We start from the raw sequence: 57,671 nt of genomic DNA, 5'->3' as shown, positions 1-57,671 counted from the left end.
TGACACCCAGCGTTGGCATCACCTCGAACGCACACATGTCCTCTCCCAGCCCTGTCCATGGCCACACAAACCACCTCGCCATGCTCCCCTGGCCTTACATCAGCGTGACTGCCGCGAAGCCGTCGGGCAGGTTCTTCGCATCATCGTCGTCGCCGCCCCGGGATCCGCACTGGGCCGCTATCCGGAGGGCAACACCGAACGAACTCGTGCCGGTCTTATGACACCGATGCCGATACCTGACGATCTTGCCGAGAAAATGCAGACCTACCAGTCCTGGGTTTCGTTTACCGCGAGCTGTCCTGCACTGCCGCATACTCGAAACCACACGCCGACGGAGGAACACCATGATGCACCTTGAAATTTTGCAAGTCCCGGACTGCCCGAACGTGCAGCTCCTCGAACAACGGATCGAGCACGTTCTCGCGGAGGAGTCCATCGATTGGGAACTGCGCCACGTAATCGTCGACGATCCTCGATCCGCAAGGCTTGCGGGCATGACCGGATCGCCGACGTTGCTCGTCGACGGCCGCGATCCGTTTGCCGAACCGGACCAGGTCCCCAACGTGTCATGCAGGCTCTATCGAGATTCCACGGGCGAGGTCGGTGGCGCTCCTACCGTTGCTGCACTGAGGGGTGCGTTCGGTATGGCTGCGCCCACAGCTGATGTAGAGGGCGATGAGTGAAAGTATCGGCCACCCACCGGTGGTCCCAACAGGGTCGTCTCCAGCAGCAGCCCCGGGGTTCCTCACAAGGGCGAGCTGACTCAACGGTCCTCCGTACTGCGCCTGCTCGAGTCTCGTCCGCCTGATCCCGCAGCTTGTACCGATTCCGAAACTCGAGACCACCACGGATACCGCCGACTCCGCACCTGATCCCGTCACCTGACATCTTCATCCCAATGCCAATCAATGCATGATCGCGCGCCCTCGGCATCACCCAGGAAGGCAGCTTTGAGCGGTCATACGTCCAAAAAAGACAGGTTGTGGCACCGATGCTGGGCATTTTCGTTACTGGAGCTTTCACGCGCACCTAACCGGAGGGAACCCTTCACCGGGTGCGCATTGCACGCCGTTTTTCATCTACGACCATCACTTCTTCATTGATCCGGCGGCGCAATGACCGGAACGCGATCGCAGAGATGGCGAATCCGAGCAGCACCGCCCCGAACAGTGCTAACACACCGGGGATTTCGAGTTCGAGTATGGCGTTGATTCCCATGATGATCACTGCGAGGCCGGCGATCAGGGCGAGTCGAACCGCGGTGTAGTACATCACCAGACGCACGAGCTTTGACCGTGCTACACGGTTGATCCGCGCCACGCGCGTCTGCGGTGCTTGATGGGCACCCAGTGCCGCAATTTCTGGGCTGACTGGTGGATTGATACGGCCCTTCGGAGCGGACTGGCGTTTCACGATGCTCGATTCTCGGGTTCGGATCCCGCCTCTGGTTGGCGGGGGCGACAGAACGAACCATATGTCTACTATGCACAATAGTAGTTCAGTGTTGTCCCGGTTCACCGCACCACGCTTGGAGGAAGTGCATGCAGGCACAGTCTCGGTGGTTCCTGCTCTTCCTGGTTGTGATCGGTCTTCTCGTCGTGGCGATCTGGCCTCGATCAACGTCAACCGAGACCCATTCCTCGACCCGGCCTCAAGTGCCTCCGGCCGCCCAGGCAGATGAAGATCGCGTCGACTCGGGGTTTTCCTCGAAGTCCGCGGCAGCAGCGGTTCCCTGTCCTGTGGCCCCGGCAGTACCGCCCGCTGGAGGAGAACTCCTGGGAATCAAAGCGACGTGTCTTGGCGAGAATACTGTGGTCGACCTCGGTGCAGCGCTGTCCGGGGAGCCGACCCTGATCAACCTCTGGGCCTCGTGGTGCGGGCCGTGCCGATCGGAAATCCCGGTCCTGAATGACTATGCAGGTACTCCGGGCTCCATCCGAGTAGTCGGGATCAACGTCCAGGACGACATGTCCACAGCACTAGCGCTTCTCACCGCTGCAGGCGTGCACTATCCCTCGTTCGCTGCGGTCGACGACATCGGAATTGCGCTATCGGCGCCGCCAGTTCTGCCGCTGAGCTTTCTCGTCCAACAAGACGGGTCCGTCGAACAGATTACAACCCCCATGGTTTTCGAAAACACTGACCAAATACGCTCCGCTGTAAGTGAGTTGATGAAATGAATGCCCCCGCACTCCCTCGCAAATCGAGACAACGCGTACTCGGAAAACCGACCCGCATCCTCCCACTGGTCGCTATTCTCACTGCGATCGTCGTCGCCGCGAGTGGATGTGCAACCGGCACCGATGCAGTCGCTTCGGGTGCGAATTTCGATTTCGTGTCACCGGGAGGACAAACCGATATTTTGTACGACCCGCCCGAATCGCGAAACATGATCGGTGTATTGGCCGGACCTGACCTCATGGCCGACGGTAGCGATATTTCACTCACTGATTACGCCGGTCAGGTCGTCGTGATCAATCTGTGGGGGCAATGGTGCGCCCCGTGCCGGTCCGAGGCCGACGATCTCGAGCGCGCGTACGAAGCAACCGAAAGTCTCGGTGTTCAGTTTCTCGGGATCAACGTTCGAGATCCTCAACGAGACAAGGCCCAGGACTTCGTCGTCGACAACAACGTCAGCTACCCCTCGATCTACGACCCGTCGATGAGAACTTTGACAGCGCTCGGCGGAAACTATCCGACAAGCGTGATTCCCTCCACCTTGGTGTTGGATCGCAGACAGCGCGTCGCCGCTGTGTTTCTTCGCGCACTTCTCACCGAGGATCTGCAACCGGTCATCGAGCGCGTGGCGGCCGAGCGGTGAACGAACTCGCCCAAGGTGTCGGCTCCAGCTTCCAGACCGCCGCCGCGAGCGGCCCGTTACTGCTCGCCGTAGCAGCGTGCATTCTGGCCGGTCTGGTGTCGTTCGCATCGCCGTGTGTGGTGCCGCTCGTTCCCGGATATCTGTCGTATCTGGCCGGCATTTCCGGAGCTGATTCTCCAGCGGTGACCCGTGGCGACGAGACCTCGGAACCTGCAGGCAGATGGCGGGTTACCGGCGCGGCAACGATGTTCGTTGCCGGATTCACCGTGGTGTTCGTTCTCGCCACCGCGTCGGTGTTCGGGGTGATCGGAACCCTGCGCATCAACGAAGACCTGCTCCAACGGGTGGGTGGTGTGATCACCATCGTGATGGGGTTGACCTTCATCGGCTTGATTCCTGCCTTGCAGAAAGACACACGGTTCGCCCCGCGGCGTATCTCCTCCCTTGCCGGCGCGCCCTTGTTGGGGGGCGTGTTCGCGTTGGGTTGGACACCATGTCTCGGCCCCACCCTCGCCGGAGTTATTTCGGTGGCGGCCGGAACTGAAGGCACGACAGCAGCGCGGGGCGTGATACTGATTGTCGCCTACTGTCTGGGATTGGGACTGCCGTTCATCGTGCTTGCGTTCGGGTCGGCGAAAGCTCTCCGCGGCGTCGGGTGGCTCAAACGCCATTCACGGACGATTCAGATCGTCGGCGGAATAATGCTCGTCGCTGTCGGGCTCGCACTGGTCACCGGCGTGTGGGGCATGTTCGTCGGCTGGTTACGCAACGAATTCGTCAGTTCGGTCGTGCTGCCGATATGACAGATAACGCCACCGCGGGAGGTCGCATCCGCCGCCTACCGAGACTGATTATCCGAGAAAGCGTTCGACTACTGCGCCACAATTGGCGCCGGTTGACGTCGATGAGCACCGCGCTCGTGCTCCTGTTCCTCTTGGCACTCGCAGCACTTCCCGGTGCTATGTTGCCTCAGCGAAATCTCAACGTACAGAAAGTTTCCCAGTACATCGCGGCGCAGCCAACCCTCGGCCCGCTATTCGACAAGCTGGAGTTGTTCGACGTCTTTTCCAGCTTCTGGTTCACTGCGATCTACGTCCTGCTGTTTCTCTCTCTCATCGGCTGTCTTGTTCCACGCCTGCAGGCGCATCTCGGCGCGCTTCGGAGCCAACCTGTACGAGCACCTCGGAATCTGTCCAGGTTGCCGCACCATTTCCACGGCGTAGTTGACATCTCGCATGACGAGGCCCTCACCAGAGTGCGGCAGTCGCTCAAGGGCTGGCGGGTAGCCGTCAGGTCCGAAAAGGATTCCGAGGTATCGGTTTCCGCGGAAAAGGGGTATCTGCGTGAGGCCGGGAATCTGGTGTTCCACTTCTCGCTGATCGGGTTGCTCGTCACCGTCGCGATCGGCAAGTTGGTGGGGTACGAGGGTTCGGTGATCGTCATTGCCGACGGCGGCCCCGGTTTCTGTAATACGTCACCTGCCGTGTACGACTCGTTCCGCGCGGGAAGTGCTACTGACGGCACGGGTCTCGCGCCCTTTTGCATCAAGGTCAACGACTTTTCCGCAGATTATCTCGATACTGGTCAGGCCGAAATGTTCACCTCCAACATTTCGTATCAGAGCGGGCAGGATATCGCGACCAATACCTGGAAAGACTATCGTCTTCGGGTCAACGAACCGCTGCGTACCGACGGTGCCCGTGTTTATCTGACCGGCCATGGGTACGCGCCGCAGTTCACCGTCACTTTTCCCGACGGACAGTCCCGTACCGAGACGATGCAGTTTCAACCGGACGATGCGGTCACGTTCCTGAGCAGTGGGGCGTTGCGGTTCGATCCGCCAGGTGGATCGTTTCCGAATCCGGACGAGCGCCGGAAGAATCAGATCGCCATCGAGGGACTCTTCGCGCCGACCGCTTCCTTCAGCGGGACGCTTCTGACTTCGTCGTTTCCCGATGCGCGTGACCCTGCGGTCGCGATCGACATCTACAAGGGCGATACGGGTCTGGACACCGGCATCCCGCAATCGATCTTCTCGTTGAACAAGGAAATGATCAACCAAGGAAGGCTGGTCAAACAAGATCGTGTGAACCTCCGCCCTGGAGAGACGCGGACTCTCACCGATGGAACACAGGTTCGGTTCGACGGCGCCAAGGAATTCGCCAATCTGCAGGTGTCGTACGACCCTGCGCAACAGTGGGTTCTCGTCTTTGCGATCACGATGATGCTCGGACTTCTGATCTCGCTCGTGATCAGGAGGCGGCGAGTGTGGATCCGCCTACGCCCGGGGACGGGACCGGAGCAGGCTGATCTCGAACTCGGTGGACTCGCGCGGACCGATCATGCCGGCTGGGGCGGCGAATTCGACGATCTCTGTGAGAAATTGTTGACTGACCAGCGCAGTTCTCCTTCTACGAGAGCGGGCCTGTGAGGGTCCTTTCGGTCGACCGTGCGATCACTGCCGACAGTGAATTAGATGCATGCCTGAAGAGTGGTCGCCCCAAACGGCACCACGGTGGGATCGCTTTGCGTCTCGCTCTTTCGGTGGGCGCTGGGTGGCTGCTGTTTCTCAGCTTTCCGCCGCGCACGCTGTGGTTTCTCGCCCCTGTAGCCATCGCCCTGCTGACCGTCGTTCTCCAGGGGCGCAGTCTCCGTGCGGGTTTCGGATTCGGCTATGCCGCGGGACTGGGATTCTTCGTTCCCTTGCTGCCATGGGTCGGAGCGTACGTGGGTGCAACGCCTTGGTTGGCGTTGGCGGCGATTGAAGCGCTCGCGTTCGGAGTGTTCGGCGTACTGGCGGTGGCCGTCGGCCACGCTCCGCTTTCCCCGGTGTGGATTGCGGGTGCATGGGTCACCGCAGAAGCACTTCGTAGCCGAGTTCCGTTCGGCGGTTTCCCGTGGGGGCGTTTGGCCTTCGGGCAGGCAGACGGCCCGCTGCTGCCGTTGGCTTCGATCGCGGGGGCGCCAGGTCTTTCCTTCGTGACTGCACTGATCGGAACACTCATCGCCTGGTCACTGGCTGGGCCCTTGAATGTTCGATGGCAAGCATTGGCGAAAGGTGGCGCTTGCATCGTCCTCATCTTTGTGAGTGCATTGGTGACCGGTTCTCCCGGTGCCGCCCCTGACGAGGTCGTCACTGCGACCGTCGTTCAGGGCAACGTGCCGCGACTCGGCCTCGATTTCAACGCCCAACGCCGAGCTGTGCTCGACAATCATGTTGCCCGCACCGAACAACTCGCAGCTGAGGTCACAGCGGGCCGAGCAGCCCGGCCACGACTTGTCATCTGGCCCGAAAACGCTTCGGATATAGATCCTTTGACGAATCGGGATGCGGCGGATCGACTGGACCGAGCAGCCCGTTCTATCGGCGCCCCGATCCTGGTCGGTACGGTCCTGCAGGGCGAGCCAGGAACATCGATCAACAGTGCCATGGTCTGGGATCCGACGGACGGCCCTGGGCAGCAACACATCAAGCGGCAGCTTGTGCCCTTCGGGGAGTACCTGCCGCTCCGATCGATCGTTAGTGCGGTGTCGTCATATGCCGATTCTGCGGGCAATTTCGTTGCCGGGAACGGGAACGGCGTCGTCGACCTCAACGGAATTCAGGTAGCTGTTGCCACGTGTTACGAGGTGGCCTTCGACGATCTGGTGACCGAGTCCGTCAAGGCAGGAGCCACCGTCATCGCGGTTCCCACCAACAACGCGACCTTCGGCCGGACCGAGATGACCTTTCAGCAGCTGGCCATGTCGCGGGTGCGGGCGGTCGAACACGGCCGCAGTGTGCTGATCGCAGCAACCAGCGGTGTCAGCGCAATCATCACGCCAGCGGGTGTGGTGCGTCAACAGAGCGAGATCTTCACAGCACAAGCATTGACCGACGAGATCGCCGTTCGCTCCGATCTCACGTTGGCAACACGTGTGGGTTCGATTCCGGAACTCGCGTTGTCTGCGATCGTGCTTTCTCTCGCCGCTTCGGCACTCTTCAGAGGCATGTACCGGGTTCGGCGGGGTGAAAGAACGAGAACATGAATTACTATGCATGATAGTAATTCAGTGTCGGTGCCAGTGCACAAGCGAAACGAGTTCACCAATGACGATTTGTACGGCGGCAATGAACCTGCCCGAACGTGGTACAACGCGATGGGACCGATCGCGAGCAACTTCGGACCCATCACGCTACCCCCGCTGGACCAGAAATATGTTCGCGGTTCGGCCGGGGATCAGGTACCCGACGTGGTCGGGATGACCGAGTCCGCCGCAACATCTCTGTTGCAGAACGCCGGGTTCAAAGTGACGGTCTCCCTCACGTCAAGTCCGAGCGCGAGAGGGACAGCAACCGCGACAGCTCCGTCGGGAGCGGCACTTCCGGGCTCCACCATCACCCTGTACATAAGTGACGGATCCTCGACACCGAGCACCACCACGACGAGCCCATCACCGTCAGATACCCCAGGCCCACGATAAGCCCGGGTGCGCCACCATGATGCTTCGGCGATCCCCACCCGGTGGGGACTGCCACCGCACGCGCTCATCATGAACTCGATTCCCGTCGAGGACCTCGGATCCCGGTTGTGGCGAGCAGAAATCGCTCCGGAATACGGAACATGCGGAGTGCTTCCCTATGTGCCGCCCGCTCCCGCATTCAAAAAACATGATTCGATCGTAACTACATTCTAAGTAAATGACTTTCGATAAAACGGCATCGAAATTCCGCCCCACCGACTAGTAGATCGTTTCGGACATCAGATGGGAGGGTCCTCACGAATTCACGAGCCGTCTGATCGCCTCGGCGGCCTCCCTGATCTTGGCGTCGGATTCGGCGCCCCCTCTTGCGGCGGCATCGACGACACAATGACTGAGATGGTCTTCGAGCAATTCCATAGCTACTGCATGCAGCGCTTTTTTCATCGCCGATATTTGGGTAAGGATGTCAATGCAGCACCTTTCTTCTTCAACCATTCGCTGCAGCCCTCGCGACTGACCCTCAATACGCTTGAGGCGTTTGAGGTACAAGTCCTTTGCGCTGATGTATCCGTGGGTCGCATAGTCACGACGGCCTGGACCAACCGGATTAGTTGTGCCCACGAGATTCCCCTGGTCTCGTCGCCCGTAGTGGGCCAGACGCGAAATCACGTCGTCTCCATGGTGGGCGACAATCGATTGGACCTGCCCTGGCTACGGTGTAGTGCAGCAGTGGCACACACGAAGGCACGTTGAGCAGCATCCCGTCTGTATGGGCGCTTCGCCAACTGCAAGATCTCCGGGTAAGTGACCACACGAGAAGAACTCTCAATCATTCCTGCCACCAGGGCTAGGCAGTACCGCTGCACCCGCCCTGTGTTCAAACTTCCTGCCCACCGCCGGTTGCGCCACCAATGACGCGATGCGCCGTCATCCCGTCGACCCGTGCGTGGGACCAGACCAATTGCACCTCCCTGCCGTATCAGATCAGGGGCTTCGACGGCGAGCATTTCCCTTGCACTAGACCATTGCAGGGGGTGAATTCGCAGCCAGCCAACACCCTCATCTACTATGCATCTTAGTAGATAAGGTACCAGTCGCCCGGAAATGTTGCCATCCCTTCGAATACAGGACGAGACACCCAGATGCCCAATAGTCGTCGTGCGCGAACGTCCCCAATCGTGGGGCTCGTCGGCGCCGCTCTCATCGCCGTTTCTCTTGCGGCTTGTTCGACGCAGGGAAACGACGACAAGGCCGGCCAGTCCATCGTCCCGCCCATACCAGGGGTGGAGCTCACACCCGAACTTGACCATCTGCACGGGTTGCATATCAACGCCGATGGCACCATCTTGGCGGGTACGCATCGCGGACTGTTCGCGATCGGAGATTCGGGCGACACAGTGCGAGTGGGTGATTCCGACGACGATTTGATGGGGTTGGCGGGCGTGGCGGGCAGTGACACGCTCTTTTCCTCAGGGCACCCGGGACCGTCCAGTACCGCAGCCAACCCACTTGGCCTACGCACCAGCAACGACGGCGGCCGAACCTGGACGGATAGCTCGCTCGCGGGACAGGTCGACTTTCATTCTCTGGTTACAGATGGCACGACACTCGTCGGCTTCGACGGGGCCAGAGGTGTCACGGTGTCGAAGGATCAGGGAAAGTCGTGGGAATCCGGCGGTGCCCTGGGTGTGGCGTCCCTCGCTCTCACCGAGAGTGGGACATGGGCTGTCACCTCGTCAGGGCTGCAGTACAGCAGCGACGACGGGCGCACCTTCACAAAGTTCGCTGGAGCGCCGTCCATGGTGCTGATCGCGGGCTCCTCGGATGCACTGTGGGGGGTCGATCAAGATGGATTCGCCTGGCGGAGCAGGGAGGGAAAAGGCTGGGAGAAGCGCGCTAATGTCGGAGCAGTCGAAGCGTTGACTGCGGCGAGTTACGACAGCGCGTACGCGGCGACTTCTCAGTCTCTGTATGCCTTGAACTGACCTGAACATGTCGTTGTTCGTTCGAATGTTCCAGAGCATCACACTTGTGCTCGTTGCGGGAGTCCTTGTGGTTCTGGGCGCCGGCATCGCCAACGCTCACCCCACGCTGCTCTTTACCGAACCTGGCTCGGAGACTGCCGTTTCCGAGCCTCCGCAAGCCATCACCCTGATCTTCAACGAACAAGTCACCGCCGGGACCGATGCGATCAAAGTCCTGGACGGCGCAGGCCGTGAGAGCCCGATGGAGGCAGCAGAGTCGTCCAAAGGTGGCCGTGCAATCACTTCCCGGCTCTCGGATGCTCCGTCGCCGGGCACCTACACCGTCCGGTGGCAAGTGATCGGCGCAGATGGTGACCTCGTCGAGGAAGACTTTCGGTTTGCCGTCGGCCTCGCTTTGACCGACAGCGGCGGTGGCGGTGGCGACGACAGCGCCTCGACCTCGTGGACGGAAACCGTGCTCCGGTGGCTGCTGTTCGTCGGGTTCGCCCTCGCGCTCGGGACACTTGTCGCGGAGAGATTGTCGTCTGTACCGCACGCCGAGAACCCTTCGTTGAAGAAGTTGCGCACCTGGTTTCCGGCCGGCGCTTGTATTGCTTTGGTAGGTGTTGCAGGCCTTATGGTTTCGCTCGCCGCTTCGTCCAGCGTTGCTGCGCTATGGCAAGAACGTGCGGGCATCATCTTGCTCGTAGAGACGTGTGGGCTCATGTTGGCCTTGGCGCTGAAAGCCGCGGGGAGCCCCAGACTTGCGAGCGCAGCCCTTCTGCTGGTCATTGCCGCCGAAGGGCTGCGCTCGCACGCAAACGTCGTCGCTCCCGGATGGGGCGCGTTTCTCACCGCCGTTCATCTCGCGGCAGCGGCAATCTGGGTCGGCGCTTTGCTCCACACGGTTCGCACTGCATTCGCGTGGCGGGGTCAGCATGCCCCGGTTCGGTGGGTCGTGGCCGGTTACACACGACTTGCGCTGTGGACCTTCATCGTCGTCGTGACCACCGGTACGATCTCGGCATTGTTGCTGATCCCCGTTGCCGCAATGTTTTCCACCCCGTACGGGCAACTTCTGACGGTCAAACTACTCTTCGTCATCGCCGCCTCGGGTGTGGCGATATCTGCACGGCGGACGATGCGCAGAACTGAACAAGTGGGCAAACTGCGCAATCAGATTCGTATCGAGAGCATCCTCCTGATCTCCGTGCTCGCCATCAGTGCTGCATTAGTCTCGACGGCGCCTGCCAATTCACCCGCCCAGCCGGGACCACCTGCAGCCATCGGTCCGGTTCTGCCGCTGGGAACATTGGCTGGACAGATTGGGGTGAGCGTCGCCGCCAGCGAAGGGCAGCTGGTGGTTCGACTGTCGACTCCGCGCCGCGTCGACTACTACGCTCAGGAACCGGACCAGGAATACACCTTGATCGGCGCACTGCGGGCGAGCGGGCAGAACACTTCCCTTCCCTTGCGCGGGTGCGGATCCGGATGCTTCGTGGCGCAAGCCGATTGGCCACTGGGTGAAAGCATGCTCACGCTCGAGGCCGCGGCGACAGGGTGGCTGGGCGGGACGGTCAGCATGTTAATTCCATGGCCTGTTCAGTCCGGGGACACCGATCTCGCTCGAGCCGTAGATATCACCCGCACTCAGAAGAATCTGACCTTTTACGAATCGGTGACCAGTGATGCCGCAAACGTCGGACCCGAACCTCAGCAACTAAGTCTGTCCAGCGAGTTCTTCCTCGCCCAGGAGCCGTATGCGGACGGGACTGCGCCCATCGCGGTGCGCTTACCCAGCGCCGGACGGCAACTCCGTCTGGCATTGGGCTATCCGGCTGCGGGTATGAACGTACTGCTCGACCTCGACCAAACTGGACGAATAGTTTCCGAAACACTAAGCGATGCAAAACATCTCATCACCCGCACCTTCGTCTACCCCGAAGTGAACTGATGGGGGAGAACTGACGAGATATTCACGTCCACAGTGAACTGTCACCGTGCAATAGGAACGGAAGCTGCGATGATCTCCCCTTACTCGTTCATTCACCCCTGCCAGTTCTGTCGCACCCGCGCACTGGCCGCGCCCAGGCCTTCGAAATTCCTACGGCATACGCAGGGTGACGAACCGGTAGCGGTGGCTCTGGCCTGCAGTCTGTTCAACCACTCATCCCCTGCTGTCGCTTGTCTTGATCACCGCAACCTTCTGATTGCAGGTTCCACCGTCACCTCGCTGGTCCTGCCCGGCGCGCACGACACCACGCTGATCACCGCGACAGTCGTCATCGAGCGCGAAGACAAGGATCATACCGGCACGCGTGAGTGGAGGGTTGCACGTTCCCCTGTTGCCGCAGACGTGCATCGTGCACGACACCTTGCCCCTACACAACCAACTGTCGGCGCTGCGGATACGACAGACGCTCATAGCGGAACTACTGACCATCCGAGTCGACGGCCCCTCCCCAGAAGAATTTTTTGCACAACAACACATTCCAGGAGAAAAATATGATGCTTACACGTGCTGTTTCCACACGTATCGCAGTCTCAGCGGGGTCTGCCGCCGGTCTGATGCTGATCGCCGGCTGCGGCGGCCATGACATGAGCCAAATGTCGAGCAACGACAGCGGAAACATGTCCAACTCCTCCGCGGCCTCGCAGCCCAACGGCGCCAACAGCGCGGATATGCAGTTCGTCGCGATGATGTATCCACATCACGCACAGGCCGTCGAGATTGCAAAGATGGTTGACAGTCGCACCACCAATCCTCGAATACTCGAACTCGCCGCTTCGATCCAAACCGCTCGCGGGCCCGAAATGGATCAGATTGCAGCGCTCATCGAACAATGGGGTCAACCTACGTCCGACGCCACCTCCCCTGTGGACTCCATGGATGAAATGGACCACGGCGGGGTTGATTCAGGAATGATGTCCCAGCAGCAGATCGCTCAATTGGAGGGACTGCGCGATGGGGACTTCGACACCGCGTGGCTGAAGATGATGATCGAACATCACTCCGGCGCGATCGCGACGGCCCAATCGGAACTATCCGATGGCGACAACGCCGACGCCAAGCAATTGGCTACCGATATCATCGCCGCACAGCAGTCCGAGATCACCGCGATGCAAGCACTTTTGCAACAGAACTGATCCGGAAACTGGCGAGTGGCTAGGCCTGTCCGTCGAAGCCTCTCTTCTCGTTGTCCGCTCTGATCTTCCATCTGATTACTTGCGTCCCTTGCGAATCACTGTCTTCGTCGGCGCTCCCCACCCACTGACGTGAAGGAACAATTATGGCCTCAACACGGCATACAGGGTTAGTCGTCCTTGTCCTTATGGTCGCAACGCTGACAGGATGCACCTCCACAGCACCGCAGTCCGCACCGAGTGACACGGGTGCGCCCGCCGAGAACGACTCTCCTGTCTCCGCGCTGGTGATGACTCCTTCCGGGGGGACAGATACCGTCAACCCCCTTGATCCGGTCACGGTGGAATCTGTTGGCGGGAGGCTCGACTCGGTAGTGCTCACCGAAGTGGGCGGGGCTGTGGTCGATGGCATCTTCACCCCTGACCGGCAGGTGTGGAAACCCGGCGCGTCCTTGGACTACGGGAAGACCTACACGATGACAGCGTCAGCCACCCAAAACGATGGCTCACGTCTCGATCAGTCCAGCACCTTCTCCACAGTCAAGCCGCGGAACCTGACCAAACCATCCTTCGTGACGGCCGGGGGTAACCTCCTCACAGATGGTGGCACTTTCGGGGTAGGGATCGTTATTGTCACGCATTTCGACGAGCCGATCCTCGATCGTGCAGCGGCGGAGAAAAGCCTGACTGTGCAAACGTCGGTGCCGCTCGAAGGCTCGTGGTACTGGGTGGATGACCAGAATGTTCACTGGCGACCTCGTGCGTACTATCCCCCCGGCACCGAGGTCACGGTCCGGGCTGCGGTCTTCGGCGTCCCGCTCGGTGGCGGACTGTTCGGACAGGAAGACGCCACGACTGCATTCACCATCGGCGACTCGCATATCGCCGTCGCCGACGATACGACCAAGCAAGTGACGGTCACGAGCAACGGCAAAACTGTGCGCACTATGCCGACATCGATGGGCATGGGAGGAACCGAGCTCGTCAACGGCCAAACGATCTCCTTCTGGACCCAACCAGGCATTTACACCGTCCTCGATCAGGCCAACCCCGTGATCATGGACTCGTCGACCTACGGACTTCCCGTCAATTCCCGGCTGGGGTACAAGGAAAAAATCAACTACGCCACCCGAATAAGCACCGACGGAATTTACCTTCACGAACTCGAAGACACAGTCTGGGCGCAAGGCAATACCAATGTTTCACACGGCTGCTTGAACCTCAGTCGCGCCAATGCTCAATGGTTCTATGATTTTTCGCTTCCCGGAGATGTCGTGGAGATACGCAATACCGGCGGCGCCCCTCTCGAATTGTGGCAGAACGGCGACTGGAGTGTGCCGTGGGACCGATGGTCGGAAGGCAGCGCGCTGTAAGACCTGTCGCCCTGCCGGCAAACGATGCTGAATCGCAAACAGAAGCTCCGCGCGAGACGTTCTCCCGTAGTCGACGCGAAAGTGCTGGATAAACCTTTTGACACTGTCAGAGCTGACAGGGGTTCGGCAGATCGTCACGGGAGGAGGTCGCCAGACACCGCCGCCGTATCGGGGCGGCGACGGGAAGCAGAACAGATAGTATTTCTACAGGGCTTCGGTTCGCCGTCTCGGCAACCTCCAGCGTGCAGAGTCGACACGACACCCTCATCGAGCGGTCCCACATCACTGTGACCGACGAATCACCGACAGCGCTGGTTGGGCCCCGTACGAAAGCGACGGAGGTTGCAGGTTGGGCACTCGCACGGTGCGGTGACGAATGCAGCTCTACGAGGAGGAAAAATGCAAGGTCTGGGAGAGCTCGAGGCGCTGGTGATGGATGTGCTGTGGCGCTCCACCGAACCGGTCCGTGTGCGCGACGTCATCGACGGCCTCGATGACGACCGTGAACCGGCGTACACGACGGTGATGACCGTCATGGACAATCTTCATCGCAAAGGTTGGGTGCATCGTCAGCGAAACGGGCGCGCGTACTGGTACGAAGCCACGCGAAGCCGCGAGGAAGCGGCAGCTGACGGGTTGCGCGCACTTCTCGAATCCACCGGAGACCCGACCGGGGTCCTGTTGCATTTTGTTCGCGGGACATCCGACGTCGAATCGAAGATCCTGGCGCGTGGATTGCGTGAACGAGGCAAGAAGTGACAGCCGTCCTCGCGTGGGCGGTCGGTGGCCTTCTCGTTGCCGCACTCTCCCCGCTGTTCCTCGGATCGATGATGCGTCGCGGCGTTGATCCGCATGTCGTCCTCGTCTTGTGGGGCGCTCTGGCACTCGGAACTGTAGTGAGTATCAGTGTCCCGGTGATCTTGAGCCTTTTACCCAGTCACGGTGGTGTCTCGTCGCTGATCGAATTCGCCCACAGCTGTTGGCTCGCCCTTCACGACGACGCGCCGGCCAGGCTCGAGACGGCGGTGGGTGTACTCGGTGGGTCAGCCCTGGTCATCGGGGCGGTGCGAGGCACCGTCCATCTGTTCAGCTTCTCCCGCACTCGCCGCGAGCTACACCAGCAGCACCTCGGGTTGCTGCGCATTCTGGGGGGTGCACGGTCCTCGTCACTGCTCTGGCTCCCGGTTTCTGTGCCCTTCGCCTACAGTATCGCTGGGCGCCCCGCGCTTGTAGTTGCGAGCGACGGATTGAGAGATCAACTCGACACCGAGGCTCTTGCTGCAGTACTCGCACATGAACGAGCACACATCACGGGGCGGCACCATCTGCTCGTCAGCGCAGCTCAAACGCTCGCCTACGCGTTTCCGTGGCTTCCGATCATGCGATCTTCGCCCCCATTGGTCCGTGCGTTGGTGGAAATCGAAGCCGACTCCCGAGCCGTTCGTCAGCATGGGCGCGAATCCGTGCACCGCGCACTCTGCAGTATGACACCTCACGAGGTGCCCGTGGCGGCTCTGGGAATAGCGCAGGATTGCCTGGCGTTGCGACTTGATCGTCTGTCCTCCCACCGCACCCACCACCCGGCGCCCATTCGCTACCTCCGCACCCTTGCTGCCTGCGGAACGGCGATCGTCCTACCTGCGGCGCCTCTTCTGGCGCTACTGGGTGCGATGGCGATGGCTTCATGCGCAGCAGGTGCTTGAAACAGTGCGAAACCGGGTCGTGGACGAACAAGGAGTCCGGCCCGCAGGGGGCCAGTGCTCAAGGCCGGTTCACCCCCTCCTCGAACTGAACCGGCCTCATGCACCGAACGCGGCGCCAATCGAATTGGCCAGATCCCGCGCGAAACTTGATTCGTGGCCATCCCAATTTTCGTGAGACTCACCTTCTGCGCACGTGGCATCGGCAGAAAAGCGCAAAAGGCTACTACTCTGGGTCACGATCACACCACGCCCAGCAGAATCGTCGCGACGATGACAATTCCGCATGCCGCGCTGGTCAGAAGCCGCCCGCGCCGTGTATGAGGGTCCGCACGATAGGGGAACAACCCTTGACGGACCCACGTGTAGATAGCCGCGGCGACAACGAATACTGCTCCGTCATAGGGCGTTTCGGTGCCGTAGAGGACGAAAATCAGTGTCGCGAGGCCGATGATCAAGCCTGCGAACGCTTCGATCAGTTGCACGGGGATTCGGCGCACCGCGAGAGTCCGGTCCGAAGCCCACATTCCCCATCTCGACCTGGTAGGTCGACCCGAACAGCATCCTGTCAAAAAGCATCCCGGGCGCCCGATCGCAATCCCGAGAAACAACCCGGGCGTTGTCATGTCCAGTAACACACCGACGCCCAGACCGAAGGCTGCTCCGCCGAGCACCAATACCGCGAGCGACACCACCAAAAATCCTTGTATGCATGCGCCGGCAGAGACGAATTTTCGAAGGCTCTGGCGGTGAAGTGCCAAGTACCAGAGCTTCGCACCCACGTAGCCGAGAAGGCAGCCGAGGATCGAAATGAGAACTGCCGCAGTGGCGTTCTCGCTCATACGGGTCAAGAGCAGTGCCTGCATGACGATGGCGAACACTGCACCCAAACCGACCAACAGCGGCCACGTCCAGAGTCGCACGCCGGGCCCGTGCACCAATGGCGCTGCGGTAGTCCAGGCCGTGGCGGTCTGCGGAGCTGCGATGTCGAACTGCCCGGTGGTGTCGTCCGGAGTTTCGATGCGCTCGGCACTGACAGTCCAACTACCAGTGGCGATTCCGCGGATTCTCGCAGTCACCGCGAAGCGTTCCCCCGCTGGAACACCGTTGACGTGGGTGACCCTCTCGAAACGTTCCGGTTCGCTGCCCGGGCTGTTGCGGGCTCCTCGGAACAGAATCGACAGATCGGAAGTAACCTCGGGCGATTCTCCCCAGTACGTTGCTGCGAGCCCCTGTGGTTCTATCTGCGTGAACGCTTCAGCGCACCCACCGCCGGGCGCAGCGAGTTCCGTTGCAGCGGTCGACTCGTCGTCACCCAATGGCCGGGCAACGCGTTCAGTGCCCGATGGCTTGGTGGGCATCGCCTTTTCGGCGATGGCCGGCGCCGGCGGTGCTTGAGCCAAGGCCGAGGCTGGCGTCGGCGCTGCTTTACTCAGATACGCCGCTGCGGCCGCTGCGGCCAGTTCTTCCACGGCACTACCGGCCGGACTGGGCCTAGCACGGGGTGTTGTGCCGACTTCGTCGTGCGGTCGTGAAGTGGGGTTCCGCTTCGGTGACGTGGCGCGTCGGGCTCGACTCTGCGTCGTAGACCGCTGTTTCGCGCGGGTTTTGGTTGATTTTTTGCTCACCGTCGCCCCAATCTCTCGGTTGGCGCGGATGCCCACCGAACTACTAAGGTCGATAGTAGCTGAACTACGAACCTGGATAGTAGGTAGAGGTCGAGCGCGAACGCGCGGGTGGGCACTGCGGCGAGACGAGGCGCTTCGAGGCCGAGCCGAGGAATATGGGAATTCCATGGTGCCGCAACGATCTTGGGCACACTCAAGAAGGACCTGGAAAGGACATCGAACGTCAACCGGCAATCGCGCGGACAGTGTAGTAGTTTGCGAGACTGGATAGGCTCCTTGTTCACCATGTTCGGAGACCGGGCACGGACTACTGGGTACGACTGCGGCAGACCCGGCGGCTGATGCGGGACTGGGCGTAGGGATCGCACTACGTTGCAGCAAGGGTGTGCAAAGTATCGAAGCGAACAATCACATCTAAGGGATCTGCAAAATGGAAGCTGACGCGATGCGCAACCACCGCCTGGTGGATTTGCCGACCAATGGCGCGGTGTTCGAAACCTCTCGGCCGGTACGGACGGGAGATATCGACGTCTCCGGGACGGTGCGACTCGATGGCGTTGCACGTTATCTGCAGGACATCGGTTTCGACGATCTCGATGCGAGCGGCGCAGCGGCTGCCCACCCGGTGTGGGTCGTGCGCCGCACAGTCATCGATGTCATTCGTCCGGTCAGCTGGCCGGCTCGTGTGCGCATGCGCAGATGGTGCTCGGGGTTGTCGAGCAGGTGGTGCACGATGCGTGTCCGCATCGAATCCGACGGCGGCGGCTTGATCGAGACCGAAGGATTCTGGATAAATCTCAATCCGGTCAACGGGATGCCTTCCAGGATCGAAGAGAGTTTCATGGCCGGACTCGGTTCGACCGCCAACGATCACCGATTGAAGTGGAAACCCTGGCACACCGCTCATCCGGGCGATGGGGAGGAAACGACATTCGTCTTACGATCGAGCGATATCGATCCGTTCAACCACGTCAACAACGCCACGTATTGGCAGCCTGTCGAAGACCTGATCAGAGATTGGGCCGGACCCCGAAATCCACTCCCCTACCGAGCGATTCTCGAATATCGCTCTCCCATCACCGCGGGAAACGACGTGACCGTGCGGTATCACAGTTCAGGGGAGAGCCTGAGTAGTTGGTTCCTGGTCTCGGGTTCGGTGTGCGCGAGTGCCTACGTCACAGCGATCGAAGTGTAAGTCCCCGGGCCGGGTCACCTCTGCGCTCTGGTCTCTTGAATCGTCATTGATCGGTTCACCTCACGAGTTCTTGACCAGGTGTGCCGGTAGCGGCGGGGTGAGTGGGTGTTCCCGGAGCGTTTCCATTACCTCGAATGTCGCGTCGAATGTCACGCATCGACAGTTCCCCGGCAGTCGATGTGCCGCCCTTTCGGACGATGTACTGGCAACGCGATAACGAAGGTGGTGCCTTGCCCGGCTCCGTCACTCGCGGCGGTGATCTGTCCACCGTGTGCTTCGACGAGTGCTTTCGCGATGGACAGTCCGATCCCTGCCCCTCCGTGAGCACGATCGCGTGCTGCGTCGGCGCGATAGAAACGCTCGAACAGATAGGGGAGGTGCTCGGCGGCGACTCCATCGCCTTCGTCGGTGAGTGTGAGGATGAACCGATCCCCTTTCACCCGTCCCCGCACCTTCACTGTGCTCTGTGATCGACTGTGGCGCAGTGCGTTGTCGAGCAGATTGCTCAACACTTGCCCTATGCGCTCCGGGTCCAGCCACACCGACGGCAGATTTCCGGGGACGTCCACGCTCAGAATGACTGCTTTCGTGTCGTATCGTTCTTCGTGCGCCGCTACCGCTGAGCTCACCAGTACCTCAGGTCTGGTCCATGTCGGTTCGATTGCAGCTCGATTCGTCTCGGCATCGGACAGCGCCGAGACGTCGCCGGAAAACCGTGCCAGACGTCGGGTCTGATCTCTGAGCATCGCAATGGTGTGATCATCGAGAGCTTCCACTCCGTCTTCGAGCGCTTCCATGAATGCTTCGAGAACAGCTACCGGCGTCCGGATCTCGTGCGCGAGATCTGCCAGCAACCGTCGACGCATCGACTCGGCAGACTCGAGACGGACCGCCATTTCGTTGAAGGCCGTCGCAAGTGCGTCGAAGTCGTCACCGAGCTGCGGCGGCGGGACTCTGGCCGCGTAGTTTCCCGCCGAGACTGCCGTGGCGGCAGTTGACACCGCAGTCACCGACCGCTGCAGCCGACGACTGAGATACCAGGTCACAGCCAGCGCGCACAACGCAGCTGCGCCGATCGCCACGGACAACGAGACCGCAGTTGCCGAGCGATATGCCTGCTCGGCATGCATTTGCTCCTCAGACATCGGAGGCACGCCCGCGCGGCGCAGATGCTCGCGGAACAAACTCGGACCGACAGTGACTGCAACGACCCATGAGGTGGCCGCTCCTGCCACCAAGACCAGCGTTTGGGCCATCAACAAACGCACGCCGACACCGAGTCCTCGGCGGGTACGCCCCTGATGAGACGAAAGTTCTTCCAGGGTAGTCATTTTCCGGAACCCATTCGGTACCCGATGCCGCGCACGGTATTGACATACAAAGGCGCGGCGGGATCATCGCCGAGTTTGCGGCGCAGATGACCGATATGAACATCGACAAGATGTTCGTTCCCCGTCCACGCAGGACCCCACACTGCTTCGATCAGTTGCCGACGGCTGAACGCCATCCCCGGCCGAGCGGCCAATGCCGCCAACACGTCGAATTCCGTCCGAGTCAGCAGAACCGGTTTCTCGGCGACCGAGACCTCTCGCCCGGCAACGTCGATCCTGAGCACCCCGAACGTCATTGGCGGACTCTCCTCGTCTCGGGTTACCGCTCTCGCAGTTGTACCGTGCGCGACTCCGCTGCGGGGTCTGCGCATCATCGCGCGGATCCTCGCTACCAACTCTCGGGGGCTGAACGGCTTGCTCATGTAATCATCGGCACCGACAGAAAGCCCGACGATGGTGTCCACTTCCTCACTGCGAGCAGTCAGCATCACCACGTATGCATCCGAAAATGTACGAAGTTCCCGGCATACCTCGATGCCGTCGATACCGGGCAACCCGAGATCGAGGACCACCACATCAGGATCGACCTCACGTGCCAGGGCGAGAGCGTCGAAACCGTTGTAGGCCACACTCACCTCGAATGACTCTCGTTCGAGGTAACTCGAGATGATCGAGGCCAGTGGGCGTTCGTCGTCGACGACCAGTGCCCGAAAACCTGCGTACCCGTCGGTTGACCGTGTTGACGTACTGTCCATGCCACCATCGTGGACTGCTCAGTCGCCGCTGCGCACGCGATACACGGTATGCGGTCACCTCTTCAGCGAATCTTCATAGAAAGCACACCGATCCCAGAGGGTTCGGCGAGCACTGTCGAAGGTGAGGAGAGTGAACGGACATGATGTGGTGGAGCGAGAATTCGGGTTATGGAATGGGTTGGGTCAGCTGGATTCTGATGGCGCTGGCGATGATCGCATTTTGGGGGTTGGTCATTGCGGCCCTACTTGCTTTGTTTCGTCCCAGGCGCAGTACCCGCAGCGAACTCCGTGGTACGAATGCGCAGCATCTGTTGGATGAGCGCTACGCCCGCGGCGAGATCGACGATGACGAGTATCGCTCCCGCAGTGAAGCTTTGGATCGATCCTCTCGTCGACACGAGAGTCGTTGACCTCTGCCGCACGCGCGCCCCGGGCTCGGTGGCGTATCAGTTCCGTTTCTCCACAACGACTAGACAAGGACAATCACAATCATGGCTATTGCGCCGTTCACAGGATCGGCTTTCAGTCGACGTACGTTTCTCGCCGCCACGGCGGCGGGGGCGGGTGGCCTGGCGTTGACCGCATGCACCACCAGCGGATCGTCCAACCCGAACCCCCCGCCGTTCGACAAGAATGCCATCACGTCCGCTGAGGCAGCGCGCCCGCATACCGGTCGCACCGTGGACTACACGCTCAATCCGCAGGGTGCCGATATCGATCTCGGCGGCATCACGGTGCGCACTCTGGCATACGGCGACAGTGTTCCCGGTCCGTTGATTCGCGCGAATGTCGGTGACGAGTTGGCGATCACCGTCAACAACGGACTCGATCATCAGACATCGGTGCATTGGCACGGCATCGCGCTTCGCAACGACATGGACGGCGCCATGCCGGCAAGCCCGAACATCGAATCGGGGCAGAACTTCACATACCGGTTCTCAGTACCTCATTCGGGAACGTATTGGGCTCACCCGCATGTCGGTCTCGACACCGACTACGGCCTGTATCTCCCCATCGTCGTCGACGACCCCCGCGAGCCCGTCGACTACGACGCCGAATGGATCGTGGTTCTCGACGACTGGACGGATGGAGTCGGCACGAGTCCGCAACAGATCCTCTCCGACCTTCAGTCCGGAAACGGCATGGGTTCGATGGGCGGATCCGGGATGGGCAACATGCCTGGCATGGGTGGAATGAACCACGGGTCGGCCGAAACCACGCTGCCCGCCACCTCGGGTGGCCCTAACTCGGTAGAATCAAGCGCTCTGCTCGGTGGGGACGCGGGTGACGTCAGCTATCCGTACTATCTGATCAACGGGCGGATAGCTTCTGCACCGACAACTTTCTCGGCCGCTCCCGGTCAGCGTGTGCGTATTCGCATCATCAACGCGGGTGCGGATACCGCTTTTCGAGTCGCCCTTGCCGATCACGTGATGTCCGTGACCCATACGGACGGTTTTCCGGTCGTACCGACAGAAGTCGATGCGCTTCTCCTCGGCATGGGTGAGCGCTACGACGTGATCGTCACGGTCAAGGACGGTGTATTCCCGCTCGTCGCCGCGGCCGAGGGTAAGAACGCTCAGGCTCGGACGCTGCTGCGTACAGGCTCGGGCGCTGCGCCCGACGCGTCGTTCCTCCCTCGGGAATTGGCAGGTCGAGTGGGCACGGTCGAGTCGTTCACTGCAGCCGAAAGTGTCGTTCTGCCGCGAAGCGATGGCACCGGTGTCGATCTCGTGGCAGACCTCGGGGGGGACATGATGAGCTACCAATGGACGATCAACGGTCGGAACTACGACCAAACCGAACCTCTGACCGTCAAAGAAGGGGACCGAGCCCGGCTCACGTTCACCAACATGACGATGATGTGGCATCCCATGCATCTGCACGGGCATACGTTCCAAGTGGTCAAAGGTGACGGCGGTGTCGGCCCTCGTAAGGACACAGTCATCGTTCGTCCGATGGAATCTGTCGCTGTCGATCTCATCGCCGACAACCCGGGCGACTGGATGCTCCACTGCCACAACGGATATCACCAGGAGTCGGGTATGATGACCCGCTTGGGCTACATCGTCTGACACGTGGAGACGTCCGAACACACGATCACACCAGCACGGGAGGCGCGACCTGATTGGGCCGGCATCTCATTCGATGCCTCTTCCTACCCCGTTCGGCGAGGTGAGATTGTGGCCGCCCCGGCATCGGGTCAGCGTCCCGGAATCCCCGGCCTCTGCCCTGCCGCTGGACTGGGATCGAAATCCCGCGAACGGCGCAACTGCCCATGGCTCCGGTGTACACCTGGCGACACTCCACGGGCGCTCGAAATTCGACGTTCTCTGCGCGGGCGAATACACGAGGGAGAATCCGACCAAATGTCCGACGGAAGTAGTCGAGGCGCAGCCTTGACTCACCTTCTCCTAACGCGAGTATAGTAGAAACAGGTACCCCCCTGGGGTACCAGACGGGAAGGGAATCATGAGCGGTCAGACTAACTCGCAGCCGAATCTACTCGATAAGACGCAACGCGGCTGTGGATGCAACTCGACGAAGAAATCACCCACGACATCCGCGCCCACCCCTACGGAGGACATCATGTCTGCAACCAACAACACGTTCGCGGTCACCGGCCTCACCTGCGGGCATTGCGTCGGCGCCGTCACGGACGAGCTGCGCGCCCTCCCCGGAGTGAGCGAGGTCGAGATCGATCTCGTCGCCGGAGGAGTCTCCACCGTGACCGTCACAGCTTCAGCGCCACTGACCGAGGAACAAGTAACTGCCGCGCTCGACGAAGCCGGCAACTATCATCTCGCGAACATCTGACCGGGCGCCCACACCGCCAGCGTAGGCAGGTCAGGAGAGGTACATCTGATGAGCACCCTGGACAACACGACCGTCGCTGCCGAGTCCGCACACAGTGTCGAACTGGTCATCGGCGGCATGACCTGCGCCTCCTGCGCCGCGCGAATCGAAAAGAAGCTCAACAAGATCGACGGCGTCACCGCGACAGTGAACTACGCGACCGAAAAGGCGAAGGTCGATTTCACGGGTGCGGTAGCACCTGAAGACTTGATCTCCACCGTCGAGGCAACGGGATACACCGCCACCTTGCCTGCCCCCAAGGGCTCGTCCGGGGAGGTCGGCACTACCGACGGGGTGGACGCCCGAATCCAGGACGAGGCTTCGCAACTGCGGACCCGACTGCTCGTCTCGCTCGCATTGACTGTGCCTGTGGTCGCATTGTCGATGATCCCGCCATTGCAGTTCACGAACTGGCAGTGGCTGGCCTTGACGCTCGCATCTCCCGTCGTCGTCTGGGGCGCACTCCCCTTCCACCGCGCTGCACTGACGAATGCCCGACACGGCGCGGCAACAATGGACACTCTGATCTCGGTGGGGGTGTCGGCGGCCTACCTGTGGTCACTGTGGGCGTTGTTCTTCGGTCATGCCGGAATGGCCGGCATGAAGATGGAGTTCAGCCTGTTCCCACAGCAGGAGGGCGGAGCGGACCACATCTATCTGGAAGTCGCTGCTGCGGTCACCGTCTTCATACTGGCGGGGCGATATTTCGAAGCCCGCGCCAAGAAGCAGTCGGGTGCAGCCCTACGCGCACTGATGGACATGGGAGCCAAAGACGTAGCGGTGTTGAGGGAACACACCGAGATCCGAATTCCCACCGAACAATTGGTGGTCGGTGACATCTTCGTCGTACGCCCCGGCGAAAAGATCGCGACCGACGGCATCGTCACCGACGGCACATCTGCGGTGGACGCCTCCATGCTGACCGGCGAATCCGTGCCAGTCGAAGTGCGCCCTGGCGACGCCGTTGTCGGCGCCACCGTCAACGCTGGAGGGCGACTCCTCGTTCGAGCAACTCGTATCGGCGCCGACACTCAGCTCGCTCAGATGGCACGACTGGTCGAAGATGCACAGAACGGCAAGGCTCAGGTCCAACGTCTCGCCGACCGCATCTCCGGAATCTTCGTCCCGGTCGTCATCGTTCTCTCACTGATGACGTTGGGTGCGTGGCTTTTGACCGGTCACTCGATGGTGACGGCGTTCACCGCCGCCGTTGCCGTGCTGATCATCGCGTGCCCCTGTGCATTGGGGTTGGCAACACCGACGGCGCTGATGGTCGGAACGGGCCGCGGCGCCCAGTTGGGGATTCTCATCAAAGGCCCCCAGGTTCTCGAATCCACCCGTCAGGTCGACACCATCGTGCTCGACAAGACCGGGACCGTCACCACCGGGCGCATGAGTGTCGATTCGACAGTCGGCGCAGATGGCGAGAATATCGACGAATTACTTTTTGTCGCAGGAGCGTTGGAGGACGGCTCCGAACACCCGATCGCGCAGGCCATCACTCTTGCAGCTCGGGCTGACGGCCGGCCGTTGCCGAGAATCGAAGGTTTCTCCAACCACGACGGCCGAGGCGTCTCCGGTGTCGTAGACGGCCGAGCCGTTGCTATAGGTCGGCGAACCTGGTTGGAGCAGGACTGGTCTCTCGTCGCACCCAAGAATCTGGAAGTGGCCGCACACGACGCGGAAGCCGACGGAAAGTCCCCGGTGTGGGTTGCGTGGGACGGTTCGATCCGCGGAATCGTGGTCGTGTCGGACACTGTCAAGGACACCTCGAAAGAGGCCATCACTGCATTCCGAACCTTGGGACTACGTCCCATCCTGTTGACCGGCGATAATGCTCGCGCCGCCGTCGCCGTCGCAAAACAAGTGGGGATCGAAGCCGCCGATGTCATCGCCGAAGTCTTGCCCGCGGACAAAGTAAGCGCCGTCAAAGACCTCCAAAGCCGTGGGTATACAGTCGCTATGGTCGGTGACGGTGTCAACGACGCCGCTGCTCTGGCACAAGCAGACTTAGGTCTGGCCATGGGCACCGGCAGCGATGTCGCCATCGAAGCCTCCGATCTCACCCTTGTCCGAGGCGACCTGCGCTCCGCCGCAGATGCGATCCGTCTGTCGCGCTCGACGTTGAAAACCATCAAAGGGAACCTTTTCTGGGCCTTCGCCTACAACGTGGCGGCGTTGCCTCTGGCGGCGCTGGGGTTGTTGAACCCGCTGATCGCCGGCGCTGCCATGGCTTTCAGCTCCATCTTCGTCGTCACGAACAGTTTGCGCCTACGACGATTCACCAGTCATGCCACAAGCTCCGATCACTGATTTGATCCCGAATTCGACTGCCCCGATGACCTTCCGTCTGCCCTGAACTCTTCGGACGCGATGTGCGGGAGAGGTCCCACTGTCCACCCGCAACGAATCCAAAGGTTTCACTTCACGACGACCACCATCACGGACGAGGGCAGTCGTCGACTGCTTGGGACACCATGGTCCTTCATCGAATCTTCACCAAACATCTAACCAAGGCATATCCGCCACCGGCAGGCTCAGTATTGAGACACACGTGGACCCCACAACATCACGCCCCAGAGGTGCCGACGATCTGCCACAACACGGGAACATGCCACCGAGGTATCCGCACAGTCGCTGCCGCAAGAATGGCGGTCACAACGAGAGGGCGCAGAGATGAATCGAACCACCGTTCTCGAAGTACAAGGATTGCAGTGGGCGACATCGAAAGCCGCAGTCGAATCAACTCTCCTTCGCCGACGTGGCGTCGTCTCTGCTGAGGCCAACGTCCTCAACCAAACTGCCACGGTCACCTACGACCCGGCTGCAACCTCGATACCCGAACTGTCCCAATGGATCCGGGACTGCGGCTATCACTGCGCAGGGCGATCAGTGCCCTCCCACAGCTGCGACCCCCTCTCCGAACCAAACGACAGCACCAGCGCCACGCCCTCTGAATACCACGTTCATTCAGACCACGCCGACACATCAACCGACGCACCGGTCGAACACCCCGGCGAATCTCCTCACGGCGAACACACAGCGCACGAACCACATGCTCAACACTCTGCACAGGACATGATGGGGCACGGAGGCGCCCACGCCGGAATGTCGATGGACGACATGGTCCGGGACATGCGAAATCGCTTTCTCGTCGCTCTCGTTCTGTCCATTCCGATCATGCTGTGGTCCCCGATGGGGCGCGACATGTTCGGATTCACAGTTCCCGCCCCGTTCGGACTCCGCGACGACGTATTCACCCTGATACTGAGCTTGCCAGTGGTGTTCTACTCGGCCTGGATCTTTTTCGACGGCGCTTATCGGGCTCTGAAGGCCCGCACCCTCGACATGATGGTCCTCGTTGCCGTCGCCGTCGGGGCGGGTTGGCTCTACAGCGTCGCCGTCACCTTCACCGGCGGCGGCGAGGTCTTCTACGAGGCCGCGTCGGTGCTGACGGCTTTCGTCCTGCTCGGACATTGGTTCGAGATGCGAGCCAGAGGTGGAGCCAACGACGCGATTCGCACACTGCTCGAACTGACCCCGCCATTGGCAATCGTGTTGAGAGACGGCGAACCCGTCGAAGTTCCCACCGCCGACGTTGTCGTCGGAGACCTGTTACTGATCCGACCAGGCGGCAAAGTCCCTGTCGATGGAACGGTCGAGAGCGGAACTTCCGAAGTCGACGAGTCAATGGTGACCGGGGAAAGCCTTCCCGTATCCAAAGAACCGGGATCCGCAGTCATCGGGGCTTCCATCAACACGACGGGCACACTTCGCGTCCGAGCAACCAAAGTCGGTGCCGACACCGCCCTGTCCCAAATAGTGGCGTTGGTCCAGGAAGCGCAGAACTCGAAAGCGCCGGGGCAACGGTTCGCTGATCGGGCCGCGTTCTGGCTCGTCCTTGTTGCTTTGATCGGCGGCACCGGCACCTTCCTCGTCTGGTGGGCGGCGGGTGCAGGAGTGCAGACCGCGCTTCTGTTCGCGATCACCGTCGTTGTCATCACCTGCCCCGACGCTCTCGGTTTGGCCACGCCCACCGCCATCATGGTCGGCACCGGACTCGGAGCTCAACGAGGAGTGTTGTTCAAAAATGCCACCGCGCTGGAATCCTCGGCGCGCATCGAGACGGTAGTGATGGACAAGACCGGCACCCTCACCAAGGGTGAACCCGAAGTCACCGACGTCGTCGTCGACGGTATCGGCACCGATGAACTCCTTTCCCTCGTCGCGGCGGTCGAACGCGAGTCCGAACACCCCCTCGCCGGCGCGATCGTCCGCTACGCGACCGAACGCGGCGCCCCGGAGTTTCCCCTCACAAATTTCCGTAATGTGCCAGGTCATGGTGCGGCTGCGGAGGTGGACGGTCGTCGAGTGGCGGTGGGCAACCGCAAACTGATGATCGCCGAAAACGTCGACTTCGGCACATTGATGGGTACACGCGACGACCTCGCGGCCAGCGGGCGCACAGCAGTACTCGTTGCCGTCGACGGACAGGGCGTCGGGGTGATCGCACTCGCCGACGCTGTCCGAGAGACTTCCGCCGCCGCAGTGGCGGCGCTGCACGACTTGGGCGTCGAAGTCGTCATGCTCAGCGGCGACAACGAAGCCACCGCACAGCGCATCGCGGGCCAGCTCGGTATCGATACCGTCATCGCGGAAGTGCTCCCCGGCGACAAAGCCGCCAAGATCGTCGAGCTGCAAAATGCCGGCAAAAAGGTTGCGATGGTCGGGGACGGAGTCAACGATGCTCCCGCGCTCGCACAAGCGGACCTCGGTATCGCCATCGGCGCAGGTACCGACGTCGCAATCGAAACAGCGGACCTCGTGCTGATGCGGTCGGACCCACTCGACGTACCGGTCGCTCTACAAATCGGGCGAGGCACCCTCCGCAAGATGAGACAGAACCTCGGATGGGCAGTCGGGTACAACGTCATCGCCCTCCCCATCGCCGCTGGAGTCTTCGAACCCTCCCTCGGACTTGTACTTCGCCCCGAGATCGCGGCGCTGTCGATGTCCGGGTCCAGCTTCATCGTCGCAGTCAATGCACTACTGCTGAAGCGGCTACGCCTCCCTTCTCCCCCAGATCAACACCGGCCTTCACCCAGCACTACGAAGTCCACCTCACAGAACGTCTCATGACCCGACAACCGATCTCCCAGCGAAAGGGATTCCCCGATATGAAGAAGGTCCTCGCAATCAGTGCTGCAGCAACTGCAGCACTATTCGTCCTCACCGCATGTAACAGCTCCAATACCGATGAAACTACCTCCACGCCAACGTCAATGAGTGCCGAATCCAGTTCATCGGCGAACGCGAGCACTCACAATCAGGCAGATGTGACATTCGCCGAGCAGATGATCCCGCATCACAGTCAGGCCGTCCAGATGAGCGACATGCTCCTCTCCAAAGACGGTATCGACCCCCGAGTGACGACGTTGGCAGAACAGATCAAGGCAGCGCAAGCCCCAGAAATCGAGCAGCTGCAGGCCTGGTTGACCAGCTGGGGACAGAGTTCGTCCTCCTCTGGCATGAATATGCCGACCACCTCCCACAGCATGGAAGGCATGACACCCTCTACCAGCATGAACATGCCGATGCCCTCAGAGAGCATGGGGATGACGCCGGGAATGATGGAGGGGATGATGTCCGCCGATGACATGACCGCGCTGCAGAATGCACAGGGAACCGATGCCGCGAAACTGTTCCTCGCTCAGATGATCGACCATCACCGCGGAGCTGTCGCAATGGCGCAAACTGAAGTTGATTCCGGACAGTATCCCGAAGCTATCTCCATGGCGCAGACCATCATCAGCGCGCAAAACCAGGAAATCACCACGATGGAAGGCATTCTCGCCACGCTGTGATCACGACTTCCGGCGTTCATTGCTCAGATTTCAGTCGGATGTGAGCGCACGCGGCTCGGTGTCTCTGCTTGACAATTGACCTCGGCAGAGGCACCGAGCCTTCTAGGCGACAGGTCAATACCCCGGAGGACACCGAACACTATCGAGGCAACCTCATTTGTTGGAGGGTTTGGTAATTACACCCGAAGATATCCCGAGATCCGCACGCGCCGTCCTGCGTGCGCGGTCACATTCGTCGGGCTCAACATTCTGGTCAGGCTCCGTGGGATACCCACCAGCACGAGGTAGGAACGGGTGCACAAAAACCCACGCCTGAACCGAACCGATCTATTTGCATCAATCAGGTCCAGGCGCAAACCGAGCCCATCGATTAACGAGGGACAGGCCGGGTACGCAAACGAGAACAGACGACATGGAGGTCATGATGCAGGACGTTCGGCGGGGGATGACCGACTCCGAGTTGATCGCGGAGGCGTACCGACTCGAAAGCCAGCCGGTATTGAGCAGGTGCGACCACATCAGGTTGACACTGATACACGATGAACTCGAGTGTCGCGCAGGATGTCGGGAAAAGAAACTCCCTGACGCGGCGCCACAACGGCTTCCGCCTTGCAAGGGCAGGAAGTGCGCATGATTGACAAGTTTGATCACCACGTTCACACACTCACATCAGAATGGCTGCGCCACTCCCCCGGCATGCAGGCGCGGGGCTCCCCTGATCCATATGCCCCCGCGCCACTCTCACCCGCTCGCTCTCAGTTGAGTCCCGCGTACGAATGGAGGCCGGAGACATCCATCTTGATGATGAAGAGATTGAACAGCATTGCGACGAAACCGGCAATGATTATCCAGGCGGCACGGGTATCGCGCCAACCAGAAGTAGCACGCGCGTGCAGAGAGGCGGCGTAGATCACCCAAGCGATGAAGGAGATGTGAACGACGGTTGAAAACTAGACCACCCGTCGTTTCTGGACTAGTTTTCAACCGTCGTCAACAGGAGACCGTTTCCTTGGGGTCCCATCCTTCTTGACAACATCCAATCGCGCACTAGGAGCGTTCGGGGACCGCAGTACCGATCGAGTCCTTCGACACACAAGTACGCACTCCGCACGCCCGCTCACCTTTCAACCGCTGCCGAAACGCGCCCGCCATCAAAGCCAGTGAAATCAGCCCCAGGACCGGTTGTATCGGTGCCCACAGATTCAACGCACCCGTCACACCGACAGTCATGATCACCAATTTGTTGCACACCGGACAGCCGACGGCCAACAGAGCCAGCGCATTGCTGCCAATGCCCACGCGCGAGGGTGCTGCAGAACTGGATTGCGTTCGCACATACGTCGCGAGTATCAATCCACTCAATATCGCGTTCGCGATCCACACCGGATAGTTCCACCACAGCACCGGAGTCATCCGCTGGTAGAACGAAGTCGGCACTATCCCGGTGGGGACGCCGACGATGAGCGCTGCTGCCACCGCACCTGCCGACGCAGTAATCCAACGCCAGAGCGACCAATTCGTCATCGCCGATGTCCCTCCCTCATACAGTGAACTACTAAAAGAGATAGTAGTTCACTGTATGAGACGACCGGAAACGGCAATCCTTCAACGACTTGCATCCCACCCGACAGGGGTATCACCGAGGTGCACGTGTGTGAAAGCGAAGTCTCCACGGCGATCGAATACGATGCGCGGGACAGCGGGAGTTTGCGCAGCGTCGAGGCAGGGCAACCGAGGCCCGCACCGACAAACGTGAGCGCGGTAAGAGTTCGCGTAACAACGAATCGGTCAGTGCGGCTGTCGTCTTGGTAGGACCCCGTTTGGTGAGCCACTCGCTATCAGAGAATCAATGCGTGTGAATACAGCTGGCAGCTGTACTCATTCGGAGTGCGGTAAGCCAGCGATGAATGCCGATGTCGGGTGTTGTAGTCCTCCTTCCCGTCCTCGATGACCACCCGGGCTTCGAGGAGGCTGTGGAACTCGTTCATGTTCAGGCATTCGTCACGGACTCGGTTGTTGAAGGATTCGATGTAGCCGTTCTTCCACGGCTGACCAGGGGGAACATATCCGATTCCCAGTCGGTCCTCGCAGAACGTCCGCAACGCCTCGGAGATGAATTCGGGTCCGTTGTCGCACCGCAACACCTGTGGCGGGCCGCCCCAGAGCGCGAACACTTTCTCCAGGGCGGCGACGAGATCCTCTGCCGGGATGGATCCCTCGACCATGTTGAGCACCGACTGGCGCGAATGCTCGTCCACCATTGACGCGATCTTGAACTTCCGTTCGTCGGTGGTGAAGTCGAACTGGAAGTCGATCGCCCACACCACCTTCGGTGCATGTGCCTCGGCAATCGGGGTGGTCGAAGCGTCGGCTCGTTTGCGGATTTTGCGGACCTTCACCCGCAACCCTTCCTCGCGCCAGAGACGCTGAACCTTCTTCTTTGTTAATCACCCAGCCCATGGCACGCAAGTCCGCCCACGCCCGACGAAACCCCTTGCGGGCATTCGCTTTGGCCCAGTCTCGCAACCACTTCCGCAGATCGGCGTCCGGATCGTCCGGGGTGTCTCTCGCAAGCGCTTTTCGTTGGGTGGATCGCGGTTGCCCGACGATTTTGCAGGCGAAACGCTGTGAGAGCCCCATCGTTTCCTGGAGCATGACGACAGCGTTTCGTTTGGCGGTCAGGCTCAGAATTTTCCAGTGATAATGGAATCAACCCGTTGACGGAACGGCCTGACCCAGAATTTTCCGAGCAATCTCCTTGAGTGCAGCCTTTTCGAGTTCGGCTTCGGCGAGGAGCTTCTTGAGCAGGGCGTTCTCGTTCTTGAGTTCTTTGAACTCTTTGGCGTCGTCGGCTTTCATGCCGCCATACTGCTTGCGCCAGTTGTAGAGCGTCGGCACCGAGACGTCGAGTTGTCGGGCGATTTCCTCGTCGTCGGCGCCTGTGGCGGCAAGTTCGTCGCCGTGGCGCAGTTTTCGGATGATCTGTTCGGGCGTGTGCCGTTTGCGTCCAGCCATGAGTTGCAGCCTTTCATGCCCTTGATCAGGGCGGAAGGATTCTCATAGCTTGCGGGTCACTTGATGGGGGTCATGCCAGTCTCATCCGTCGCCGGCACAGTCATCACCGAAATTGGGAACGAACTCATGGCGACTTCGTGTCCTCACTTCTTCCCGTCATACGTGCGACATATATTGCGTACACGTAGTTTGCGGACGACACGGCTCACTCGGATCCGTTTCCCGCCAGTGTGCTCGTTGTGGGATGGAACCTTCCGGTGTGAGCTTCAGCCCGAATCCGTTCCACCATGTGTGGGTGGTGCATCTCGAACGCCGGACACTCGGAGCGGATAGGGGCTCGGTGAAGTTGTGGCGTGGCGGCGGACAGCTGGTCGCCCACTCGAGAGAATTGCCATTGCCCCACGGATCGTCGACCGTGACGACTTCACCAAATCTGTAGCTCCTGAAGACGTTCCAGATGAACGGCAAGGTGAATGGTGAATGCACCCAAGACGAAGGACTCTACGGTCGAGATGGAGTTCAGTACCGCAAAGTCGTCCAAAGGTAGGTAATCCGCTTAGCGGCGCGGCATCCCCTCGACGCCGAGCCAGTGCTGCACGAGGAAGGTCATGTGGAATCCGCGAACGCCGCTTAGAAATGCCATTTGCCCAGCCACTCATCCATCACTCGGCCAGTCATCTTAGGGAACCAGAAGTAGATCCGCGCGTACGTGGTGAACACAACCGTACCGAAGACCACGTAGTGAAAATGTGCCACGCCGAAGTAACTGTCGGTGACCTGAAAATCGAACGGTGGTCTGGCCAGAAGCACCTCCGAAAGACCATCGACTAAGAAGGTGATCAAGAAACTGATCGAGAACAGCATCGGCGACTCGAAAGTCAATTGCCCCTTCCACCAATCCCGATAACGCCAACCCCACGATCCCCACATGTCCGCGCGCACGCCCGGCGAAACTCTTATGGAGACAGACGTACGCAACGATTTTCGCCGACCTCTGAAGCCAACCGTACCGCCGACGGAGAAGAGCTAGAGAAGCCTGGTCACATTGGGCACCATGCCGTCCCAACGCACCGGGGAAACCTTGACCACATCGCCGGACTGCGGGGATTCAAGCATCTGATTGTTGCCAAGGTAGAGCGCCTCGTGCTGACTTGCGTTGGGCCCGTAGAAGATCAGATCCCCTCGCTTCATCTGAGAGGCTGGAACCTGCCTTCCCGCGGTGTACTGGTACCCGGAGTAGTGCGGAAGTGAGATTCCCACACCAGCAAACGCATAGATCATGATTCCGGAACAGTCGAAGCCTGCATTTTCGAAATCACCGAAAGTGTCCGCGACTCCGCCGTCACGAATTCCGACGGTCGGCCCGTTTGCGTCTCCGCCTCCCCACGAATAGCGGACACCGAGTTGCGACATTGCCCGGTCGATGACAGTTTCGATGGCACCGTCACCGGTGACCGAATTCTGACCGTCGTCACTCACGCCACCTCCGGGCTCCGTCGTAACCGACGGAGCCTTGGTTGGAGAAGCAGGCGGTGACGGCGTAGCCGTCACCGACGTGGGAGCCCTTGTAGAAGCAGCAGACGGTGACGGCGTAGTCGTCACCGACGGCACCTTCGTCTCCGAGGAATCATCGCTGATCTGGGTATGCGGACGCTGTCTGCTGGCAATGTCCGCGGCGCGATCACGTGCAATTTGATCCGCAGCAACCCGGGTCGCAGCTTCCGATGCTGCTTGCTGCGCTGCGGCGATCGCCGCAGCGGTAGCTGCTTCCTCTGCTCTGCGCTGAGTATCCCACTGGTCGTAGACCTGACGCTGGTTCTGCAATCCCGTCGCGCTGTTTCTCGCTGCCTCCAACTCGATTTGCGCGGAATCGCGCTCCTTCATGACCACTGCCTGTTGCTCTGTTGCCGACTTCTGCGCATCCGTCACGCGCTGGATTGCTTCCATTGCGAGGGCTTTGTTGTCTTCTGCTCTGGCTGCAGCAGCGTCGGCGGTCGCCTGGGCCGCCCGTGCCACAGACTCCGTGTTCGATCGCGCCGTTCGTGCGCGCTGAAGCTCGTCCATGACCGCGTTGTGCTTCTTCGTAATCATCCGCACCAGGTCAGCTTTGGCCAAGAGATCGTCGGGGCTGTCGCTTCCGAGGAAGACGGTCAGCGAGCCGGCGGTGCTGCCTTGTCTGTAGCTGGCGGCAACGAAATCGTCGAACTGCTGTTGCGCCACCTCGATTGCCTGCCCAGCCACTCCCATGTCGGTGCGTGCAGCTGCCCCAGCAGCAGTGGCGGCCACCGCGACATCACGGGATGACTGAAGGTCCACCAACGCCTTGTTCACGTCCTCCCGCTTGATCGCAACCTGGGCGGCGATCTCAGCGAGTTGCGCATTCGCCGACGCAACGTCGTTGATCAGATCGCCGATACGGCCCAGAGTTTGATCCACGCGTGAGTCTGCCTGTTGCAACTCGGTATCGCTCGGATTCGGTGGCGGCGGCGGAACCGCCATCGCGATACCGGGAGTGGTTGCGACGATCGATCCGGCGAGAGCCAGACCAAGGACGGCGTGAGCGACTCTCGTGCGAGCATGCGTGAGTCGATTCCGTTGCCTCACAAACACCCCTCGTCCTCGACGACTCAAACTGCGCTCGACACCCATGTACTAAGGACAATAGTAGATAAACATCATCAACTGCCCCATATGACAAAAAGCGTCACATGTTTCCCTCGCGCACCACAGATCGGCTAACCGTGCTGTCGTACCGGATTGGACCAGAACGGCAATGCTCCTGACCTCGGGACCGTTCGCACCCGCTGCGTGGAATCGCCACCCCGCCTTGCTCAGGAATGTCGGGTGCACGCACGAGGCGCCGGCGGGCACATCCCGATTGTCATTGCGCCTGCTGAAGGTTCGTTACAGAGCGATGGTGATCGCCGCGGTGTGCAACTGGCCTCCTGTCTGGAACTCGATGAACAGTCGCCAGTCGCCGGATTTCGAGAGTTTCGCAGGTACATCGAATTCCGGACCTCGCTGATCGCTGTCCAGTGGCGTCAGATCAGCAAAGGCGAGAGTCTGTGCATGGATTGCAGTGACATGGACATAGGCGCCCTCGTAGCGCTGCACGTCGGATCCCTGCTCGTCGCCTCCGGCAATGTCCACCGTGAGCTCTCCCGACTGGCCGGGTGTGAGTTTCCCCGCGACCGTGAGCGTGTAGCCGTCGACCGAGGTCGACGGCATGGCGTGTGGAAGCCTTTCCGGAGTCCCCTCCCCAGGAACTGTGACCAGCTGCGAAAGCACCTGCGTTTCAGAGGTTTTCCCGCTAAGAGCCCTAAACTGGGCGTATACGCGGTATCTCCCGGGTACGAGGCCTGAGATCGGGGCGCTCCACGTGCCGTCGCCAGCCATGATCGGATGCAGATGCGCGAATCTCGTCGAGTCATCCCGAATGAAATACAGATGCATGAGCTGGCCTTGCTCTGCCTCGTACTCGGTTACCGCGCCACCCCCTGAATCGTCGATTCGGAATCTCCACGTCGTGGCTTGACCGGCGGGAATCATCGAATCATCAGTAATCAGCGCCATATCGGAGGTGCTGGACTCGAGCCCATTCATCACTGCCGAGGGTTCGCCGGCCTTGCTCGACGATGACTGAAGGGAAGGCTCCGCACTATCGGTACCGCTGTTCGTGCAGGCCGTGAGTGATGTCACGGCGGCGGCGACCACAGCCGCCACCGTCATGTACCGAGGCAGACTGCGAATATCCATCGGGTTGGATCGCTTTCTTTGTTCCACCGACCAAGGGAGGAGATGTCAGGGGTCGAAATGAAGGGTAGCCCGATCAGGAGATTGCCGATTGATCAACACATTCATCTCGCCCCAGCGAGTAGATCGAGGTTGGTAACACCACTGCAGCATGAGCTTCAGCGAGTGTGTCGCCGCACGCACTGATCACCTGGTCGTCGGACGCGCCGCCGAGGGACTCCGGCGTCGATTGGCCACATATGGGGTGAGCTCTTTACAGGGCAGGGATCGGGTCGTCGGCGATTCCGAGCCCGAGATGTTCGATGTGATAGACCGCTTCGTCGAGAAGCATCGCCACATGATTGTCGTACAGGCTGTACACGACGTTGCGGCCCTGCCGCGTCCCCGTCACCAACCCCATCGCACGCAGCAGTCGCAGTTGATGCGAGACAGCGGACTGCTCCATCCCCACCGCCTCCACCAGGTCACCCACAGAACACGCCCCGTGCCGCAGCCGAGTCAACATCCGCAGTCGACTCGGCGTCGCCAACGCCTGCAACGTGGCAGCCACCGTCGCGGCCGACTCCGCATCGAGCTGCGCGGGCGGTGTGGACGTGCCTTCGACTCCGTGACCCATGTGAAGCATCTTACCCATCATGATTACATGAAGAGGTCTTCATGTTTTCCTGTATCGTGGCGTTCGTTCCTACCCCCCTGCCCCCAGCCGGAAGCCGTGCCATGACCACCCCTGTACGCAGCGATCCACACACCGAGCCCGCGGCGCCCCGGGCCGCAACCGCCGTCCGCACCCGGCCGTTCGCACTCCCGGAAGTGCGGTGGGCAGCCATCGCGACCGGGCTGTTCGTCCTCGGGCTTGCCGCTCAGTTCGGCGGTGCCCCGACCTGGCTGTGGTGGACGCTGTATCTGGGCTGCTACGTCACCGGCGGGTGGGAGCCCGCACTGGCGGGCTTGCAGGCGCTTCGAGAGAAAACCCTCGACGTCGACCTGCTCATGATCGTCGCCGCGATCGGCGCCGCGGCGATCGGCCAGGTCCTCGACGGCGGCCTGCTGATCGTCATCTTCGCCACCTCCGGCGCGTTGGAAGCATTCCTGACCCAGCGCACCGCCGACTCGGTGCGCAGCCTGCTCGATCTTGCTCCCGAACGTGCCACCGTCATCGGCCCTGACGGGCACGAAACCATGGTGGATGCGGCGTCGTTGACGGCAGGTGATGTGATCGTCGTCCGGCCGGGCGAGCGGATCGGCGGCGACGGCCGGATCATCTCCGGAAGCAGCGATGTCGATCAGGCCTCGATCACAGGAGAACCCCTACCAGTGGCAAAACATCGCGATGACGAGGTGTTCGCCGGAACCCTCAACGGGACCGGCACTCTGCGAATCCGGATCGATCACGCGGCATCGGAGACGGTCGTCGCGCGGATCGTGGCGATGGTCGAAGAAGCGTCCGCCACCAAAGCGAAGTCGCAGCTGTTCATCGAGAAGGTCGAGCAGTACTACTCGGTCGGAGTCGTGGCCGCGACCCTCGCAGTGTTCTTCATCCCGTTCGCGCTCGGCGGCGCCCTGCAACCGTCGCTGCTGCGAGCGATGACGTTCATGATCGTCGCCTCCCCGTGCGCAGTCGTGCTGGCCACGATGCCGCCGCTACTGGCGGCGATGGCCAACGCCGGCCGCAACGGCGTGTTGGTCAAATCCGCCGTCGTGATGGAGCAGCTCGGTTCGGTCACCACCGTCGCATTCGACAAAACCGGAACCCTCACCAAGGGGTCCCCGGCCCTGACGGACATCCGGCCGATGAGCGGGGCGAACCTCGCCGCCGACGAGCTGCTCACGTTCGCCGCCGCGGCCGAGCATCCCAGTGAGCACCCGCTCGCTGACGCGGTCGTCGCCGCTGCCCGCCAACGCGGGTTGCAGGTGCCCCCTGTCGAAGAGTTCGACTCCGCCCCCGGCCGGGGAGTGCGAGCACGCCTGAACGGTCGCCGGATTCAGGTCGGCAGCCCCGCACACCTGCTTCCAGCGGCGTCGGCCGCGATCGCGGACCGTGCCACGGCGCAAGCGATGTCTGCGGCCGCCGAAATGGAAGCCGGCGGAAAGACCGCGATCGTGGTGATTGTCGACGCCGCACCGATCGGAGTACTCGGACTGGCCGATCAACTCCGCGACGGCGCCCGCGACGTCGTCGACGAACTGACCACCCTCACCGGACACACTCCGGTTCTACTGACCGGCGACAATCCCCGCGCCGCCGCTGCGCTCGCCGCACAGGTCGGGATCACCGACATGCGAGCCGGACTCCTCCCCGAGGACAAGGTCACCGCCGTCGCCGACCTCGAACGCAGCGGCGCGAAAGTGCTACTGGTCGGTGACGGTGTCAACGACGCCCCCGCACTCGCCGCCGCGCACACCGGCATCGCCATGGGCCGCGCCGGATCCGACCTCGCACTCGACACCGCCGACGCCGTCATCGTCCGTGACGAACTCGCCACCATCGCGCGCGTGATCGCCCTCTCACGCCGTGCCCGGCGCATCGTGATCGCCAACCTCGCGATCGCCGCCACCTTCATCACCACCCTCGTCCTGTGGGACCTGTTCGGGCACTTACCGTTACCCCTCGGCGTCGCCGGACACGAAGGCTCCACCGTCATCGTCGGACTCAACGGAATGCGACTACTTTCCCAACGCGCGTGGCGCTACGAGACAGGCAACCTCGGGTGGCGCCGGGCTCGATCCATCTAGAGAAGAGGTACATCTCCCAAGCAAAGGTCGTCCGCCTTCGATTGCCTGCGCGCTACGTAGTGGCGAAGGGAACCCGCGAGTTTTGCCGCGGGACGCCGTCAATGGACCACCCGCCATGAGCAATCTACTATTGACGATAGTAGGTTGTTGATCGACACTGTCCCAGACCGCTCGATCCGAGCATAGGAGAACTCCATGAGCTTGGCGCCGTTCCTCGTCGTAGTTCTCGGAATTCCAGCAGGAATGGCCGCCATAATTGGACTGATGACCGCGGGCAACGAGAGAAAGAGCCGAGTTGACCGACCGATGCGACGCATGCGCGCGGAGATCAGTCGACTCAATTCGGAGAACGCCGCACAGTAGCCCGGCACGGCATCGACCATGCTCACCGCCGATACACTCGTGCTGCATCTCATCTCGCAACCACGAGCGGGACCACGGACGTGGGGTCAAGATCCTTCCTCGGGAGAGGCGACGTCGTGCAGCCAAGGTCGGGCGCGAGAATCGAACTCCCAACGCAACACCAAATCGGATCTCATCACACTGTCCACGTCTTCCGACTGACCAGACAGCCGGCTTCCACATCGGGGCCGGAATGCGTCATCTCCCCTCCTGACATCCCGGCAAGCTTCAACCTACGGAAGGAGCGCGTCGGGTCGGGCGGGGAGTCGACCGGTTTCGAGGAAGATGATGCGTCGTCCGATTTCCACAGTGTGGTCGCAGAATCGTTCGTAGAACCGTCCGAGCAGGGTGATGTCGACAGCAGCTTGCACTCCGTGCGGCCATTGTTGGGCTTGGGTGACGGTGAACAGGCGCCGGTGCAGTTCGTCCATGACCGTGTCGGCGGCCACAAGCTCTTGCGCGTGAGCAGAATCGACGTGCCGCAGTATTACCTGGGTTTCGGTCGCCCGAGCCACTGCTGTCCTTCCCATGTCCGCTACGACTGCCCGCGCTTCGGGCGGTACGGCCGACGTCGGGTGGCGCAGGCGCGCGATCTTGGCGATGTGGACGGCCAGTGCGCCCATACGTTGCAGACTTGCGGCGATGTGCAAACCGCCAACGGTAAATCGGAGGTCATGTGCCACAGGGGCTTGTAAGGCGAGAAGTGAGAATGACTTGTGTTCCCAGTCGGAGGCGGCCCGCTCGAGGTCGGTGTTCGCGTCGAGTACTCGCTCGGCGGTGCGAAGGTCGGCATCGAGGAGGGCTGCCGTTGCCTCCGACATCGCTGTCACGGTGAGCCCGCACATCGACGCCAGGCCACACGAGAGGTCGTCGGGGCTGTCGGCGAAATGTGTGCGCATCTCATCACCCTAGATGTGTACCCAGCGGTTGTTTCGTCTTCAGTTCGATCCGGGGCATCGGGTCCATTGCGCCTCTTCTCGGCCTCCGTCCGGGCAATACCGTTTCTGTGCCCGCCGGTGACGGGTAGAAATGGATTGAAGCCGACAGCCGTAATGGGTGCTGTCGGCGAGGTGCCTGTGGTTAAGCAGTCAGCCGCAGGTGCCGACCACAACGCGATTCAGTCTGTCATCGGTCACAAACCGAGCAGCAGCTGATCGAATTGCGAACGCAACCCACCGAGTAGAGCGAAGTCTGCGCGAACACGGGCGCTCAACTGCTCGGACACCTGGCGGAGTTTGACGTTCTTCTGCTCCAAGCGCCAGATGAGAATGTCGAAGGCCCGCTCCGCGGAAATTCCGTACACGATCATCAGCATCACTTTGGCCTGCTCGATCGCTCCACGGGAGCTACTGATCTCATCGACCAACTCGTCGACCGACTCCCTGACCCATGCGGTCGAGCGTTTCGGTGACGTCTATGTAAAGACCGGCACTACCGATTACTTCGTCGTTGCCGCCGAGGATGCTGTCGCCCACCACGATTCACCGATCTCGTCACACCATTTGTGTCGACGATGCGATGTCTACTACTGAACGGCCCAAACTGGTCGCCGCCGGCACCGCCCTCTACGAGGCGTGAGGCATTATCTTCCTCGAAGACCAACTCGCGGAAGCCCGCCGCATCAACACCGAACTTCAACAGCAAGAAAGCGGACCCGGCGCATCACCCGAATACGCCCAGCACCTCCGACATCACCCCTCCCCCAATACTCTCCGCTACGCCACCACACCCACCTTCGCGGACTGCATCTTCACAGGGCGGATCTGTCCGAGCGGAAACGTCAGGAGTCGAACGCAGACAATGCTTTCGCTACAGTCGATCAATGCAGCACCATCCCGACGTGGCGTTGCACTCGGCCCACCGAACGCGATGTCGCGCAGGCCGAAAATTCGGTGGGCCGCCTCTGACTGCGCGCCCGTCGACCCTGACACCGGGCCGCACGGCCCATCAGGTCGGACGTCTCACCCTGACCTGGTGAACCACGGTGGAACTGTGTCCCCCCAACTGGCGAAAACACATACCCTCGCTCGGCCGCCGAAAACATGGGTACAGAAGAATTTCACCCCGGACAGCGCCTAGGAACCTTCGATCTTGCCGCAACGCCTGGCCGGGGGCAACGCCTAGAACACACACTCGTCTACGCGACCCCCATGGTGGCAGACATGGATTGATGGTGTCGACGTGTGCTCAGCACGTACCCGTGCGATCGCGTCGCGTTTCACTCGCGAGTGCATGGCAGCATTTTCCGAAATGAGGAGAGTGGGGCAAAGCACCACGGCAAACAGGACAAACCTCACCTCGACCGCCCGCGAAGCGTACGGCCTAGTCGTACACGTCCGGGAGCGGGCGCCGGCATCTACCGGTCTCATCGGTCCTCTGCCTTGTATGGTCGTCGAGACTGCCCTCCCGGCGTCAGCGCCCCATCGGTTGGGTAGAGCACATATGGTCCTGCAATGATGCACGGCCCAATCTCGCAGTTGCACCGAAAGCTCGCTCTCACTCGTCGATCTCGGCCAGAGAACCACGAACGGCACGGAGGACCTCACGAGATCAGTCCGAAAGCGAACTCCATGCCACCACAGCATTTTTCGCCGTGTCGCAAAGTCAAGACGGTCGGTGCTACGCCTGCAGCGCAAGTTTTCCAATCTGTAACTTCGATTATCTGTGCGCTAGCCGCCGAAAAGCAGTCCAGTGCAAGCCGAACCTCTACGCAATACAGTCAGGAGAACCTGATGACACCACACCCGAAGAGGGAGCATCACCGTGATCCGTCAAACGCCTGAGTCCGCGGGCGTGAGTGGTTTCAGCGACCGCCTCAGTGCTCGTTGATCCCAGGCCCTTGATGAGTGTGTATTGCGCACCGATTCGACACCGTAAAATCGACCGGGAAGCCATGCAGTGCAGTTATTCGCGTAACACGCGAATCTCGGATCTCTCCATCCCAGGCATCGTCGTGATCGCGCGCAGCGGGAGTTGGCATGCCATGTTCGAGCCCACGAGCTTTCATTTCCCCGTTCACATAGTAGAACCGCGCCTTTTGATTCGGGGTGTGGCGATCAAACCTGTCGTACAAGTATTGGTACTCCGCGACCAGGTCATCGCCCGTCATTCGGTAAACCGACAGAGGCGCCTCGTCATTCGTCATCGAATCGCCTCCTTGATACAGCGGCGCCGCAAGAGAATCTCGAAGACCATTCCCCGGCCGAGCGGACTTCGCAACGTGGATTTGCGGTTGACCCACGGGACAATTACACACCTGTCTCCGACGGGGTCAAAGGATGATCCCAGCTTTCGATCGGCTTCGGTCATGCCACCCCAGGTTCCGTACGGCTCACCAGCACCCAGGGCATACTCGCGACAACTACCGAGCAGGGGCAGTTCTGACAAATCCGCCGAGTCGGCGAATCCCACCGGCTTCCAGCAGTAAGACCACCCTCCACCGGCACTCGAACCTCGCCTTCCGTCACGCCCTCACCCGAATAACCTATAACCAAACCCGTGACTGCATTCAAACAAGCAGCAGGAAGGCAAGACACGAAGGAACCCCCCGCCGCCTCGAACGCACCAGTCGCGCCCCGCGACGTAGCCTACGAAGATCATTCTTTGGGCACTCATACGTTGTCTTCGCTTCGAACGCCACCGTGGACGTGCCCGTCGCGCTTCAATTCGATCACGAATCGCTCAGCTCAGACCGGCGTAGGAGTGCAATCCGGACACGACCATGTTGATGATGAACAGATTGAACAGCATCGAGACGAATCCTGCGATGTTTATCCAAGCGGCTTTGGTCTCGCGCCAACCTGCGGTCGCTCGGGCGTGGAGGTAGGCGGCGTAAATCACCCAGGCGATAAACGACATCGTCTCTTTGGGATCCCACCCCCAGAACCGACCCCAGGCTGCCTCCGCCCAGATCGCGCCGAGGATGACTCCGATACCAAAGAGAGGGAAGCCGACGATGACGGTTCTGTAGGCCAACCGGTCGAGTGTCTGGGCGTCGGGCAAACGACGAGCCATCGAACCTACAGGCCCGCGGCGCTCCGCGCCGGCGGGCTGTCGGATCCGTAGTAGGAACGCGAGGCTGGCCACGCCGGAAACCAGGAAGACGCCGCTGCCGATGCTGACGATTGTGACATGGATCGGAAGCCAGTAGGACTGCAGAGCCGGAACGACAGGCGCTGCGTCGGCGTAGAGCAGGGTTGCCGCAACGAACATCAGGATTAGGACCGGCGCCAGAAGAAAAACCCACATCGCGCGGTATGTCTGCCCACGCAGAAACACGATGCCAGTCGCCGTTGCGGCCGCGGTGGCCATGGTGACGAACTCGTACATGTTGCCCAACGGGAAACGTCCGGTTGCGAAGCCACGCAACACGATCGACACAAGGTGCAGTCCCAAGCCCACGACGAGAACCGCGGCACCCATGTTGCCGAGACGCTCGGGCACTGGCTTCGGCGGAGCCGAAACGATCCGTCCGGGCACTTCCGGCGACGGCGCCGAGACTCCCCCTGCCGCCACAAGCTTCCTGCTCCCCAACTCGAACCGGTGGACGTGGTCGGTGCGTGTCGCGGCGTAGTGCCAGATCAGCAACACGAGGGCTAACAGATACACGGCGAAGGCCGACTGGAACGACAGGTCACTCAGCCTGGCAATGGTTTGGTTGATGGGCACGGTGGGTCCTCTCCTGAGCCATCCGGGTTCTCAGATCAGATGCGGCCGCACCCGTCCAGCGAGTTTCTACTACTCGTACGTCATTCGTGGTCCATTAATCCGTGCCGCAGACTTGGCAGAATCGCACAACCTACAATTCCGTCTGGGATGCGCCGGACCCGCCGTACGCGTCATTGCCCGACCTCGGCGCACTGCGGTTTCGATCAGTCGTCCGTTCAGATCAGCATGCCCGTAGAGGTCGGCGAGGGCACATATTGACTACTATGCCCGATAGTAGTCAATGTTGTGTGGCTCAACGGGGAGTCACCCGGAAAATGAGGCTGCCGTCGGATACCGCGTTCCGCGGCGCTGAGTGATATGCCAAACCCCTCAGGGCGCAAGGGCTCGCTGACGCAACGAACATTGCCATGTCACCGAGCGAACACGTTGACGCATTGATCTGCTGACCGACCCTCCGGGGACGCGACTTCGCGCTCACGGCAACGCTTCTAGGTGCACTGGACCACGTGCGCGATAGATGGGCGGATGTATGAATACGCTCACCAAAGGCGGGGTCGACCGTGCATCCGCATTGAGCCTCTGCTCCGACAACCTCACAACCCGAACCGCTACGCCAGAAGTCGCCGAGCTTGAGAGTCGCCCCAAACGGCTCCCAAACCGGACTTTACATGCATAGGTGCGCATGTAACAATACCGGAGCGGGAAGGCTTGTCCGCGAAGCGAGAAGGTGGCGTGCTTGAAGTTTTGGTCGCGAGTTTCAACCATGCAGATGCGTCGTCACCGGCGAACTGAGTCGCAACTGACCGAGCCGCGCCGAACTTAGGCCACGCTTGTCCGTCCACCGACCTTTCAATCGGACATCAATAGCCGTCGCGCGAGTGTGCGCATCCTGCGTGGCTCGTCCCACCACCCACCGACGCGAGGAGTGCCGATGACCGAGTCAGCGACCGACGGAGCCCCCACGCATCCGGTGATCCATCTCTCACAGCTACTGAAGCGACCAGTGATCGCACGGAATGGGGACATCGTCGGCGCCCTAGACGATCTGATCGTGCGATTGCTCGGCGTGGACACCTACCCGACGGTATCCGGGCTGGTAGTCAATGTCGGTGGTCGGCGAGTGTACGTTTCTGTCGAACGGATCGAGCACCTCGACGGGGACCGGGTGATGCTGGCGCAGAACAAGGTGGACCTGCGCGGGTTCGAGCGCCGCGAGGGCGAGGTACTGCTGCGTTCCGACGTCCTTGGCCATCGGCTGATCGACGTCCCGGCCGCGGAGCTGGTGCACGCCTACGACATCGAACTCGAGAACCCCGGTCACGGGTGGGTACTCGCACGGCTCGACACTCGCCGCCCGGCCCGGTTCTTCGGCTTAATCAAATCCCATGGAGGACACGCCAGTCGGGATTGGAAAGCGTTCGAACCCTTGATCGGCCACAAACACAGCATGGTAGTGCGGCGGGTCGGCGGGCGAGTCGGCACCCTTAAACCGGCGCAGATTGCAGATCTGCTCGAGGGCGCAGACAAGCGCGAGGGTGGGGAAATCCTTGACCGCGTCCACACCGACCCCGAGCTTGAGGCGGACGTTTTCGAAGAGCTCGACCCGGGCAAGGCCAACAAGCTGCTCGCCGACATGAGCGACGTCGAGGTGGCCGGTGTGCTTGGTCTCATGCGCGCAGACGACGCCGCCGACGCAGTCGCAGAGTTACGACAGTCCCGCCGTCGACGAGTGCTCGATCTGATGCCGGCCGGCCAACGCACGAAGGTGATCACACTAATGGGGTTCAATTCGTCCAGCGCCGGCGGCCTGATGAGCGTCGACGTCATCTCCTGCGCCGCCACCGCCACTGCGGCGCAGGCCCTGTCGGCAATCTCAGCAGCACGGTCCATGCAGCCCGAGGCTCTGCTGAAGGTGCACGTGCTCACCGACGCCGGCCGGCTGATCGGGGTGGCGTCGGTCATCCGGCTGCTGCAATCGGAGTCGGTGACCCCGATCGTCGACATCATGGACACCGACCCTGTGCGCGTGACCCCCGTGGCGGACCTAACCGAGGTGGCGGTGCTGATGGCCGACTATAACCTCGCGACGATCCCAGTCGTCGACGATGCCGACCACGTCGTCGGCGTGGTCACCGTCGACGATGTCCTCGAGGCCTCCATCCCCGACGACTGGCGACGGCGAGAACCTGCACCGAGGCCCATCGTCGAGCGCGCCACCGACCACCCTACGACCAACACCACCTCCACAGATCCAGGCGGTGATGACCGTGGCTGAACCCGAGATCACCGACGCCACCCCGGCACATACGCCTGTCGGTATGCCTGAACCGCGACCGTCCGCAGTCCTCGATTCCGCGCACCTCGGCGACATCGAGGGGGCGCTCGGAAGAATCAGTTTGTCCGACAAGGAATCTCGCCGCACTTTCAAGGCTCGGATGCTGACCATGTTGGCGATCGTCGGGCCTGGCCTCATCGTCATGGTCGGTGACAACGACGCCGGCGGTGTTGCCACCTACGCGCAGGCCGGCCAGAACTACGGGTACTCGCTGCTTTGGGTGTTGCTATTGTTGATTCCAGTGCTGATCGTCAACCAGGAGATGGTTGTCCGACTCGGGGCGGTGACCGGGGTGGGGCATGCCCGGCTGATAAACGAGCGCTTCGGCCGCGGGTGGGGCTGGTTCTCGGTCGGCGATCTGTTCGTATTGAACTTCCTGACCATCGTCGCCGAGTTCATCGGAGTTTCACTGGCCGCCAGCTACTTCGGCGTCTCACGGTACATCGTCGTGCCGACCGCTGCGGTCGCGTTGATCGCGATCATGGCCACCGGCAGCTTCCGCCGCTGGGAACGTGCGATGTTCGTCTTCATCGCCGTCACGGCGGTACAGATCCCGATGCTGCTGCTCTCACACCCAGACTGGGGTCGCGCTGCCCGAGACTTCGCGATTCCGGGCGTCCGAGGCGGGATCACCTCGGACGCGGTGTTGTTGATTATCGCAATCGTCGGCACCACTGTCGCGCCGTGGCAACTGTTCTTCCAACAGTCCAACATCATCGACAAACGGATCACCCCGCGGTTCATCAGCTACGAACGAGCCGACACCGTCCTCGGGGCGCTGGTCGTCGTCGCCGGCGCAGCGGCATTGATGATGACCGCCGACTACGCCGCCCGCTCAACTGGCAGTGTCGGAGAATTCGTGGACGCCGGCGACATCGCGCGCCTACTCAGCGCGAATGGTTCCGTCCTCGGCCCGATCTTCGCGATCGTGCTTCTCGACGCCTCGATCATCGGTGCCGCTGCGGTCACTCTGTCGACCAGCTACGCCTTCGGTGACGTGTTCGGGATCAGCCACTCGCTACACCGAGGGTTCAAGGAGGCCAAACCCTTCTACCTCTCATACGGTGCCATGGTCCTCCTTGCCGCGGGGATCGTGCTGATCCCCGGCGCACCGCTTGGACTGATCACTACCGCCGTGCAGGCTCTTGCCGGACTGCTCCTGCCCAGCGCGAGCGTGTTCCTGTTGCTGCTGTGCAACGACCGGCAAGTACTCGGACCCTGGATTAATCCGCGCTGGCTCAACCTCGTCGCCGGGCTGATCGTCGCGGTCCTGCTGATGCTCTCGGGAATCCTCATGGCCACCACCGTTTTTCCCGACCTCAACGTGGTGACCGCCTCAATATACCTAGGGATAGCGTTGGTCGTCGCTGGCATCGTCGCAACAGTTGGCGTGCGGTGGCTCGACCGGCGCCGCGGCGTAGTCACCGCTCTGCCCCCTGACGTCGGGCGAGAGGCAAAGATGCAGTGGCGGATGCCGCCGCTGACGCTGCTCGAACCGGTCGTGTGGTCCTCCGGAACGAAACTGGGCATGCTGGCCTTGCGGGGCTACCTCGTCATCGGCGCGATACTTCTCGTGGTCAAGGCTATTCAACTCGGCAGCCGATAGGATGCCGAGCCGCAGCCAAATGAGAGTGCGAGTACCAGCAGCTCGGGAGTCACCACCACGCGGGATGCCGGTCTCGATGCCGTGCTCGAGAACCTCACGGTCGCTGCGCCGCAGACCCAGGCAGAACCGGTAGGTGACGAAGAACGCGATCGGGGGGCAGCAGCACCATGCCGATTCGGCCGATCCACATCATCGCGTTCAGCGAGATGTTGAACTTGTACGCAATGATGTCGTTGACGCAGGGGATCGTCAGACCAGGTAGAACGCGATGACCATCGCGCCGATCGCGGTGCGGACCGGAACGTCCCGCGGACGCTGCAGCAGGTTTGCCTGCGTGCGGTGGTAGTCGGAGATTCAGCACCGATCGCAGGGCTCGCGGGTTCGGATGCTGCGCTTCCTCGTCGTGGTCGTGGTACTGATGGCCGACTATAAACTCGCGACAATCCCAGTCGTCGGCGTGGTCACCGTCGACGATGTCCTGCCGCCGGGCAGAACAACTTGACTCCGTAGCCGGGTACAGGGTTCACAATGGCAACATGCGTAGCAGTGAACTGGCCACCCTCACGGGTGAATGTGCAGACGTTGCGGTACTACGAACGGCGCGGACTCCTGCAGCAGCCTCCACGATCCGCCTCGGGATACCGCTCATATCCGGGATGAGGCGGTCGAGATTATCCGGTTCGTCAAACGCACCCAGGAACACGGCTTCAGCCTCGAGGAGATCAACGAACTTCTCCACCTCTACGGTGGCGGACCGGACGATTGCGACGCAGCGCGGAGACTCGCCCAGAAGAAGATCGCCGAGCTCGACGAAAAGATCCGAGATCTGCAATGCATGCGGGCCTCATTGACCGAATTCGCTTCCACCTGTGCACTACCGCGAGCTGACCGGCACTGCCCCATGCTCCAGACATTGCACACCGACGAAGGAACACCATGATTCAACTCGAAATTTTGCAAGTCCTGGACTGCCCCAACGTGCCGCTCCTCGAACAACGAATCGAGCAAGCTCTCGCGGGTGTATCGATCGAATGGGAACTGCGCCACCTGGTCATCGAGGATTCCCAATCAGCAGCACTCGCGGGTATGGCCGGGTCTCCGACGTTGCTCGTCGACGGCCACGATCCCTTAGCCGAGTCAAATCAGATCCCGAGCGTGTCCTGCAGGCTCTATCGCGATGCCGCGGGCGCTGTCGACGGCGCTCCTACTGTGTCGGCGCTGAGGAGAGCATTCGGAATGGATTGACCAACGTGGACAGTCGTTGACTGCTGCTCCGAATTCGGCTTCGGCAGCAGCGATCGCCGCGACCTAGCCCCTTCCCGGGTGACACCGGGGGATGAAGGAGGCTTCATCTATGCCGGCGTGGCCGCGGGAAACTTCTTCACGCGGTGCGCGACGCGCGACGCCTCTCATCTACGACCATCACCTCGTCGTTGATCCGGCGTCGCAACGATCGGAATGCGATCGCAGAGATGGCGAATCCGAGCAGCAAGGCCCCGAACAGTGACAAAGCGCCGGGGATTTCGAGGTCGAATACGGCGTTGATTCCCATGACGATCACTGCGAGCCCAGCGATCAGGGCGAGTCGAGCTGCGGTGTAGTACACCATCAATCGCACAAGCTTCGACCGTGCGATTCGTGTCATTCGCGTCGGCGGCCCTTGATGTGAATCCAGTGCTGGAATTTCGGGGCGGGCCGACGAGCTGGGACGACCCTCCGGGGCGGATTGACGTTTCACAGTGCTCGATTCAATAGTTGGACTCGGGCCCCTGCCGCTGCTGAGCGAGGGCCGGTGGAAGAACCAATATAGCTACTATGCACAATAGTAGTTCAGTGTTGTTCCCCGATTCGCCGCACCATACTTGGAGGAAGTGTATGCAGGCACGGTCGCGATGGCTCATGTTCTTCTTGGCCGTGATCGCCCTCCTTGTCGTGGCAATCTGGCCTCGATCCGAACCAACCGAATCCCACTCCCCAACCCGACCGCAAATGCCCCCGGCCGCATCCCAAGACGACGGCGAAGCTCTCGACCCGAGCTTCACATCTGCGACCGCAGCAGCGAAGGTTTCCTGCCCTGCGGCCCCGGCGGCACCGCCCGTGAACGGAAAACTCCGGGGAATCAAAGCGACGTGTCTTGGCGAGAGCACTGAAGTCGACCTCGGCGCAGCGCTGTCCGGGGAACCCACCTTGATCAATCTCTGGGCTTCGTGGTGTGGGCCGTGTCGATCGGAGATCCCGGTTCTGAACGATTACGCAGGCAGCCCCGGCGCCATCCGTGTGGTCGGCGTCAATGTCCAGGACGACATGTCAGCAGCACTAGCACTTCTCACGGACGCCGGCGTGCGCTATCCCTCGTTCGCCGCCATCGACGACGTCGGAATTGCACTGTCGGCGCCGCCAGTTCTGCCGCTGAGCTTCCTCGTCCAACGTGACGGGTCCGTCGACCAGGTCACAGCCCCCATGGTTTTCGAAAACACGGACCAAATACGCTCCGCCGTAAGTGAGTTGATGAAATGACAGTCCCCACACCCACGCGACAACGGATGCACCGCACCCCCCGAGCGCATGCCCATCCCCTCTCACTCATTGCTATCCTCACCGCGGTGGTCGTCGCCGCAAGTGGGTGCGCGAGCGGTACCGACGCGGTCGCTTCGGGTGCGAACTTCGATTTCGTCTCGCCTGGGGGGCAAACCGATATCTTGTACGACCCACCCGAGTCGCGAAATAGAATCGGCGCATTGGCCGGGCCTGACCTTATGACCGACGGTAACGATATCTCACTGACTGACTACGCAGATCAGATCGTCGTGATCAATCTGTGGGGACAATGGTGCGCCCCATGCCGCTCCGAGGCCGACGATCTCGAACGCGCCTACGAAGCAACCAAAGACCTCGGCGTTCAGTTTCTCGGGATCAATGTTCGAGATCCTCAACGTGACAAAGCTCAGGACTTCGTCGTCGACAACAACGTGAGCTACCCCTCGATCTACGACCCGTCGATGAGGACCTTGACAGCGCTCGGCGGAAACTATCCGACGAGCGTGATTCCCTCCACGTTGGTGTTGGATCGTCAGCATCGCGTCGCCGCAGTGTTCCTTCGTGCACTTCTCACCGAGGATCTACAGCCTGTCATCGAGCGTGTGGCGGCCGAACGGTGAACGACTTTGCCCAAGGCATCGGGTCCAGCTTCCAGACCGCCGCCTCGAGCGGTCCGTTGCTGCTCGCCGTAGCGGCGTGCGTTTTGGCCGGTCTGGTCTCTTTCGCCTCACCGTGCGTGGTGCCACTGGTTCCCGGATACCTGTCGTATCTAGCCGGCATTTCCGGAGCTGATTCTCCGGCGGTGACCCCTGAAGACGCGACCACGAGACCCGCAGCAGGCAGATGGCGGGTGACAGGCGCGGCAACGATGTTCGTCGCGGGATTCACGGTGGTGTTCGTTTTCGCCACCGCATCGGTATTCGGCGTGATCAGCACCCTGCGCATCAACGAAGACCTGCTCCAACGGGTGGGCGGGGTGATCACCATCGTGATGGGGTTGACCTTCATCGGCCTTATTCCTGCCCTGCAGAAAGACGCACGATTCGCGCCGCGACGAATCTCCTCCCTTGCCGGCGCACCTTTGTTGGGGGGCGTGTTCGCGTTGGGCTGGACACCATGTCTCGGCCCCACTCTCGCAGGGGTTCTTTCGGTGGCGGCCGGAACTCAAGGCACGACGGCAGCGCGCGGGGTGCTGCTGATCGTCGCCTACTGTCTAGGACTTGGATTACCGTTTATCGTGCTGGCGTTCGGGTCGGTGAAAGCGCTCCGAGGCGTCGGATGGCTCAAACGCCATTCACGAACGATTCAGATCGTCGGCGGAATAATGCTCGTCGCTGTCGGTCTGGCACTGGTCACCGGTGTGTGGGGCGTGTTCATCGGCTGGTTGCGCAACGAGTTTGTCAGTTCGGTCGTGTTGCCGATATGACAGAGAGTGTCCCCACGGGAGCTCGCATCCGTCGCCTCCCGAGACTGATTATCCGAGAAAGCATTCGAATGCTGCGCCAGTACTGGCGCAGATTGACGTCGATGAGTACCGCGCTCGTGCTCCTGTTCCTCTTGGCGCTGGCAGCACTCCCCGGAGCAATGCTGCCTCAGCGAAATCTCAACGTGCAGAAAGTGTCCCAGTACATTGCGGCCCAACCAACCCTTGGCCCACTGTTCGACAAGCTGGAGTTGTTCGACGTCTTTTCCAGTTTCTGGTTCACCGCAATCTACGTTCTCCTGTTTCTCTCTCTCATCGGCTGCCTGTTTCCACGCTTGCGGGCGCATCTCGGCGCACTCAGGAGCCAACCTGTACGAGCACCTCGGAATCTGTCCAGGTTGCCGCACCATTTCCACGGCGAGGTAGATATCTCTCACGACGAGGCCTTGACGAGAGTGCGCCGGTCTCTCAAGGGTTGGCGCATCGCAGTCAATCCCGAAAATGATTCCGGAGTATCGGTTTCGGCGGAGAAGGGATATCTGCGCGAGGCCGGGAATCTGGTGTTCCACTTCTCGCTGATCGGGTTGCTCGTCACCGTCGCCATCGGCAAGCTGGTGGGGTACGAGGGTTCGGTCATCGTCATTGCCGACGGCGGTCCTGGATTCTGCAACACCTCACCCGCTGTGTACGACTCATTTCGCGCGGGAAGTGCAACTGACGGCACGGGTCTCGCACCGTTCTGCATCAAGGTCAACGACTTTTCCGCGGACTATCTCGATACTGGTCAGGCCGAAATGTTCACCTCCAACATCTCATACCAGAGCGGGCAGGACATCGCGACCAATACCTGGAAAGACTATCGTCTTCGAGTCAACGAACCGCTGCGTACCGATGGCGCCCGCGTCTATCTGACCGGCCACGGGTACGCGCCGCAGTTCACCGTCACTTTCCCCGATGGCCAGTCCCGTACCGAGACAATGCAGTTTCAACCGGACGACGCGGTGACGTTTCTCAGCAGTGGGGCGTTGCGGTTCGATCCACCCGGCGGTTCGTTCCCCGATCCGAACGAGCGCCGGAAGAATCAGATCGCCATCGAGGGACTCTTCGCGCCGACCGCTTCCTTCAGTGGGACGCTCCTGACTTCGTCGTTTCCCGACGCACGTGACCCTGCGGTCGCGATCGACATCTACAAGGGCGATACGGGTCTGGACACCGGCATCCCGCAATCGATCTTCTCGTTGAACAAGGAAATGATCAACCAAGGAAGGCTGGTCAAACAAGATCGTGTGAACCTCCGCCCTGGAGAGACGCGGACTCTCACCGATGGAACACAGGTTCGGTTCGACGGCGCCAAGGAATTCGCCAATCTACAGGTGTCGTACGACCCTGCGCAACAGTGGGTTCTCGTCTTTGCGATCACGATGATGCTCGGACTTCTGACCTCGCTCGTGATCAGGAGGCGGCGAGTGTGGATCCGCCTACGCCCGGGGACGGGACCGGAGCAGGCTGATCTCGAACTCGGTGGACTCGCGCGGACCGATCATGCCGGCTGGGGCGGCGAATTCGACGATCTCTGTGAGAAATTGTTGACTGACCAGCGCAGTTCTCCTTCTACGAGAGCGGGCCTGTGAGGGTCCTTTCGGTCGACCGTGCGATCACTGCCGACAGTGAATTAGATGCATGCCTGAAGAGTGGTCGCCCCAAACGGCACCACGGTGGGAACGCTTTGCGTCTCGCTCTTTCGGTGGGCGCTGGGTGGCTGCTATTTCTCAGCTTTCCGCCGCGCACGCTGTGGTTTCTCGCCCCTGTAGCCATCGCCCTGCTGACCGCCGTTCTCCAGGGTCGCAGTCTCCGTGCGGGTTTCGGATTCGGCTATGCCGCGGGACTGGGATTCTTCGTTCCCTTGCTGCCATGGGTCGGAGCGTATGTCGGTGCAACGCCTTGGTTGGCGTTGGCGGCGATTGAAGCGCTCGCGTTCGGAGTGTTCGGCGTACTGGCAGTGGCCGTCGGCCACGCTCCGCTTTCCCCGGTGTGGATTGCGGGTGCATGGGTCACCGCAGAAGCACTTCGTAGCCGAATTCCGTTCGGCGGTTTCCCGTGGGGGCGTTTGGCCTTCGGGCAGGCGGACAGTCCGCTGCTGCCGTTGGCTTCGATCGCAGGGGCGCCAGGTCTTTCCTTCGTGACTGCACTGACCGGAACACTCATCGCCTGGTCACTGGCCGGACCCTCCCGTGTTCGATGGCAAGCATTGGCGAAAGGTGGCGCTTGCATCGTCCTCATCTTTGTGAGTGCATTGGTGACAAGTTCTCCCGGTGCCGCCCCTGACGAGGTCGTCACTGCTGCCGTCGTTCAGGGCAACGTGCCGCGACTCGGCCTCGATTTCAACGCCCAACGCCGAGCGGTGCTCGACAATCATGTTGCCCGCACCGAGCAGCTCGCTGCCGATGTCGCGGCGGGTCGCGCAGCCCGGCCACGGCTTGTTATCTGGCCCGAAAATGCTTCGGATATAGATCCTTTGGTGAATCGGGATGCGGCAGAGCGACTGGACCGAGCAGCCCGTTCGATCGGGGCACCAATCCTGGTCGGTACGGTTCTCGTAGGTGAAGCGAGCACATCGATCAACAGTGTCATGGTGTGGGATCCCACGGATGGCCCTGGCCAGCAACACATCAAACGACAACTCGTGCCGTTCGGGGAGTACCTGCCGCTCCGACCGATCATTCGTGCAGTGTCGTCGTACGCCGATTCTGCGGGCAATTTCGTTGCCGGGAATGGGAACGGTGTCGTCGACCTCAACGGAGTTCAGGTAGCTGTTGCCACGTGTTACGAGGTGGCCTTCGACGATCTGGTGACCGAGTCGGTCCAGGCGGGAGCCACCGTCATCGCGGTTCCCACCAACAATGCGACCTTCGGCCGGACGGAGATGACCTTTCAGCAATTGGCCATGTCGCGGGTGCGGGCAGTCGAGCACGGTCGCACTGTGTTGATCGCCGCGACCAGCGGTGTCAGTGCGATCATCACGCCGACGGGAGAGGTACGCCAACAGAGCGAGATCTTCACAGCACAGGCATTGACCGACGAGATCGCCCTGCGTTCCGATCTCACACCGGCAACACGTCTGGGCGCGGTTCCCGAGATCGCCCTGGCGGTGATCGTCCTTTCTCTCGCTGCCGCATCTCTCTTCGGGGGCGCGTACCGCTTCTGTCTCGGCAGAAGAACGAAACCATGAATTACTATGATTGATAGTAATTCAGTGTCGGTGCCAGCGCGCAAGGGAACGAGTCCACCAATGTCGAAGAACCGCAAGAAGAACACACCCCGCCCCCGCGGCGGTGGGGTGCCCGGTGGCCGAAGTTTTCCGTGGTCGATATCGATCGCAGTCCTGATTATCGCCGGCCTGGTCTCGGTCATCGCCTACAACATGGTGCCCAAGGCCATCGAGAGGACCGAAGCACAAAAATACGCTCCGAGCGCGGACAACCCGGACCCCTCGCTGTCCATCGAAGGGGTAACCGAAATCGAATACGCGGCCGGCAATCATATTCAAGCGCCTCAGCGCGTTGCATACGATCAAACTCCCCCCTTGGGAGGAGCGCACGATCAGTACTGGGCGACATGCACAGGCATCGTCTACCCGGAGCCGATACGCACTGAGAATGCGGTGCATTCACTCGAGCACGGTGCGGTCTGGATTGCCTACAACCCCGACTCGTTGAATCCGTCCGACGTCGACGCCCTTACCTCCCAAGTCAACGGTAAGCCGTATTCCCTGATGTCACCGTTCCCTGGCATCGATTCCCCCGTTTCGATTCAGTCGTGGGGGCACCAACTCAAAGTCGACAGCGTCGACGACCCCCGTATCGCAAAATTCATCACCGCCCTCAAACAGAACCCGAACACCCATCCAGAGGCCGGTGCCAGCTGTGCAACGGTCCCGGGAGGATTCGACCCGAACGCTCCTTTCCCCTTCGACGCATCTCCGCCAGGCCCTGACGCGATTCCCGCAGCGTCGGAGCAGTCAGCCACTGGTCTTCCCGCAGCAACGACCCCACCTGCGCCGGCGATCACGAGGAGTCGCGAAAATGGTTGAACACGAGGCGGTATCGATTCAATCCGAGTCGGTATCCGATTCATCGGGCAAACGCCATGCCACGCCGGCCGCAGTGTTGGTGGTCGGTATTGTCATCGCTCTGTTGATCGGAATCATCATCGGCCTGTGGGCAAAGGGGCGGATCGAGAACACCTCGCAGGGGGTCCCAGCCGTCGGCGCAGTGGAGGTCGGCTTCGCGCAGGACATGTCGGTTCACCACGGGCAAGCGGTCGAGATGTCGTCCCTCGCATTGGTGAACACTGCCGACCCCGCTATCCGTACGCTCGCGTACGACGTCGTCACTACTCAGCAAAGTCAGATAGGAATGATGCAGGGGTGGCTGTCCATCTGGGATCGACCCGCCCGGAGCACGGGCGAGTATATGGAGTGGATGCCCTCAACTTCCTCGGCGATGAATCACTCGATGCCCGGCATGAGCACCGGACAAAGTGATTCCGGCGTAACTGAATCAGTCGCGATGCCGGGAATGGCTTCTCCCGCCGAACTCGCGGAACTACGCACCCTGACCGGACCGGCATTTGAGATTCGCTATTTGCAATTACTGTTGCGCCACCATCAAGGGGGAATTCCGATGGCCCAATACGCCGCTGACAATGCCGATCTCCCCGTCGTGACAAATCTTGCTCGACAGATCGCCGCTACACAGCAGGCCGAATCGACCGCATTGCGAGAACTGCTCGCAGTGAGAGGTGCCCAACCGATCCCGATGAACTGACCACTCATCTCACACACCGTCGCATCCGCCGAACCCGATCATCGAGATGCCGAGAGCAGTCATCGACGGGGAAGGGTTTTGAGGAATTCGTTGTAGGCCTCGAGGTCGACGTCACCGTCCCTGGCGGCCTTTTTGTCGACGGCGGCGTTGGTGCGGGTCTCGTCGCGATTCCACCTCATCGCGAAAACCACCATGATGATCAACGCGACGGGTTCTCCGTACGACCATGCCAAAGCCCCCGCCATTTGTTGATCGGCCATCAGATCGACGTTCCAGGACGCCGGCGGATTGGTGAAGGTACTCAGGAGTGGCGAGGTTGCCATCATCAGGATCACGCCGATGAAAACATGGAGAGGCATTTCGACGAAGAGGTCGAAACATCGACCCAGGTTGCTTTGCTTGACGGGCAACGGCCCAGATGAGAGCACCGGAACGATGAACAACACTCCAGTGGCCAGGAAGAAGAGCTCCAGGCCTGTGTGACCGACCCAGGACGACGCCACCAGGTCGAATACCGGCGAGAGGTAGATGCCGTAGTAGCTGAACAGGAACAGTGGAATCGTGACGCCGGGGTGTAGCAGAATCTTCGCCGTCCGGCTTCTGAGTGCCGTCAATGCCAGCTTGAGGATCGGAATTCCCCACCCTGTGTGAGGGGTGGAGCGCAGCAGGAGAAGACCTGGGCTGCCGAGAACGAGCAGTGGTGGAATCGCCATCGACAAGGTCAAATGCTGGAACATCCAGATACTGAAGAGTTCGTACCCGTAGCCCTCGACGGCGAGCCCCGTGACCAGGATCAGCAATATACAGCCGAAGAGGAAGCTGGCCGTCCTCGTCCACGGCCACACCCGACCGGAAGACGTCACCCGGTAGACACCCCAGCCATACCACGCTGCCAGTAGGACTCCGATCAGTGGTAGGACCGGGAGCGGCTGCGGCGCCCACCCCACCATTGCTCCGAACGAAGGCACGGCCTCGGGTAAACGTATCCAGTCCATCACCTACGTGGTCCCTCCCCGCTCGTACTGTGTTGTAACATCTCAGCGCTTCGAGCGCTTGTCTCCGCGGAGAACGATGACCATCCCGATCACGAACAGGATTGCCACTGCGCCACCGAGAATCGGCAACAACAGTGGGGATCCGTCGTCGGAGTCGGCATCGGCGGTCGCCGCCGACGGCGCAACAGTTGCCGGAGGTGTTGCACCTCCGGGAAGCGGCGCCGCATTGTTCTTCGCCGCGTTCAAGGTGAAGGAGTACGACCCCGTGATCGGGTGTCCGTC

52 protein-coding genes and 4 pseudogenes (2 of these 56 running past the window's edge) are annotated in these 57,671 nt (G+C 61.1%); 35 read left to right on the top strand and 21 right to left on the bottom strand.

Annotated features, from left to right (window positions below; genetic code table 11):
- Positions 1-358, top strand: partial view of a DUF3703 domain-containing protein gene (locus ACSW29_RS29845; RefSeq protein WP_087503898.1) — the 3' portion only. 68 nt of this gene lie to the left of the window's left edge; only the last 358 of its 426 coding nucleotides appear in the window; its start codon lies beyond the left edge, outside the window; the stop codon is at positions 356-358.
- On the top strand, positions 345-683 hold the full coding sequence (locus ACSW29_RS29840) for a hypothetical protein (protein WP_003944633.1): 339 nt from the start codon (positions 345-347) through the stop codon (positions 681-683). The genes ACSW29_RS29845 and ACSW29_RS29840 overlap by 14 nt, the downstream gene beginning before the upstream one ends.
- A 364-nt stretch (positions 684-1,047) precedes the next feature.
- Here ACSW29_RS29840 and ACSW29_RS29835 read toward each other — a convergent pair whose 3' ends face one another.
- The gene (locus ACSW29_RS29835; protein ID WP_019747393.1) at positions 1,048-1,413 is read right to left on the bottom strand and encodes a DUF4229 domain-containing protein; all 366 of its coding nucleotides are present in this window, start codon (positions 1,411-1,413) and stop codon (positions 1,048-1,050) included.
- Between the two features lie 128 nt (positions 1,414-1,541).
- Between ACSW29_RS29835 and ACSW29_RS29830 the strand changes: the two genes are divergently transcribed.
- The 6 genes from ACSW29_RS29830 (at position 1,542) to ACSW29_RS29805 (ending at position 7,285) form a co-directional block, all read left to right on the top strand.
- Positions 1,542-2,180, top strand: coding sequence for a TlpA family protein disulfide reductase (locus tag ACSW29_RS29830; RefSeq protein WP_003944602.1), 639 nt, complete (start codon positions 1,542-1,544; stop codon positions 2,178-2,180).
- Positions 2,177-2,821, top strand: coding sequence for a TlpA disulfide reductase family protein (locus ACSW29_RS29825; RefSeq protein ID WP_003944594.1), 645 nt, complete (start codon positions 2,177-2,179; stop codon positions 2,819-2,821). Before ACSW29_RS29830 ends, ACSW29_RS29825 begins: the two co-directional genes overlap by 4 nt.
- The gene (locus ACSW29_RS29820) at positions 2,818-3,624 is read left to right on the top strand and encodes a cytochrome c biogenesis CcdA family protein (RefSeq protein WP_003944619.1); all 807 of its coding nucleotides are present in this window, start codon (positions 2,818-2,820) and stop codon (positions 3,622-3,624) included. Before ACSW29_RS29825 ends, ACSW29_RS29820 begins: the two co-directional genes overlap by 4 nt.
- Positions 3,621-5,252, top strand: a complete 1,632-nt coding sequence (gene resB / locus ACSW29_RS29815) for a cytochrome c biogenesis protein ResB (RefSeq protein WP_058228113.1) — start codon at positions 3,621-3,623, stop codon at positions 5,250-5,252. Before ACSW29_RS29820 ends, resB (ACSW29_RS29815) begins: the two co-directional genes overlap by 4 nt.
- Positions 5,253-5,341: 89 nt before the next feature.
- Positions 5,342-6,850 carry an apolipoprotein N-acyltransferase gene (lnt, locus tag ACSW29_RS29810; protein ID WP_231917504.1) on the top strand — a complete coding sequence of 503 codons (1,509 nt, stop codon included), beginning with the start codon at positions 5,342-5,344 and terminating at the stop codon, positions 6,848-6,850.
- Positions 6,851-6,874: 24 nt separating this feature from the next.
- Positions 6,875-7,285, top strand: a complete 411-nt coding sequence (locus ACSW29_RS29805) for a PASTA domain-containing protein (protein ID WP_058228112.1) — start codon at positions 6,875-6,877, stop codon at positions 7,283-7,285.
- Positions 7,286-7,579: 294 nt separating this feature from the next.
- Here the strand turns inward: ACSW29_RS29805 and ACSW29_RS29800 are convergent, their stop codons facing one another.
- Complete coding sequence (locus ACSW29_RS29800) at positions 7,580-7,906, bottom strand: metal-sensitive transcriptional regulator (RefSeq protein ID WP_051720984.1); 327 nt, start codon at positions 7,904-7,906, stop codon at positions 7,580-7,582.
- Between the two features lie 521 nt (positions 7,907-8,427).
- Between ACSW29_RS29800 and ACSW29_RS29795 the strand changes: the two genes are divergently transcribed.
- From ACSW29_RS29795 to ACSW29_RS29770, 6 genes are all read left to right on the top strand, one after another.
- Positions 8,428-9,270 carry a F510_1955 family glycosylhydrolase gene (locus tag ACSW29_RS29795; RefSeq protein WP_030537778.1) on the top strand — a complete coding sequence of 281 codons (843 nt, stop codon included), beginning with the start codon at positions 8,428-8,430 and terminating at the stop codon, positions 9,268-9,270.
- A 7-nt stretch (positions 9,271-9,277) separates the two neighbouring features.
- Positions 9,278-11,203 (top strand): copper resistance CopC/CopD family protein, encoded by a 1,926-nt coding sequence (locus tag ACSW29_RS29790; RefSeq protein ID WP_030537779.1) that lies wholly within the window; start codon positions 9,278-9,280, stop codon positions 11,201-11,203.
- Between the two features lie 521 nt (positions 11,204-11,724).
- Positions 11,725-12,396 (top strand): DUF305 domain-containing protein, encoded by a 672-nt coding sequence (locus ACSW29_RS29785; RefSeq protein ID WP_231917494.1) that lies wholly within the window; start codon positions 11,725-11,727, stop codon positions 12,394-12,396.
- Between the two features lie 143 nt (positions 12,397-12,539).
- The gene (locus ACSW29_RS29780; protein WP_037127158.1) at positions 12,540-13,766 is read left to right on the top strand and encodes a L,D-transpeptidase; all 1,227 of its coding nucleotides are present in this window, start codon (positions 12,540-12,542) and stop codon (positions 13,764-13,766) included.
- Between the two features lie 399 nt (positions 13,767-14,165).
- Positions 14,166-14,525 carry a BlaI/MecI/CopY family transcriptional regulator gene (locus tag ACSW29_RS29775; protein ID WP_019747377.1) on the top strand — a complete coding sequence of 120 codons (360 nt, stop codon included), beginning with the start codon at positions 14,166-14,168 and terminating at the stop codon, positions 14,523-14,525.
- Positions 14,522-15,469 carry a M56 family metallopeptidase gene (locus ACSW29_RS29770; RefSeq protein WP_019747376.1) on the top strand — a complete coding sequence of 316 codons (948 nt, stop codon included), beginning with the start codon at positions 14,522-14,524 and terminating at the stop codon, positions 15,467-15,469. The genes ACSW29_RS29775 and ACSW29_RS29770 overlap by 4 nt, the downstream gene beginning before the upstream one ends.
- 239 nt (positions 15,470-15,708) lie before the next feature.
- On the opposite strand, the gene ACSW29_RS29765 is transcribed toward ACSW29_RS29770, so the two are convergent.
- Positions 15,709-16,938 (bottom strand): prolipoprotein diacylglyceryl transferase family protein, encoded by a 1,230-nt coding sequence (locus ACSW29_RS29765; RefSeq protein ID WP_051720982.1) that lies wholly within the window; start codon positions 16,936-16,938, stop codon positions 15,709-15,711.
- Between the two features lie 586 nt (positions 16,939-17,524).
- Between ACSW29_RS29765 and ACSW29_RS29760 the strand changes: the two genes are divergently transcribed.
- Entirely contained in the window at positions 17,525-18,289 is a 765-nt protein-coding gene (locus ACSW29_RS29760; RefSeq protein ID WP_030537783.1) for an acyl-[acyl-carrier-protein] thioesterase, read from the top strand.
- Positions 18,290-18,438: 149 nt separating this feature from the next.
- On the opposite strand, the gene ACSW29_RS29755 is transcribed toward ACSW29_RS29760, so the two are convergent.
- Entirely contained in the window at positions 18,439-19,620 is a 1,182-nt protein-coding gene (locus ACSW29_RS29755) for a HAMP domain-containing sensor histidine kinase (protein ID WP_030537784.1), read from the bottom strand.
- Complete coding sequence (locus ACSW29_RS29750; protein ID WP_030537785.1) at positions 19,617-20,375, bottom strand: response regulator transcription factor; 759 nt, start codon at positions 20,373-20,375, stop codon at positions 19,617-19,619. Before ACSW29_RS29750 ends, ACSW29_RS29755 begins: the two co-directional genes overlap by 4 nt.
- 140 nt (positions 20,376-20,515) lie before the next feature.
- On the opposite strand from ACSW29_RS29750, the gene ACSW29_RS29745 reads away from it, so the two are divergent.
- From ACSW29_RS29745 to ACSW29_RS29720, 6 genes are all read left to right on the top strand, one after another.
- Entirely contained in the window at positions 20,516-20,785 is a 270-nt protein-coding gene (locus ACSW29_RS29745) for an SHOCT domain-containing protein (protein WP_030537786.1), read from the top strand.
- Positions 20,786-20,866: 81 nt separating this feature from the next.
- Entirely contained in the window at positions 20,867-22,450 is a 1,584-nt protein-coding gene (locus tag ACSW29_RS29740) for a multicopper oxidase family protein (RefSeq protein WP_030537787.1), read from the top strand.
- 514 nt (positions 22,451-22,964) lie between these two features.
- On the top strand, positions 22,965-23,192 hold the full coding sequence (locus ACSW29_RS29735) for a heavy-metal-associated domain-containing protein (RefSeq protein ID WP_030537788.1): 228 nt from the start codon (positions 22,965-22,967) through the stop codon (positions 23,190-23,192).
- Between the two features lie 48 nt (positions 23,193-23,240).
- A complete protein-coding gene (locus ACSW29_RS29730) occupies positions 23,241-25,544 on the top strand; it encodes a heavy metal translocating P-type ATPase (RefSeq protein WP_047270630.1) in 2,304 nt (767 codons plus the stop codon).
- A 363-nt stretch (positions 25,545-25,907) separates the two neighbouring features.
- Complete coding sequence (locus ACSW29_RS29725) at positions 25,908-28,370, top strand: heavy metal translocating P-type ATPase (protein ID WP_058228111.1); 2,463 nt, start codon at positions 25,908-25,910, stop codon at positions 28,368-28,370.
- A 38-nt stretch (positions 28,371-28,408) separates the two neighbouring features.
- Positions 28,409-29,095: a DUF305 domain-containing protein gene (locus ACSW29_RS29720; protein WP_047270628.1), complete on the top strand. Its 687-nt coding sequence runs from the start codon at positions 28,409-28,411 to the stop codon at positions 29,093-29,095.
- A gap of 755 nt (positions 29,096-29,850) precedes the next feature.
- On the opposite strand, the pseudogene ccsA reads toward ACSW29_RS29720, so the two are convergent.
- The 7 genes and pseudogenes from ccsA to ACSW29_RS29685 form a co-directional block, all read right to left on the bottom strand.
- A pseudogene (ccsA, locus tag ACSW29_RS29715) lies at positions 29,851-30,027 on the bottom strand (cytochrome c biogenesis protein CcsA); the annotation flags it as partial.
- A gap of 115 nt (positions 30,028-30,142) precedes the next feature.
- Positions 30,143-30,619, bottom strand: a complete 477-nt coding sequence (locus tag ACSW29_RS29710; protein ID WP_047270626.1) for a hypothetical protein — start codon at positions 30,617-30,619, stop codon at positions 30,143-30,145.
- Positions 30,620-30,933: 314 nt separating this feature from the next.
- Positions 30,934-32,110 (bottom strand): annotated as a pseudogene (locus ACSW29_RS29705) (IS3 family transposase).
- A gap of 205 nt (positions 32,111-32,315) precedes the next feature.
- Positions 32,316-33,004, bottom strand: a pseudogene (locus ACSW29_RS29700) (cytochrome c oxidase subunit I); the annotation flags it as partial.
- A gap of 132 nt (positions 33,005-33,136) precedes the next feature.
- A complete protein-coding gene (locus ACSW29_RS29695) occupies positions 33,137-34,759 on the bottom strand; it encodes an NlpC/P60 family protein (RefSeq protein ID WP_081377629.1) in 1,623 nt (540 codons plus the stop codon).
- A 255-nt stretch (positions 34,760-35,014) separates the two neighbouring features.
- Positions 35,015-35,866, bottom strand: coding sequence for a hypothetical protein (locus ACSW29_RS29690; protein ID WP_052959930.1), 852 nt, complete (start codon positions 35,864-35,866; stop codon positions 35,015-35,017).
- Positions 35,867-36,116: 250 nt separating this feature from the next.
- Positions 36,117-36,479 carry an ArsR/SmtB family transcription factor gene (locus ACSW29_RS29685; protein WP_047270658.1) on the bottom strand — a complete coding sequence of 121 codons (363 nt, stop codon included), beginning with the start codon at positions 36,477-36,479 and terminating at the stop codon, positions 36,117-36,119.
- 101 nt (positions 36,480-36,580) lie between these two features.
- Here ACSW29_RS29685 and ACSW29_RS29680 point away from each other — a divergent pair, with 101 nt between their 5' ends.
- Together ACSW29_RS29680 and ACSW29_RS29675 are read left to right on the top strand one after the other, a co-directional pair.
- Positions 36,581-38,596 carry a heavy metal translocating P-type ATPase gene (locus ACSW29_RS29680; protein WP_047270622.1) on the top strand — a complete coding sequence of 672 codons (2,016 nt, stop codon included), beginning with the start codon at positions 36,581-36,583 and terminating at the stop codon, positions 38,594-38,596.
- 195 nt (positions 38,597-38,791) lie between these two features.
- A complete protein-coding gene (locus ACSW29_RS29675; RefSeq protein ID WP_155419211.1) occupies positions 38,792-38,959 on the top strand; it encodes a hypothetical protein in 168 nt (55 codons plus the stop codon).
- A gap of 272 nt (positions 38,960-39,231) precedes the next feature.
- On the opposite strand, the gene phoU is transcribed toward ACSW29_RS29675, so the two are convergent.
- The 5 genes from phoU to ccsB form a co-directional block, all read right to left on the bottom strand.
- The gene (gene phoU / locus ACSW29_RS29670) at positions 39,232-39,897 is read right to left on the bottom strand and encodes a phosphate signaling complex protein PhoU (RefSeq protein ID WP_269578037.1); all 666 of its coding nucleotides are present in this window, start codon (positions 39,895-39,897) and stop codon (positions 39,232-39,234) included.
- A gap of 233 nt (positions 39,898-40,130) precedes the next feature.
- A complete protein-coding gene (locus ACSW29_RS29665) occupies positions 40,131-40,364 on the bottom strand; it encodes an ANTAR domain-containing protein (protein WP_054827431.1) in 234 nt (77 codons plus the stop codon).
- A gap of 1,449 nt (positions 40,365-41,813) precedes the next feature.
- The gene (locus ACSW29_RS29660) at positions 41,814-42,143 is read right to left on the bottom strand and encodes a hypothetical protein (protein WP_054827429.1); all 330 of its coding nucleotides are present in this window, start codon (positions 42,141-42,143) and stop codon (positions 41,814-41,816) included.
- Positions 42,140-42,409, bottom strand: a complete 270-nt coding sequence (locus ACSW29_RS29655) for a WhiB family transcriptional regulator (protein ID WP_052959928.1) — start codon at positions 42,407-42,409, stop codon at positions 42,140-42,142. The genes ACSW29_RS29660 and ACSW29_RS29655 overlap by 4 nt, the downstream gene beginning before the upstream one ends.
- 270 nt (positions 42,410-42,679) lie before the next feature.
- The gene (ccsB, locus tag ACSW29_RS29650) at positions 42,680-43,666 is read right to left on the bottom strand and encodes a c-type cytochrome biogenesis protein CcsB (RefSeq protein WP_047270614.1); all 987 of its coding nucleotides are present in this window, start codon (positions 43,664-43,666) and stop codon (positions 42,680-42,682) included.
- 931 nt (positions 43,667-44,597) lie between these two features.
- Here ccsB and ACSW29_RS29645 point away from each other — a divergent pair.
- On the top strand, positions 44,598-45,941 hold the full coding sequence (locus tag ACSW29_RS29645) for a magnesium transporter MgtE N-terminal domain-containing protein (protein ID WP_047270613.1): 1,344 nt from the start codon (positions 44,598-44,600) through the stop codon (positions 45,939-45,941).
- A 43-nt stretch (positions 45,942-45,984) separates the two neighbouring features.
- Positions 45,985-47,607, top strand: coding sequence for an Nramp family divalent metal transporter (locus ACSW29_RS29640; protein ID WP_047270656.1), 1,623 nt, complete (start codon positions 45,985-45,987; stop codon positions 47,605-47,607).
- A gap of 63 nt (positions 47,608-47,670) precedes the next feature.
- On the opposite strand, the pseudogene ACSW29_RS29635 reads toward ACSW29_RS29640, so the two are convergent.
- Positions 47,671-47,934 (bottom strand): annotated as a pseudogene (locus tag ACSW29_RS29635) (cytochrome b); the annotation flags it as partial.
- A 201-nt stretch (positions 47,935-48,135) separates the two neighbouring features.
- Between ACSW29_RS29635 and ACSW29_RS29630 the strand changes: the two are divergent.
- From ACSW29_RS29630 to ACSW29_RS29620, 3 genes are read left to right on the top strand one after another with little or no spacing between them, the layout of a single operon-like run.
- Entirely contained in the window at positions 48,136-48,267 is a 132-nt protein-coding gene (locus ACSW29_RS29630) for a MerR family DNA-binding transcriptional regulator (protein ID WP_223304459.1), read from the top strand.
- Positions 48,257-48,547, top strand: a complete 291-nt coding sequence (locus ACSW29_RS29625) for a MerR family DNA-binding protein (protein WP_223304461.1) — start codon at positions 48,257-48,259, stop codon at positions 48,545-48,547. Before ACSW29_RS29630 ends, ACSW29_RS29625 begins: the two co-directional genes overlap by 11 nt.
- A complete protein-coding gene (locus tag ACSW29_RS29620; protein WP_047270607.1) occupies positions 48,544-48,852 on the top strand; it encodes a hypothetical protein in 309 nt (102 codons plus the stop codon). Before ACSW29_RS29625 ends, ACSW29_RS29620 begins: the two co-directional genes overlap by 4 nt.
- A gap of 136 nt (positions 48,853-48,988) precedes the next feature.
- Here the strand turns inward: ACSW29_RS29620 and ACSW29_RS29615 are convergent, their stop codons facing one another.
- The gene (locus ACSW29_RS29615; RefSeq protein WP_080961187.1) at positions 48,989-49,252 is read right to left on the bottom strand and encodes a DUF4229 domain-containing protein; all 264 of its coding nucleotides are present in this window, start codon (positions 49,250-49,252) and stop codon (positions 48,989-48,991) included.
- Positions 49,253-49,482: 230 nt separating this feature from the next.
- On the opposite strand from ACSW29_RS29615, the gene ACSW29_RS29610 reads away from it, so the two are divergent.
- The 7 genes from ACSW29_RS29610 to ACSW29_RS29580 all read left to right on the top strand — a co-directional run bounded on the left by ACSW29_RS29610 (position 49,483) and on the right by ACSW29_RS29580 (position 56,394).
- Complete coding sequence (locus ACSW29_RS29610; protein WP_047270605.1) at positions 49,483-50,124, top strand: TlpA family protein disulfide reductase; 642 nt, start codon at positions 49,483-49,485, stop codon at positions 50,122-50,124.
- A gap of 26 nt (positions 50,125-50,150) precedes the next feature.
- On the top strand, positions 50,151-50,765 hold the full coding sequence (locus ACSW29_RS29605; protein WP_448278964.1) for a TlpA disulfide reductase family protein: 615 nt from the start codon (positions 50,151-50,153) through the stop codon (positions 50,763-50,765).
- On the top strand, positions 50,762-51,571 hold the full coding sequence (locus tag ACSW29_RS29600) for a cytochrome c biogenesis CcdA family protein (RefSeq protein WP_058228108.1): 810 nt from the start codon (positions 50,762-50,764) through the stop codon (positions 51,569-51,571). Before ACSW29_RS29605 ends, ACSW29_RS29600 begins: the two co-directional genes overlap by 4 nt.
- Positions 51,568-53,199 (top strand): cytochrome c biogenesis protein ResB, encoded by a 1,632-nt coding sequence (gene resB, locus ACSW29_RS29595; protein WP_448278963.1) that lies wholly within the window; start codon positions 51,568-51,570, stop codon positions 53,197-53,199. The genes ACSW29_RS29600 and resB (ACSW29_RS29595) overlap by 4 nt, the downstream gene beginning before the upstream one ends.
- 95 nt (positions 53,200-53,294) lie before the next feature.
- Entirely contained in the window at positions 53,295-54,797 is a 1,503-nt protein-coding gene (gene lnt, locus ACSW29_RS29590) for an apolipoprotein N-acyltransferase (protein ID WP_448278962.1), read from the top strand.
- Positions 54,798-54,857: 60 nt separating this feature from the next.
- Positions 54,858-55,658, top strand: coding sequence for a DUF3105 domain-containing protein (locus ACSW29_RS29585; RefSeq protein WP_047270598.1), 801 nt, complete (start codon positions 54,858-54,860; stop codon positions 55,656-55,658).
- Positions 55,651-56,394, top strand: a complete 744-nt coding sequence (locus ACSW29_RS29580) for a DUF305 domain-containing protein (RefSeq protein WP_047270597.1) — start codon at positions 55,651-55,653, stop codon at positions 56,392-56,394. The genes ACSW29_RS29585 and ACSW29_RS29580 overlap by 8 nt, the downstream gene beginning before the upstream one ends.
- A gap of 59 nt (positions 56,395-56,453) precedes the next feature.
- Here ACSW29_RS29580 and ACSW29_RS29575 read toward each other — a convergent pair whose 3' ends face one another.
- Positions 56,454-57,389 (bottom strand): cytochrome c oxidase assembly protein, encoded by a 936-nt coding sequence (locus ACSW29_RS29575; protein ID WP_054827426.1) that lies wholly within the window; start codon positions 57,387-57,389, stop codon positions 56,454-56,456.
- A gap of 42 nt (positions 57,390-57,431) precedes the next feature.
- Positions 57,432-57,671, bottom strand: partial view of a copper resistance CopC family protein gene (locus ACSW29_RS29570; protein ID WP_223304457.1) — the 3' end only. 303 nt of this gene lie beyond the right edge of the window; only the last 240 of its 543 coding nucleotides appear in the window; its start codon lies beyond the right edge, outside the window; the stop codon is at positions 57,432-57,434.

This window comes from Rhodococcus sp. GB-02 (genome assembly GCF_053470465.1).
This window is presented reverse-complemented; position numbering and strand designations above follow the sequence as displayed.

Bases quoted from the DNA above. Each gene is read 5' to 3' on its own strand.
- phoU (WP_269578037.1), bottom strand. From the start codon at position 39,897: ATGCGCACACATTTCGCCGACAGCCCCGACGACCTCTCGTGTGGCCTG.
- ACSW29_RS29780 (WP_037127158.1), top strand. From the start codon at position 12,540: ATGGCCTCAACACGGCATACAGGGTTAGTCGTCCTTGTCCTTATGGTC.
- resB (WP_448278963.1), top strand. From the start codon at position 51,568: ATGACAGAGAGTGTCCCCACGGGAGCTCGCATCCGTCGCCTCCCGAGA.
- ACSW29_RS29825 (WP_003944594.1), top strand. From the start codon at position 2,177: ATGAATGCCCCCGCACTCCCTCGCAAATCGAGACAACGCGTACTCGGA.
- ACSW29_RS29750 (WP_030537785.1), bottom strand. From the start codon at position 20,375: ATGGACAGTACGTCAACACGGTCAACCGACGGGTACGCAGGTTTTCGG.
- ACSW29_RS29710 (WP_047270626.1), bottom strand. From the start codon at position 30,619: ATGACGAATTGGTCGCTCTGGCGTTGGATTACTGCGTCGGCAGGTGCG.
- ACSW29_RS29695 (WP_081377629.1), bottom strand. From the start codon at position 34,759: ATGGGTGTCGAGCGCAGTTTGAGTCGTCGAGGACGAGGGGTGTTTGTG.
- ACSW29_RS29630 (WP_223304459.1), top strand. From the start codon at position 48,136: ATGGCAACATGCGTAGCAGTGAACTGGCCACCCTCACGGGTGAATGTG.
- ACSW29_RS29760 (WP_030537783.1), top strand. From the start codon at position 17,525: ATGGAAGCTGACGCGATGCGCAACCACCGCCTGGTGGATTTGCCGACC.
- ACSW29_RS29745 (WP_030537786.1), top strand. From the start codon at position 20,516: ATGATGTGGTGGAGCGAGAATTCGGGTTATGGAATGGGTTGGGTCAGC.
- ACSW29_RS29580 (WP_047270597.1), top strand. From the start codon at position 55,651: ATGGTTGAACACGAGGCGGTATCGATTCAATCCGAGTCGGTATCCGAT.
- ACSW29_RS29720 (WP_047270628.1), top strand. From the start codon at position 28,409: ATGAAGAAGGTCCTCGCAATCAGTGCTGCAGCAACTGCAGCACTATTC.
- ACSW29_RS29840 (WP_003944633.1), top strand. From the start codon at position 345: ATGATGCACCTTGAAATTTTGCAAGTCCCGGACTGCCCGAACGTGCAG.
- ACSW29_RS29830 (WP_003944602.1), top strand. From the start codon at position 1,542: ATGCAGGCACAGTCTCGGTGGTTCCTGCTCTTCCTGGTTGTGATCGGT.
- ACSW29_RS29645 (WP_047270613.1), top strand. From the start codon at position 44,598: ATGACCGAGTCAGCGACCGACGGAGCCCCCACGCATCCGGTGATCCAT.
- ACSW29_RS29640 (WP_047270656.1), top strand. From the start codon at position 45,985: ATGCCTGAACCGCGACCGTCCGCAGTCCTCGATTCCGCGCACCTCGGC.
- ACSW29_RS29790 (WP_030537779.1), top strand. From the start codon at position 9,278: ATGTCGTTGTTCGTTCGAATGTTCCAGAGCATCACACTTGTGCTCGTT.
- ACSW29_RS29675 (WP_155419211.1), top strand. From the start codon at position 38,792: ATGAGCTTGGCGCCGTTCCTCGTCGTAGTTCTCGGAATTCCAGCAGGA.
- ACSW29_RS29615 (WP_080961187.1), bottom strand. From the start codon at position 49,252: ATGACACGAATCGCACGGTCGAAGCTTGTGCGATTGATGGTGTACTAC.
- ACSW29_RS29605 (WP_448278964.1), top strand. From the start codon at position 50,151: ATGCACCGCACCCCCCGAGCGCATGCCCATCCCCTCTCACTCATTGCT.
- ACSW29_RS29585 (WP_047270598.1), top strand. From the start codon at position 54,858: ATGTCGAAGAACCGCAAGAAGAACACACCCCGCCCCCGCGGCGGTGGG.
- resB (WP_058228113.1), top strand. From the start codon at position 3,621: ATGACAGATAACGCCACCGCGGGAGGTCGCATCCGCCGCCTACCGAGA.
- ACSW29_RS29690 (WP_052959930.1), bottom strand. From the start codon at position 35,866: ATGGATATTCGCAGTCTGCCTCGGTACATGACGGTGGCGGCTGTGGTC.
- ACSW29_RS29755 (WP_030537784.1), bottom strand. From the start codon at position 19,620: ATGACTACCCTGGAAGAACTTTCGTCTCATCAGGGGCGTACCCGCCGA.
- ACSW29_RS29730 (WP_047270630.1), top strand. From the start codon at position 23,241: ATGAGCACCCTGGACAACACGACCGTCGCTGCCGAGTCCGCACACAGT.
- ACSW29_RS29740 (WP_030537787.1), top strand. From the start codon at position 20,867: ATGGCTATTGCGCCGTTCACAGGATCGGCTTTCAGTCGACGTACGTTT.
- ACSW29_RS29680 (WP_047270622.1), top strand. From the start codon at position 36,581: ATGACCACCCCTGTACGCAGCGATCCACACACCGAGCCCGCGGCGCCC.
- ACSW29_RS29685 (WP_047270658.1), bottom strand. From the start codon at position 36,479: ATGGGTCACGGAGTCGAAGGCACGTCCACACCGCCCGCGCAGCTCGAT.
- ACSW29_RS29735 (WP_030537788.1), top strand. From the start codon at position 22,965: ATGTCTGCAACCAACAACACGTTCGCGGTCACCGGCCTCACCTGCGGG.
- ACSW29_RS29610 (WP_047270605.1), top strand. From the start codon at position 49,483: ATGCAGGCACGGTCGCGATGGCTCATGTTCTTCTTGGCCGTGATCGCC.
- ACSW29_RS29575 (WP_054827426.1), bottom strand. From the start codon at position 57,389: ATGGACTGGATACGTTTACCCGAGGCCGTGCCTTCGTTCGGAGCAATG.
- ACSW29_RS29795 (WP_030537778.1), top strand. From the start codon at position 8,428: ATGCCCAATAGTCGTCGTGCGCGAACGTCCCCAATCGTGGGGCTCGTC.
- ACSW29_RS29660 (WP_054827429.1), bottom strand. From the start codon at position 42,143: ATGACGAATGACGAGGCGCCTCTGTCGGTTTACCGAATGACGGGCGAT.
- ACSW29_RS29775 (WP_019747377.1), top strand. From the start codon at position 14,166: ATGCAAGGTCTGGGAGAGCTCGAGGCGCTGGTGATGGATGTGCTGTGG.
- ACSW29_RS29620 (WP_047270607.1), top strand. From the start codon at position 48,544: ATGATTCAACTCGAAATTTTGCAAGTCCTGGACTGCCCCAACGTGCCG.
- ACSW29_RS29725 (WP_058228111.1), top strand. From the start codon at position 25,908: ATGAATCGAACCACCGTTCTCGAAGTACAAGGATTGCAGTGGGCGACA.